This window comes from Mycetohabitans sp. B46, from assembly GCF_037389205.1.
Classification (GTDB): Bacteria; Pseudomonadota; Gammaproteobacteria; order Burkholderiales; family Burkholderiaceae; genus Mycetohabitans.
The window spans coordinates 283214-338539 of sequence record NZ_JADBGL010000002.1 but is presented as its reverse complement, the minus strand read 5'-3'; the positions used below and the strand labels follow the sequence as shown (position 1 = coordinate 338539).

Sequence of the window (55326 nt, the reverse complement as noted above, 5' to 3'; positions counted from 1 at the left end):
AGTTCGACTATTTGATCAAGGCGCGCATCGGCGAGATGTCCGACTATCGGAAGTTACTGGGCGACATCCTGCTCCAATTGCCCGGGGCAGTGCAGTCCAAGAGCTATGTCGTGATGGAGGCAATCAAGGAGACGTTGACGGTTGCGGCGGGTGATTAATACTGTATTTTCATACAGTATCGAGGCGCATGAACCGATGGAATCGCCTGCTGATGACGCGTTGCCCGTGGCGCCGCTGTTGCCACGTAAAGGCTGCGGTGCTGTCACGAACCTGCCGGGTCGAGCGCGTGATGAACCGGATTCGCGAGATGCGTGGCGGCAACGACTATGACGCGTCGTTCGGCACGCGGATAAAGGGCCAGGGGGTGTGGACCGAGCTGCTCAAGCAGCGTTTTGAACGGGCGGCGCGCAAGCTGGGGCTTACCGGGCGCCAGCACGCGATCAAGCTAGCGCGCCGAGGCCGACACGGCCCAACGGCTGGACCGTGGCCTCGAAGTAGGTCTGGAACGCCAGCGCCAGCGCGCCCATCAGCAACATCGCGCCGATGAACAGCGACAGGATCACAACAAATACGACACCCCAGCCGGAATGGTTCCGGCGGTCGCCGTGCGGGTTGAAGCGGGCGTCCCACTTATCGTCTGGCCGCAGGCCATAGACGATTGCGGCAAGGAACGCGGCCAGCAGCGAGATGGCACCGGGCACCGATAGCCACCACCCGGCGACCGACGTTCGCTGCGTCGCGACGAGCCATTGCACGCCGATGACGCCGAGCGCCGTCGCGGCAATATGCAAGTACGCCAGCGCGTCGCGTGGACCATACAGGTAGAACCGGTGTGCGCCGAGTGAACCGAGCACGAACGCGGCAAGGGCAGCGCGGGTCTTAGACTTGAATCGGGTTGGCGTGGCCGGCGGCACGCGACTGTCGGAGCGCAGGCGGGAAGAGGCGGACATGGCGGGCAACGAATACGATGACAGGGCCGATATTGTACGTCGCGCCGTCAGCGTGTACGTCGCGCCGTCAGTACCTCGCGTAGGCGATGCGCTAGAGGGCGTCGGCTAGATGGCGCCGGCAGCGCCGATGCGTGACCCGCGCGACGCGGTAGCCGACCTTGGTGCGGCGGTTTCACGAACCGTGCTCGGCAATGAAGAGGGTGTGATGATATTGCGGCGGGAACATCGGCTCGTCGTGGCGATCAGCGCTTATCGATCGTGTCGGGCGCACAAATGTTGTGCGGTGCGCTGATTGGCACATAGCGTTTGTTGTCCGACTCAGACGCGATGAACTTCCAGCCATGTTGGCGCGCAGACGGCAGTGCCGCGGCGGGGCGGCACGCAAGTCCGCCGGCTACCGGTGCCGTCACCGGCACGGTAAGTATTTGTTGGAGCGCCATTTTCAGGTTATAATCGCGCGTTTCGGCAGATCGAAAACCCGGGTGTTGCTGGTCAATACCCAGGCTATTTAGGTAAGGACACAGCATGGTCATCATCCGCTTGGCTCGTGGCGGCTCGAAGAAGCGCCCGTTCTACAATATCGTTGCAACCGATTCGCGCAATCGCCGCGACGGTCGTTTCATCGAGCGCGTCGGTTTCTACAATCCGGTTGCGACAAAGGGCGAATCGCTGCGTATCGTGCAAGACCGCCTGACGTACTGGCAAGGCGTCGGCGCGCAGCTGTCGCCGACCGTGGCGCGCCTGGTCAAGCAGGCGCAAGCTGCGCAACCGTCTGCGTAACCAGTTGCATGCAGGCCGGCGGCATGCGCCGAGTGCGGTATCGCGGCATCTGCCGGGGTCCTGTGCGCAAGTGGTCAAATGCTGAGGGGTGAGCAGATGGCCACCCGTGTATCGCTACCCCGGCCTGTGTCGTTTGGCCATTTTGTGCGTCGTCCAGTGAAGGCAGGCGGCCGTACGGGCTCGTCCGAGTCCGGCGTCGAGAGCGTGGCGTCGCTGCCGGACGATGCGATCGAGGTCGGTGCGGTCGTCGATGCATACGGCGTCAAGGGCTGGTTGAAGATCACGCCGCATGCCGGCGTCGGATCGAGTGGCGGTGCGCTGCTGCGCGCAAGCTCGTGGTGGCTCGTCAAGGGCGGCGTGTGCCGTGCGGCGCAGGTCGTGTCGAGCAAGGCGCATAGCGCTAACGTGGTCGTGCAACTTGCCGGGTGCGCGGATCGCGATCAGGCCCTTGCGCTGCGCGGCGCCACGGTGCACGTGCGCCGCGCGGATTTTCCGGCGCTTGGGCGTGATGAGTACTACTGGGTCGATTTGATTGGCTTGGCGGTCGTCAATGAGTCCGGTGACGCGCTGGGCCAGGTCGTGGATCTGATGGATAACGGCGCGCACGCCATCTTGCGCGTGGAATACGATGAGGTCGGGCAGGACGGGCGCATCAAGAAGGCGCAGCGGCTGATTCCGTTTGTCGACGCTTACGTGAAAACGGTTGAGCCGTCGGAGCGCCGCATCGTGGTCGACTGGGGAATGGACTATTGAGGGCGCGCGCGATGCAATTCGATGTCGTCACGCTATTCCCGGAAATGTTTCGTGCCCTGACCGACTGGGGGATTACCAGCCGGGCCGCTAAGCAACAGCGTTATACGTTGCGCACGTGGAATCCCCGCGACTTCACGACGGACAACTATCGGACGATCGATGATCGTCCGTACGGCGGCGGTCCAGGCATGGTTATGCTGGCTCGGCCGCTTGCCGACGCGGTCGCCGCCGCCCGAAGGGCGCAAGGTGCGGGTGAGGCTGAGTCACCGTCGCATCGCGCGCGCGTCGTGCTGATGTCGCCGCAAGGCCGGCCGCTGGACCACGCCAAGGTGATCGAGTATGCGGCGCTGCCCGGGTTGATCGTGTTGTGCGGCCGATACGAAGCGATTGACCAGCGGCTAATCGATCGCGAGGTGGACGACGAAGTGAGCCTCGGTGATTTCGTGTTGTCGGGCGGTGAATTGCCTGCGATGGCACTGATGGACGCGGTGATTAGGCAGTTGCCCGGCGTATTGAACGATGCGCAGTCGGCCGTGCAGGACAGCTTCGTCGATGGGCTGCTCGACTGCCCGCATTACACGCGCCCGGAGGAATATGACGGCGTGCGGGTGCCGGACGTGTTGCTCGGTGGGCATCATGCGCAGATCGAGCAGTGGCGGCGTCGCGAGGCGCTGCGCAATACGCTGGTTAAGCGCCCCGATCTGATCGAGCGCGCTCGGCGTAACAAAATGTTGAGCCGTGCTGATGAAGCATGGCTCGCAACCCTCGTAGCATCGGAGCATTGATGGCCGGTGTGCGAGGGCAAGGCGGTGGCCGGAGTCGGCTGCCGGAAGTCAATCCATCCTCTACCGGGACCTCGATCGTGATTGGGGTAAGAAAACGTCGGCAAGATGGTCACAGGAGTCAGTCATGAATCTGATTGCAAAACTCGAGCAGGAAGAAATCGAGCGCGTGCTCGCGGGCAAGACCATCCCGGCCTTTGCGCCGGGTGACACGGTCGTCGTCAACGTGAACGTGGTCGAAGGCAATCGCAAGCGTGTTCAAGCGTACGAAGGCGTGGTGATTGCGAAGCGCAATCGTGGCCTGAACTCGTCGTTCATCGTCCGCAAGATTTCGTCGGGCGAAGGCGTCGAGCGGACGTTTCAAACATACTCGCCACTGATCGCGGGCATTGTCGTGAAGCGCCGTGGCGATGTGCGCCGTGCGAAGCTGTACTACCTGCGCGAGCGTTCGGGCAAGTCTGCTCGGATCAAGGAAAAGCTGTCGTACAAAAAGGAACGCACAGCGTCCGAAAAGTAAGCGCAGCACCGGAAAAAAGCACCCCCGCTGGGGTGCTTTTTTCTTTGATGAGCCTATTGCACCATGAGCCGGCCGATCTTCAATCCTGAGTTGCTGCCTGTCGAGTCGAGCGATACGCGCTTGGCGCCGGTCGCCCCGGACCGGTTGACGCCACGCGGCTTGCGTGAGCGGTTCCAGCAGGAACTCCACTGGACTGCAGAGCCGCATGAAGTGCAATGGACACGCGGCGACCCACGGCAGGCCGCGGTGCTGGTGCCGTTGGTGATGCGTGACGACGTCACGGTGTTGTTGACGCAGCGCGGAGATAGGTTGACCGACCATGCCGGGCAAGTCAGTTTTCCGGGCGGGCGACGCGAGCCCGATGACGCAGACGCGACCGCGACGGCTTTGCGTGAGGCAAGGGAAGAAGTCGGCCTGCCAGGGGATCGCGTCGAGGTGTTGGGGACGTTGCCCGACTACCTGACCGGCACGGGATTTCGCGTCACGCCGGTCGTTGGCTTGGTCCATCCGCCTTTTTCGACGGTGGCCGACGGCTATGAAGTGGCCGAGATTTTCGAGGTGCCGCTCGCCTTTCTAATGAATCCGTCCCATCATCAAGTCCGCGTTTTTCATTCGGAAAATGCAGCGTACCGTTTTTTTGCGATGCCGTACCCACGATTGGACGGCCGCGGTGACTATTTCATCTGGGGCGCCACCGCAGGTATGCTGCGCAACCTGTATCGGTTCCTAGCCGCTTAGCAGACCACGTCCCGTCGCGTGTCGCACGGCTGTATCGTGTCGTGATCAGCGTTGTCCATCTGCTGTCTATCGTGTCTACGTAACAAGTTCCAGATCAATGAGCGCCGAGCCAGGGCACTGTGCTATCTTTACGCCATCTTTGTCGGTACGCTTGTACCAAACCGTATTACGGCGCTGCGCATGACCTTTTTCTCCGTATTGCTGGCTCTGATCATTGAACAGTTGCGGGCGCTGTCGCCGCACAATCCCGTGTCGATGCTGCTTCACTATCACGCGGCCAGTGCGGGGCAAGCGTTCGATGCCGGCAAGCGCAAGCATGGATTGCTTGCGTGGCTTTCTGTTGCTGTTCCATGGACCCTGGCGGTCGCGCTGATCTACTACTTGTTGTATCGGATCAGTTTTGTACTGGCGTTCTGCTGGAATGTGGTGATCGTCTATTTGACGCTCGGCTTCCGGCAATTCAGCCATTATTTCACTGACATTCATCTCGCACTGAACAGCGATGATGTGCCGCGCGCGCGTGAAATTCTCGCGCAGTGGACGGGCCTGGACACAGTCGACATGCCAGTCAGCGAGATCGTACGCCATACGCTGATTCGCGCGGTGATCGCGTCGCACCGGCATGTGTTTGGCGTGTTCTTCTGGTTCGTCGTGCCGCTCGGACCTGCCGGTGCCGTCCTCTATCGGGTATCTGAGCATTTGGCGCGGACCTGGAACGATACGGTATCGGACCGCACGCCAGCATTTGCCGCGTTTGCGCGGCAGGCGTTCTTTTTCATCGACTGGATGCCGGCGCGGCTGACCGCCATGGGCTTCGCGATCGTGGGCAACTTCGAGGACGCGATTTACGCTTGGCGCAATACTGTGCAGCAGTGGCCGGATCCGAACGAGGGCGTGTTGCTGTCCGCCGGCAGCGGCGCACTAGGGGCACGGCTGGCGGGCCCGCTAGCCGAGCCGTCCAGCGTCGATGCGTTGTCCTCGACCGATGGCAGCCCGGTGTCGGTGGGCGAGGATTGCACGCCGCGGGCATTGCAATCGGCAGTGGGCCTCGTTTGGCGCGCCGTCATCCTGTGGATGCTGCTGTTGCTGATGCTGACCGTGGCGGTGTGGGTTGGCTAAGCTAGCAGCATTTGTCTCGCGCAAGCGGCGCAACCACCCACAGCACACTATCGGACCACCTGGCTTGCTTCATGCAGCAGTTGCGCATACAACGCATGGCGCGCCGGCGCGACGCGGCCTTGCGCTACCGCGTCCAGTATTACACAACCCGGCTCGTGCAAATGATGGCAATTGTAGAAGCGGCAACCGCCAAGCAGCGGGCGGAATTCAGGGAAGGCGCGTTCGAGTTGGCCCTCGGTCAAATGATACAGTCCGAACTCCTGGAAGCCCGGCGAGTCGATCAACGCCCCGCCGTTTGGTAACGCATACCAGCGCGTGAACGTGGTGGTATGGCGGCCGCTGTTCAGTGCCGATGAAATGGCGCGCGTCGCGGCGTTCGCGTGGGGTACTAGCAGATTCACCAGCGTCGACTTGCCCATGCCGGACTGGCCGAGCAGCAGCGTAGCGCGATGGGCGAGCAACGGTGCGAGCGTGGCGTGCGTGGCGTCAGCGGCACCGGTCGCGGACACTTCGACGACCCGGTAGCCGAGTGCCGCGTAGGATGCGACACGTTCGCGGGCAAGCGGCAGGGCGGCGCGCAAGTCGGCTTTGTTCAACAGTACCACCGGCTCGAGCTGATGGGCTTCGGCCGCCACTAGCGCGCGGCCGAGCAGATCCTCGCTGAAATGCGGTTCGGTGGCCAGTACGATCAGCAACTGATCGAGGTTGGCGGCAAAGAGCTTCGACTTGAACTGGTCCGAACGAAACAGCAGGTTGCGTCGTGCATCGGTCGCGACGATGACGCCCTGGTCCGCGGATGTCGCCTCGAAGCTGACGCGGTCGCCAACGGCGACTTCGCTCTTTTTGCCGCGTGGAAAGCACTGCAGTAGCGAGCCGCCCCTATCGGGCTGAACCACATAGTGCCGCCCATGTGCGGCGATAACCCGGCCCTTGCCGGGCCCCTCTATCGGGTCGTGATCGTTGCCGTGTTGTGTTGTCGGGCCCGTGTGACGCGGTGCGCCGCACGCTGCGCGGCTGCTCATGGGCGTGTGTGCGCCAGCAGCCGCTCGATGCGCTGCGCCGCGGGCGGGTGGGAATAATAGAACGCGGAGTAGACCGGGTCGGGCGTCAGCGTCGACGCATTGTCCTGATAGAGCTTGACTAGCGCGCTGATCAAATCCTGCGCGCGGGCCTGCGTCGCAGCGAAGGCGTCGGCCTCGAACTCATGCTTGCGCGACGATAGGCTGGTGAGCGGTGTCACAAAAAACAGGAAGACCGGCATCACGAGAAAGAACAGGATCAAGGCAAGCGCGTTGTTCGAGCCGGTCATCGACGGCGTCACGCCCAGGCTCGTGTAGAACCACGGACGTTGGGCGAGCCAGCCGAGCAACGCGAGTAGCACGAATGACAACGCAAACGTGATGATCATACGCTTCAGCACGTGCCGGTGCTTGAAATGACCCAGTTCGTGCGCCAGTACCGCCTCGATCTCGCTGGCATCGAGTCGGCTGAGCAGCGTGTCGAAGAACACGATCCGCTTGGCTGCGCCAAAGCCGGTAAAGTAGGCATTGCCATGCGCAGAGCGCCGGCTGCCGTCCATCACGAACAGCCCTTTGGCGGCGAAGCCGCAGCGGTGCATCAACGATTCGATGCGCTCACGCAGCGACGCGTCAGTCAGCGGCTCGAACTTGTTAAATAGCGGCGCGATCACGCTCGGATACAGGACCAGCACGCCAATGCTGAACGCGACCCAGACGAGCCACGCCCAGATCCACCACATCGCGCCGGCCTGCTGCATCAGCCACAGTACGACGAACAACAGCGGCAGGCCGATTAGCGCGCCGAGCAACGTTCCCTTCACGAGGTCAGCAAAAAAAAGCTTGCGCGACATCCTGTTGAAGCCGAACCGTGCTTCGATGACAAAGTGTCGCGCATAGTCGAACGGCAAATCGACCAGACCCATGATGATGGCGACCGCGGCCACTAGCGCAATTTGACCCGCATATCCGCGACCCAGCCATCCACTAAGCAGGGTATCCAACCATTGCAGGCCGCCCAGCAACGTCAATGCAACCAGCAACGCGCCGCCCACGCCGAGTTCCAGCATGGCGAGCCGCGTCAGCGATACCGTGTAGTCGGCCGCGCGCTGGTGGGCCTGCAGCGAGATCGTGTCGCGGAACCCGTTCGGGACCGCATTGCGATGGTTGGCGACGTGCCGGATCTGTCGGCTCGCGAGCCACAGCCGGGTGGCGATCATGGCGATGAGCGCGACGACAAAGAGGATCGTAAACATCCGTTATCCGTGGGAACGCTGTAATGCGCCTATTCTCGCACGTTCGCCGCGGGTGTCGCCGCTGCGGCGCTTCGGGCAAAATAGCGAGGAATCCATTTTAAGGCGTTTGAATGAGTCTCGACCTGCAGCAATCCGGCGGCCAGCCCGTGTTGGCCAAGAGTGAATTCAACTTGATTTGGCTGGATATGGAGATGACCGGCTTGCTGCCGAACACCGACCGGATCATCGAGGTCGCGGTGGTGGTCACCGATTCGAACCTGGCGGTGGCCGTCGAAGGCCCGGTATTGGCGATCCATCAGTCGGATTCGACGCTGGATGCGATGGACCAATGGAACAAGAACACGCATGGCCGCTCGGGCCTGATTGAACGGGTTCGTGCATCGTCGGTCACCGAAGCGGACGCGGCCGCGCAATTGCTCGCGTTTCTGTCGCAATACGTGCCGGCTGGCAAGTCGCCGATGTGTGGCAACTCGATTTGCCAGGACCGTCGTTTCATGGCGCGCTGGATGCCGGAACTCGAGGCGTTCTTTCACTATCGCAATCTTGACGTGAGCACGCTGAAGGAGCTGTGCCGCCGCTGGCAGCCGGCGATCTACAAGGGCTTCCAGAAGCGCGCATTGCATACCGCGCTGGCCGACATCCATGAGTCGATTGACGAATTGAAGTACTACCGTGAGCATTTCCTGCGCACGCCCGACGCCGCCCCCATGCCGCCGGCGTGTTGACTCGCTGGCTGCCGTCGGCTGTGCTGGCCGAGCCGGCCGGAACCGTGCGTTCCGGGTCAGGTTGCGGCCGGCGGCTTTGGCCGGATCGCGTTCTTGGGCCGGAATGCGACCACCTGCGCCGGGTCGGTTTCGATATACGGGCCGCCGATCAGGTCGATGCAGTACGGCACGGTGGCGAAGATGCCATTGACGATCACGTTCCCCTGCGCGTCGCGCACGCCCTCGAGCGTTTCACGGATCGACTTCGGCTGGCCGGGCAGGTTCACGATCAGCGCCGCATGATCGGCCGTTTCGCGAATCACCGCCACTTGGCGTGACAGAATCGCCGTCGGCACAAAATGCAGGCTGATCTGGCGCATTTGCTCGCCAAACCCGGGCATCGTCCGGGTGCCCACCGCCAGCGTGGCCTCCGGCGTGACGTCGCGCCGGGCGGGGCCGGTGCCCCCCGTGGTGAGCACGAGGTCGCAGCGGGCCTCGTCCACCAGCTCGGTCAGCGTGCGTGAAATGGTGGCGGCATCGTCGGCGATCAGCCGCGTGTGCGCTTGCCACGGACTCGTGAGCGTGTCGCTCAGCCATGCCTGTAGCGCGGGGATGCCTTGGTCCTCGTAGACGCCGGCACTGGCGCGGTCGCTGATCGAAACCAGGCCGACGATCAGTTTGTCGGCACGGTCATGCGGTGTCGTCATCATCTTGCTCGTCGTCGGAAGCAGCGGGGATCCCAGCGTGTTCGGCGCGCGGATCCGCATCACCAGTCACCTCTTTGATCCACTGGAACAGTTCTCTGAAATAGCGCGGCGGCTTGCCTTGGGCTGCCTCGCGCCGCGCATTGCGGATCAGCGTGCGCCCTTGCTGGACGTCGGCGCCCGGATGGACGCGTAGAAACTCGGTTAGCGCCTCGTCGCTCGCGAGCAACTGCGCGCGGGTGCGCTCGATCCAGTGCAATCGCACCGTCTCGGCTTTGTTCGTGCCGTTATATGTGTCCAGCGCGTTGCGCAGCGCCGCCACGTCGGCGTCTGGAAGGCCGCGCATCAGCCGTCCCACATATTGCAATTGCCGCCGCTTGCCCTCATGGTCTGTGATGCGGCGCGCCTCGCGTATCGCGTCGTCCAGGTCCTCGGGTAATGGCATGCGCTTGAGCGCATCCTTGGGCAGGTCAACCATCTCGGCGCCGAGCGCCTGCAGCGCCGTCATTTCCCGTTTGAGTTGCGATTTGCTCGGTCGCGTGTCATCGCGGCCGCCCTGTTGGTCGGCGAGCAGTTGCGGCTGCGTCGCCGCCGTGGTTCGTGTCTTGCGCGTCATACGCGTATTTTAGCGCGTGTCGCGTGCCATCCTCGCGGTTGGGCAAACGACTTGTTATGATCGCGTCATGAAAACCCAGGATCGAACTGACATGGCAGCACACCAGCGCGTGTTTCCACACACCCAGGCGCAACTGAAGGACATCGCGGCGGACATACTGCAGCACGCCAAGGCGCTCGGCGCAACCGATGCCGCAACCGAGATCTCAGAAGGCGACGGCTTGTCGGTGTCAGTACGGCGAGGCGAGGTCGAGACGATCGAGCACAACCGCGACAAGACGATGGGGGTGACCGTATTCATCGGCAACAAGCGCGGCAACGCGAGCACCTCCGATTTCTCGCCGGCGGCGCTGCGTGATACGGTATCGGCCGCGTACAACATCGCGCGCTTTACCGCGGAGGACAACTGCGCCGGGCTTGCCGAAGCGGAGTTGCTCGAGATGCACCCGCTGGATTTGGATTTGTTCCACCCATGGGCGCTACATGCCGACGACGCGGTCGAGATCGCGCGCCGCGCCGAACAGGCGGCCTTCGACACCGACTCGCGGATCCGCAACAGCGAAGGCGCGAGCGTGTCCGCGCAGCATTCGCAGTTCGTGCTAGCCACTTCCCGCGGTTTTGTCGGCGGCTATCCGTATTCGCGGCACGCTATCGCATGCTCGCCGATTGCCGGCAGCGGCCAGCAGATGCAGCGTGACGACTGGTACACGTCATGCCGCTGCGCAGCGCAATTGGCCCCGCCCGAAGCGGTGGGCCGCTATGCTGCCGAGCGTGCGCTGGCGCGTATCGGCGCACGCCGGCTCGAGACCCAAAAATGCCCGGTGCTGTTCGAGGCGCCGCTCGCCGTTGGGCTGCTGGGTGCGTTCGTGCAGGCGACCAGCGGCGGGGCGTTATATCGCAAGACGAGCTTCCTGAACGACTCGCTGGGCAAGCCTGTATTCGCGCCGCACGTGCAGGTGCGCGAGGATCCGCATGTGCCCCGCGCGCTGGGCAGTGCGCCGTTTGACGAGGAGGGGGTACGCACCACGCGGCGCGACGTTGTGCGCGACGGCGTGGTACAGGGGTATTTCCTGTCGACGTATTCGGCCCGCAAGCTGGGCATGAAGACCACCGGCAATGCCGGCGGCTCGCACAATCTGTCATTGACCAGCACGCTCACGCGCGAGGACGACGATTTCCGCGCGATGTTGCGCAAGCTCGGCACGGGCCTGCTGTTGACCGAGTTGATGGGGCAGGGTGTGAACTATGTCACGGGCGACTATTCGCGTGGCGCGTCCGGATTCTGGGTTGAGAATGGCCAGATCCAATATCCGGTCGAGGAGATCACGGTCGCCAGCACGCTGCAACAGATGTTTGCGCAAATCGTCGCGATCGGCGCCGACAAGATCGTGCGTGGGACGAAAGAAACCGGCTCGGTGCTGATCGAGCAGATGACGATTGCCGGCCAGTGAGTCCCGCGGTGGATCAGCGAATCCTTTCGTATTCGACGAACGCGTAGTCGAAGTCGTTTGGTGGGGCCGCGCGATGGGTTTCGCGCGACACTTCCCGCCAGTGCTCCGGTGACGGCGTGGCAAACGTCGCGTCGCCTTCGAATGCATGATCGATCTCGGTGACGATCAATCGCCCGGCGCGTCCGATTCCCTCGCGATACAACTGGGCGCCGCCGATCAGGTAGGCAAGCGGTGCATGCAGCGTTTCGCACAGCGCAAGCGCCGCATCCAGGCTCGTGACGGTGTCGCAGCCCTCGAAACGTCGCGCCGCATCGCGTGTCACGACGATGTTTCGGCGGCCCGGCAGCGCGCGCCCAATCGACTCGTGGGTCTTGCGCCCCATGATCAGCGGCGCACCCATCGTGGTGCGCTTGAAGTGCGCAAGATCCTCGGGCAGCCGCCATGGCAGCGCGTTGTCGCGTCCGATCACGCCGTTGCGTGCGCGCGCGACGATCAGGCAAAGCATCGTCATCAATTCACCGTGAGTTGGACAGGCAGAGGCGCGGGGCTGGCCCCGCCTGCCCGATTGTAGCTGACTGCGACGCAGCATTCGGCGATGCGACTCAGCATTCGGCGAGCAGTGGCGGACATGAACACGGCAATCGGAACACGGCAATCGCGGTTGACGCCGCTGGCCGGTTCGGACTGAGGACCGCTCAAGTCCCGGTGCCGTTAGGCTATACCGCGATCGGTGCGGCAATATGGGGATGCGGGTCGTAGCCGGCGATCTCGAAGTCTTCGAAGCGGTAATCGAACAGGCTGTCCGGCTCTCGCTTGATGATCAGCCGGGGTAGCGGCCGTGGCGTGCGGGTCAGTTGCAGCTGGGCCTGCTCGACGTGGTTCAGGTACAGGTGAGCGTCGCCGATCGAATGGACGATTTCGCCGGGCTGCAAGCCGAGTTGCTGCGCGATCATATGGGTGAGAAACGCCACCGACGCGCAGTTGTATGGAATGCCGAGGAACCAATCGCCGGAACGCTGGGTGAGCATGCAGCTCAACTTGCCCTCAGCGATGTAGAACTGATACAGGATGTGGCACGGTGGCAACGACATGCGGCCCTCCAGCGCGTTTTGCACGGGGGACTTCGACTCGTCGGGCAGAAACGACACGTTCCATGCGTTGATGATGTGCCGGCGGCTGTCCGGCTTGGTGCGCAGCGAGTCGAGCAGCGCTTGCACCTGATCGGTCCGGGTGCCGTCGGGATTGCGCCACGACCGCCACTGCGCGCCGTACACGGGGCCGAGTTCACCATCGGGCGTGGCCCATTCGTCCCAGATCGTCACGCCATTCTCATGCAGGTAGCGGATGTTCGTGTCTCCGCGCAGGAACCATAGCAACTCGTGCAGGATTGAGCGCACGTGCAGTTTCTTGGTGGTGAGCAGTGGGAAGCCGGTGGACAAATCATGCCGGTACGACACGCCGAACAGTGAGCGCGTGCCTGTGCCGGTGCGGTCGCTCTTGAGCGTGCCGCGTTCGAGCAGATCCTTGAGAATAGACAGGTACGGTGCATCCATGGTCTGGAACCGGGTTGTGAACCCGGTCAGGGAAAGTGGCTGGAAACGGCGAATGCACTATTCTACGTGACCGGGGAAAACGCGCCGGCTGAATTCAAATCGTGTGCTTGTCCAGTCATGGCTATCACGGCCGGCTAGCCGCGCGTGCCGACCATGTTCCGCGGTTGAACCCACTCATCGAACTGCTCAGCGGTCAGATAGCCGAGGGTCAGCGCGGCGGTCTTCAGCGTGGTACCTTCGTGGTGTGCCTTCTTGGCGATTTGTGCCGCCTTGTCATAGCCGATGTGCGGGTTAAGCGCGGTGACCAGCATCAGCGACTCGTTGAGCAGCGCGTCGATCCGTGCCCGATTCGGCTCGATGCCGCTCGCGCAGTGATCGTTGAAACTCAGCATGCCGTCCGTTAGCAGCCGGATCGATTGCAGCACATTGTGCGCGATCATCGGCCGAAACACGTTGAGTTCAAAATTGCCGCTCGCGCCGCCGAAATTGACGGCAACGTCGTTGCCAAAGACCTGGCAGCACAGCATCGTCAGCGCCTCTGCCTGGGTCGGATTGACCTTGCCCGGCATGATCGAGCTGCCTGGCTCGTTTTCGGGGATCGTGAGCTCACCCAACCCGCAGCGGGGGCCCGACGCGAGCCAGCGGATGTCGTTGGCGATCTTCATCAGGCTTGCGGCGAGCGTTTTCAGCGCGCCGTGTGCGGCCACCAGCGCGTCGGCCGCGGCCATCACCTCGAACTTGTTCGGCGCGGTGACAAACGGCAGCCCGGTGAGCCGGCCGATGGCCGCCGCAACCTTTTGCGCGAATTGCGGATGGGCGTTCAATCCGGTGCCGACTGCGGTGCCGCCCAGCGCGAGTTCGTACAGGTGGGGCAGCGTCGCGTCCAGATGGCGCATCCCCTGGTCGAGTTGAGCGACGTAGCCTGAAAATTCCTGGCCCAGCGTCAGTGGCGTGGCATCCTGTAGGTGCGTGCGGCCAATCTTCACGATGTCGGCGAAAGCGGCGCACTTGTGCGCGAGCGTGTTGCGCAGCTTAATTAGCGCCGGCTTGAGCCGCGTCGCGAGGCCTTGTGCGGCGGCGATATGCATCGCGGTCGGGAACACGTCGTTGGATGACTGGCCGCGATTCACGTCGTCGTTCGGATGCACCAGGCGCGCCTGGCCGCGTTCACCGCCCAGATGCTCGCTCGCGCGGTTGGCGATCACCTCGTTCAGGTTCATGTTGGTTTGCGTACCCGAGCCCGTTTGCCAGACCGCTAGCGGAAATTGCGCTGCGTGTTCGCCGGCGAGGATCTCGTCTGCCGCGGCAATGATCGCGCGTGCCTTGTCGGCGGGCAGCACGCCAAGCGCTTCGTTGACTTCAGCTGCGGCGCGCTTGACGATCGCCAGCGCGTGAATCAGCTCCGCTGGCTGCTTCTCCGTGGAGATCTTGAAATGTTGCAGCGATCGTTGGGTTTGCGCGCCCCACAGCCGGTTGGCAGGCACGGCGATCGCGCCAAACGTGTCGCGTTCCAATCTGACATTCTCTGTCATTTTATGCTCCAGCAGTGCGGACACGAGGTCCAGGGTGATCGGACAGGGCTGCCGCGGTGGCCGTTCACAGTTGATCACGCAGCGGCAGGACGAAAAACAAACCGGTGAGCACATTGCGTGCGAGGCCGGCGTTCGGGTCGAAGTGATAGGTGACGACCTGCCCATCCTCGACGTCGGTCCAAACGAGCGGTGAAGCCGGCGCGCCGATGGCGCGCAACTGGGCTTGTTCCTCGGGCGTGGCCAGGCGCAGCTGGTAGCTGAATGCTGGAGCGATCGCGCGTTCAAACAGCCGCGCCTGCTGCTCGGCGAGCGCCTTGCTATGGATGAACAACGCCAATTCCGTATTCAAATGAACTGAGCGAGGGTCAAGGTTCATCGAGCCGATGACCAGCGTCTCGCGATCGATCACATAGGCTTTCGTGTGCAGGCTCGAGCGGGAGCGGGAGCCGCTGATGCCAGGCGTTATGCGGCCGTTGCGCGCGGTCGACTTGAATTCGTAGAGCTGTGCGCCGGCGCGCAATAGCGGCTCGCGGTAAGGTGCATAGCCCGCCTGCACGGCGGGGGCGTCGGTCGCCGCCAGCGAATTGGTCAATACCGCCACCCGTACGCCACGGCCGACCAATTGATGCGTCAATGCGACGACGCTATCGCGGGGTACGAAGTACGGCGAAATCGCCAGCACTTCGCTGCGCGCAGCAAGAACCCGTTCTATCAGACGCTTGATCGGCGCACTCTTATAGTGCCCGACCGGCAGCTTCACCTTGCGCGGGGAATCAACAGCGAGTTGTGCAGGCGCCCACGTCAGGCCCAACTGGCCGAGGCGGATCTGCTGCGCGAGCGGCGTCGCGTTCAGCGGCCTCGCGCCGAACGCATCGGCCGTCTGTTGCCAGTGCCGACGCAGTCCCATGCGCACCGTCTCAATATCGTCTGCAGCGAAGCGCTGCCGGTTCAGCGTCTTGAGCGGATAGGCCAGGTCGCTGTTCCAATACTCGTCAAAGCTTGTCGAGATGTCGGCGACGATCGGGCCGGCGGCGAACACGTCCAGATCCCGGAAGTCCAGGTCTGCGCTCGCGTTGAAGTACGCATCACCGAGATTGCGTCCGCCGATGATCGCGATCTGGTTGTCGGCGATCATCGCTTTGTTATGCATCCGGTGTGTCAGCTTGTCTAGGTTCGTCAGCAAGTTCATCATTTTGCCCAACAAGCTAGCATCGGCGGACGAGAACGGATTGAACACACGGATCTCGATGCTCGGATGCAGGTTCAGCGCGGCCATCGTCTTGTCGATGTCCTTGAAATTCAAGTCATCGACCAGCATGCGTACGCGCACGCCATGATCGGCCGCGTAGAGCGCCGCAGCCAGCAGCAGCTTGCCGGTGTTGTCTGCTCCAGCGATGTAATACTGCAGATCCAATGTGCGCGTGGCCGCGTGCGCGAGTGCGACGCGCATCTGCAGCGCATCGGTGCCGTCGGCGAGCAAGCGGAATCCGTCCAGACAGCCATGGGCCGACGAGGCCGCTTGCACGGCGTGCGACAGTGGCGTGACGGTGTCGCCAGACAGCGCACGGGTCACCGGCGCCGCGTGCGCGCCAGCCTGCGGCAGAGGCGTCGTGCAGCCGGCACACAGCATCGATGACATCGCGAGCAGCAGCATGGCCGGCAGCATCCCCCGCCACCGTGCCGCCGTACCGGCCACGGCCACGCGTGTCGCCATGGCCGGCTGGGGCATCCGGGAGACCCAGGTGTGAGCCGAAAGGCCTGTGGTGAGACACCCGCTTGCGCTCACGTTTGCTCCGATCTGGCCGGCGCTCGCCGGCGTATTGAGTTGCAGCCCGCCGGTACCCGAGCGTCGCCGCCCTGGCTGCCGCGCCGCTTCGCTGCTGAGCACCGCTGCGTGGCGCTCGAGCGCGGCGGTCTTGCGTGATCCGCTACGCCGTTATGCCGCAGTGTCACCTCCGAGCGCTCGGCTTTTCCAGTAAAACCGGGTGACCATTAGGCACGCGACCGTGGCCAGCCCCGCGGCCAGGCCCCACCATAATCCCTTCGCGCCCAGGCCGGCATGGAAGGCGAGCCAATAGCCGGTCGGATAGCCGATGCCCCAGTAGCCGATGGCGGCCAGCAGCATGGGCACGCGCGTGTCGCGCAGTCCACGCAGGCAGCCGGCTCCGACGGTTTGCAGTCCGTCCACGATCTGGAACACGGCTGCCACCGCCAGCAGCGACGCGGCCAGCGAGATCGTCGCCGCGTTGGACGGCTCATGCGGGTTCAGATAAAGCACGATGATGCCGTGCGGCACCCACGTCATCACGGCGCCGCACGCCGCCATGAAGCCGCCTCCCAGCGCCAGCGCGACGAACCCGGCGCGGCGTGCCTCGACGGGATGGCGTGCACCCGCCCAGTACCCGACCCGGACATTGGCGGCCTGCGCAATGGCCAGCGGCACCATGAAAGTGGTCGATGCGACGTTCAGCGCAATCTGGTGCGCCGCGAGGGCAGTGGCGCCGAGTGTGCCCACCGCCAGGCTCGTCGCGAGGAACAGCATCGTCTCGACACCGTACGTCACGGCGACTGGCCAGCCGACCGAAAGCAACTCGGACATCACGGACCAGCGCGGGCGGCGCGAGCCGGCGACGAAGTGCCGGAATCGTTCGGGCAGGTGCAACAGCGCGAGCAGCACGAGTGCGCTCAGCCAGATCGTGATCGTCGTGGCCGCCGCGGAGCCGAGAAACCCCATGCGCGGCAAGCCCCACGCGCCCTGGATTAACCCGTAGTTCAGAAAGCCGTTTAACACGACGCCCCCCACCGATACCCACAACAGCCGTCGCGCTGCGCCGATCGCCGGCAGGAACGCGCGCATCATGCCGATGCCGACCAGGCTGCCCAGTGCCGCCCAGCGCAACACGCGCGCGTATTGGCCGACCTGTTCGGCCAACGCCGACGGCTGGCCTGCTGCTACCAGCAGCGGTGTCGCGAAGCTCAGCAGCACGAACGCCGGCACCGCCAGCATCAGCGATAGCGCAAGGCCCGTCCAGTAGATCGACGGCACGCGATGCTCTGCTTGGGCGCCGCGCGCTTGGGCGACCGTCACACTGACCGACTGGAGCACGCCTTGCAGCAGGGCCATGGCGGTGAAAAACAGCATGGCGCCGAGTCCGCCGGCCGCCAACGCGTCGGGACCCAGTGAGCCAAGCAGGATCGTGTCGGTGACGCCCATCGCCATTTGTGACAGTTGCGCGATGGCAAGCGGCGCTGCCAGGCGCGCCGTCTCGGTCGCATGATGGGCGAGCGTAGTCTTGCCGTGATGGCGTGCCGGCGTGCGCTGGGCAGTACCAAGATGAGTCATTAAAAGCGAATCGGAAGGTAATGGTTTAGGAAGGTAATGGTTTATCTTAACAGCGCAGTCTACTGAGGAAAAAGCCCCGGTTGGGTGTGTCCGCAATACGAAACGACGGAATCGATCGTTGGTTGTAAGTAAACGCTGGTAAACGAAACGACAGGTAACAATCGAAACCGTGGCGAACCTCCCGCTGCAGCGCGGGTCAGTTCAAAGGCCCGATGCATGCACGCTGTGCCAGGTTGTCACGCACGGGCAGGTCGGCAGGCGCGCGGGAGTCGTTGCCCATGCGCCTTGCGCCGTTCATTGATCGACTTCGTAGGGAGGCATCTAATGACTGTAATTCGTCAAATCCGTTGTATCACGCTGGGCGCTGCGCTGGCGGCCGCCACTGTTGCCGCCTTCGCGCAAACGCCGGTTCAAGGTGGCGGCGAGACCGCTGGTGCAGCCGTTGGCGTGGGCGCGCACAGCGCGGATTCCGCCGCGGGCAGCGGTGGCACAGGCACCGGCCAGCGTATTGTCGCACCGGGCCCAGTCGATCCGCTCGTGCAGAAGCGCGATGCGGAAGCGGCGGCCAACGCGGAGTACAGCGCCAACAAAAAGGCGCTCAAGCAGGAGTACCGCAGCCAGTTAAAGGCGGCCAAGCAACAGCGCAAGGCGGCCAAGCGGGACGCGGCCCAGACGCTCAATGAGCAATCGGGCAGCGCGGCGGCCGACAAGGGCGCGCAAAACTGATCGGTGTTGCGGGCGGTGTCGCCGTCCCCGGCGCGCCGACCCGCCGCCTGCTGCGCCGACCTATTTGGAGTGGTTTGGCATTGGCCCGGCGCGCTCAATGCGGCGCGCCGCTGGTACGAGCACGGGTCACCTGAGTGGGATGGACTGACCCTGCACCGGTACAGCCGTCACGCTGTTCTTCGCACTGCCTGATACGACGCGATCGCTGTAGGTCAGATAGACCAGCGCATTGCGCTGGCGGTCGACCACGCGCACGACATGCAATGTCTTGAAGATCAGCGATATCCGTTCCGAGAAGATGTTGGCTTGCAGCGGCAGCGGCGCCTTGAATTGCAGGGCGGCAACCTGCCGGCAGGCGATCGACGCTTCGGTCGGATCCTCGGCAACGCCCAGCGAGCCCTTGATCCCGCCGGTACGCGCGCGAGATACGTAACAGGTGACACCGTTGACGGCCGGATCGTCATAGGCTTCGACCACGACCCGGTCCGATCCGATCATTCGGAAATTCGTATTGACGCTGCCGATCTCTTCTGCGCTGGCCGTCGTGCACCAGCATAGCAGTGCGGCGGCGCCCAGCGCGGCCCCCGTTGTCGTTCGCTTGATGCTTGACAAAGCCATCGCAAGGTCCGCCCGCCCGGCGTTTGGCGCGCGGACCCGTGCGGCGGCGACGGCGGTGGCTGGATCGGGCGCCGTGCGCGCTGTCCCTAGGGCGTCAGGCGGTCGGGCGGGGGAGAAAGCAAGGCAGGGTATCGAAAGGCAGGACGGCGTCATGGTCACCCGAAACAAGTTGGCGGTCCCGGGCGGCGCACGGGAATACATTTTTCAATTTACCACCAATGTCGCAACGATCGACACCGATGACGCGAGTCACCCTGCATAACGTGACACCGGTTTCAGCGTTTTGGGCCAACGGAGCAGCGACACCGTTCTTCCGTTACGCTATGGCTTCAGTTCGCTGCGCATGCGGGCCGCAACAAATATGCGGCATCATGCCATGCGTGCGGCGCTGATCGAAACCGCCATTTTTCTTGCTTGCCACCATGCGTGTGTTTAACCGATTGTCGCTTTGTTCCGTCAACGTCCCCCTCTCGTATCGGCGCGTGCCGCGTCAGCCTTTTCCTGGTGGCGCACTGCGCCGCGGGCACTCGAGTGCCGCCTTGCTTGCCTGCGCGGGCGTCGCGACCCTCGCGCTGAGCGTGCCGGCCGTAGCGTGGGCACAAAACAAGCCCGGCGTGCCAGGCGGTATCCTGAGCGGCCAATTTCGCTTCAACGAGCACCCGCAGATGCAGTTTGCCGCTTCTGCGCCGAACCCGAAGTTCCAACATGGTTTGCCGGATGAGCGGCGGCGGCGGGCTGACCGCGGCGATCCGTCCGGCGAGGCGTGCAATCTGAAGTGCGGCAAATGAGCCGATCGGTGCGCTGCAGCACCGGTAAGCTGGCGGGTTGTGAGTAAGTTTGGGATAACTGGCCTGCTCGCGGTGCATAACCCCGTGGAAAACCGTTGGATATCGTGTGGACAACCCGGGAGGCGGCGTGAGCCGTACGGGGCGGCGTGTGGGCAGCCACTTAGCGGCGCGCCGCGTGTAAAATTATCCAAACATCGGCAGCTGGCTCGCAGAGTTCGGCAGGGTTAGGTAACCGGTGCTGCCGGTGACACGTCATCGGCAGCGTCGTGGGCGTTAACCTGCTTGATTCAATTGGAGCACATAGTCGCAAGTGTCCGCAGCCAACCGGTTACGGTTACGTTCGATGAACGCCCTGATCTCGATTTTGGCGTCTTTCCATTGCTGATTGGGCATGCCTGATAAGGGATCCCAGTATTCCAACTCCGTAAATATGTCGTGCACGTCTTGTACATCGTAGTGATCAAGTGCACGTAGTGTGCTGTGCCACACTTGCTTGGCTAACGCTTCGTCCAGCCTCCTTGTACTTAAAATTAGCTCAAGCGCCATCAATACACGCTGCTCGGGCGGCATGCGTTGTATAACTTCATGGCTTTTATCCAATAGGCTAAGTGCGTGCTGCCACACTTGCTTGACTAGCGCTTCATCTAGTCCCCCTGTACTTTCAATCAGCCCGAGCACCGCCAATGCACGTTGTTCGGGCAGCACACGCTCGATGATGGGTTCGAGTCGCGATAGCTCATGGGCCTGTTGAGCTGGCGGTAATACCACCGTTGCACTCAGCAGGTAGCGTAACGCCTGGCCTAATTGGTGATCGGGTAGTGACAGCGTTAAGTGTCGTAGATTGGCATAGTGTACAGGCATGTGTGCCTGCGGTAGCAGCCATATTTTGTCGGCCAACGCACCGATCGGCGCGCCACGGTGCGACGCCGGCAGATAGTGTACCCACTGAATCAATGTTTCGTATAACTCAGCGATTGTCGTCGTAGCTGTAGTATAGGATTGAATGTTGAATTCGATTAGCAGTGCGGCTAGCTCCACGATCAACTCAGCTTGTTCGGCTGAATTTAACCCAGAAAGCCGGCTTACAAAAGCTCGATATTCGGTTTCGAACTGCAAGGGGTCAATGGGAAGTTTTTTCCGCGTCGATGCCAGGATGGCCCAGGTGCTGCCCTGTTCGGTGCGTCGTCGTTCGGCGTCGGCATAGGCAAACTCATACAAAGCGGACCGCTGTTCTGGAAAATTGACTATGGACCAGATCATCTTTTTTTGTATTAGCAAGCCTTCCTTTGGCACATGGCCTGCGGCCTCGAAAAGCTGCTGGAATGCCGCCGTCTGTTGCTCTTTGGGCAACTTATTTATTTGCTTAGATAAAGCATCGATCGGCGCGCCGCGGTGCGACGCTGGCAGACGTTGTACCCATTGGGTTAGCGTTTCGTACCATCCAGCGATTGTCGTAGCGGTAGGGTAGTGGGCGGGAAGAGGATCCCAAGATACTGTAGGGGGAGGGCCAGGCAGTCGTGTGGCTAGTTCCGCAATCAGTTCAGCTTGTTCGGCTGGATTTAACACGGGAAGCCGGCGCACAAAAGCCCGATATTCGGTTTCAAACTGCAAGGAGTCAACTGGCGGCAACCATCCTAGCAACGATGCAAGGGCAGCCCAGGTGCTACCTTGTTCAGGACGTCGTCGTTCGGCGTCAGCATAGGCAAATGCATATAAATCGGAGCGCTGGCCCGAAAAAAAAGGATAGATTTGATCATCCTTTTTTGTATGTGCAAGCCTTGCTCTGGCACACGGCCTGCGGCCTCAAAGACTTGTTGGAATGCCGCTTTCTTTTGCTGTCGCGCTTCGGGCAACATAATTAAACAGTTTGCCAGCTTTCGCAGTGGCTCGGCACGTAGCATCGGGTCGGGGATACGCTCGATTTCAGCGAGTAGCCGTTGTGCCTGCAGGAAACCTTCCTGCGTCTCGAAGCGGGTAGCATCAGCGCGTTGGCAGCAAAGCCGGCTCAGTCGTCTTGCCTGCAGTGCATGGTAGGTTCGCTTGTCCACAGTCGACAGATTGCCGATGTCATCGAACGGCATGTGGCCGGCCACCTGCTGAAGGATCTCGGGCGGCAAATCATGGTACGTCGTCGGACGTTGCCGCGCACTGGTGTTCGCCCGCGCCGCTAAGCGCGGGGAGGGCGGTGGGGCAGTGGCTGCAGAGCGATCGGCTTGCTGACTTTGCATGGCGTAAAGTGCAACTTGAGCGCTGTTGGCAGTGAAGGTGGGATCAAAGTCCATGATCCAGTGTGAAAGACTTGTTGATTTTAGTGAGGCTGGGTGGTCCCTTCTAGCTGCTTAATCTCGGCCACCTTCAGCTTCATCGCGCCGTGGCCGGGCAGCGCCTGCTGCGGGTGCGCCGTCAATTCGCGTCCCCCTTTGTGCAAAACGTTTTTATGCAGTTCTAGGTCGCAGTCGCTTGTGTGACTGACACGCCACGCTGCTTGACCCGTGTCATTGCCTTGCATTTGAGCCCTTATTGAACTGCTTTCATGGTTCATTGTTCGCCGTATCTCGGTGTCCGTAAATCGTCAAGATTCCAATCTGCCGCCGCCTCCGCATCGGTCCATGATCCGACGTCATCGGCAGTGTTGATGGGAAGGTTCACGCTGCTTTCATGCTGTCCAAGATATTGGAGCAGATGATTGAAGCCACTATACCGATTACGATTACGTTCGACGAAGGCCCTAATCTCGGTTTTGGCCTCTTTCCATTGCTGGTCGGAAAATAGTGAGATTGAAGCCCAGTATGCCAATTCGTCAAATATGGTGGACACGTGTGCTGCATCGCAGTTATCAAGTGCACGTAGCGCACGCTGCCACACTTGTTTGGATAGCGCTTTGTCCACTTCGTCCAACCTAATCGTACTCAATATCAGCTTATACACTACCGATGCACGCTGCTCGGACGGCATGCGTTGGATGGCTTCATTGCTGCTGTCAAGTAGGCTTAAGGCACGCTGTCCCACTTGCTTGACTAGTCCTTCTTCGTCTAGCCCTAATGTACTTTTAATCAATCCAATCGCCACCAATGCACGCTGTTCAGGCAGCACACGTTCGATGATGGGTTCGAGTCGCCACAACTCGTGTGCTTGCTGGGCTGATGGCAAGTTTGCCACCGTGCTTGACAGATAGCGTAACGCCTCGCCTAATTGGTGATCCGGCAGTGACAGCGTCCAGTGCCGTAGATTGGCATAGTATAGAGATTTTTGCTCTTCTGACAGCAGCCATATAGATTCGGCTAACGCACCGATCGGCGCGCCGCGGTGCGAGGCCGGTAGGCGTTGCACCCATTGGGTCAGCGTTTCGTACAATTCAGCGATTGTCGTCGCTGTGGGATAGTGGTTCGGAACAAACGCGATGAGCAGTGCGGCCAGTTCCACGATCAGTTCAGCTTGTTCGGCTGGGCTTAACGCCGGGAGCCGGCTCACAAAAGTTCGGTATTCGGTTACAAACTGCAAAGGGTCAATGGGGAACTCTTTTCGCACCGATGCAAGGGCGGCCCAGATGCTGCCGTGTTCGGGGCGCCGTCGTTCGGCGTCGGCATAGGCAAACTCATACAACTCGTGTTGCTGCTGTGGCGAAAAACAGATTGTAGATACGATCATGTCTTTTTGTCATTGCAGGCCTTGCCTTGGCACACGGCCTGCAGCCTTGAAGACTTGCTGGAACGCGGCTGTCTGTTGCTCTTCAGGCAAACGCCTTAACTGCTGCGATAGTGCCCGAAGTGGCTCGGCACGCAGCATCAGTTCGGCACGGATGTGCTCAATCTCAGTGAGTAACCGTTGTACCGATGTGAAATCTGGCACAGGGCCCTCGCTGGCGTTTCTAGTGCAAAACCAGCTCAGTCGCCACTCTTGCAGCGCATGGTAGGTTCGCTTGTCTACGGCCGACAGGTTGGGGATGTCGAATAATGACATGTGGGCGGCCACCCGTTGAAGAATTTCAGGCGGCAAATCATGGTACGTCGTTGGGCGTTGTCGCGCGCTGGTGCTGGCCTGTGCCGCTAAGTGTGGGGGCGGCGGTGAGGCAGCGGCCGCAAAACGGCCGGCTGGCTGGCCTTGCATTGCATAAAGGGCAGCTTGAGCGCTGTTGAGCGTGGAGGCGGAATCAAAGTCCATTTAAAAATTTAAAAGACTTTTTAATCTCAATTAGGCTGGGTGGCTGGCAAGTAGATAGCATCCTGCACTGTAGCTGCTTGGTGTTCTGTGGCCTGTCTTCCGCAAACAACGATTAGTCGGAATGAAGTAAGGTTCATTTTCAGAGAAAAAGACGAACACGAAAAAGCGTTTCACGATAGGGTAAATCAACGGATTGTGAAAGAAGCCGAGTTCAGCCTGCTGGTAAAAGAGCTGTGCAGGAAGCACGGGTTTAGTAACGCGTCGTTCTGCACGTGGCGCGAATTTGTTGGCGTGCCGGTATCGGAAGCGCGCCGGCTGAAGGAATACGCGGCTGAAGAAGCTACTGGCCGAAGCGATGCACGAGATATCGTCGTGGACCACGGCATTCCGGGCTTTTATGTTCCTCGCGTGCTGGCCGGTAGCACGGTTTCGCGACTATCCAAAAGCGCTGCGAGCAGACCGCGATTAGAATTTACAAGCCGGGCGCTCGACTAATGGACGTATGCGCATGGGTTTTTGTCGCTTGAGGACGCCAGGCGCAAATCGAGAAGCGGGTTCGATAGGCTTCCCGCGCCAAAACAGCCACAGGCCCATCATTTTTCACGATATGAAAAATTGATTCAAGGAAGTCAGACGGCGTAATGGCAGTTGAGCAAAATTACGTCTGCCCGACAGCCGAACGTACCTGCCGCTTGATGGGCGCGGGTTAGGCGGGATGCCGCGCCAAGACCGACCCGATGTCGGTTTTTCTTACCTGCGCCAAAGCGAGACGAATTGCCAATCACACACTTTAATTTTTCGGCCCCGCCGCGTTGACCGGAAATGCCGACAGGTGCTGACATGGAGACCAGAAAGCAAAAAGCCCAACCTTGAGGGCTGGGCTAAATGCTTGATTTTTTTGGCTCCCCGACCTGGGCTCGAACCAGGGACCTACGGATTAACAGTCCGGCGCTCTACCGACTGAGCTATCGGGGAACAGCAGAGAAGTGAAATTCTATCGGCGTCTTATCACCTTGTCAACAGGTGGTGCGTCGAAGCGTGGTGTCATTGATCACCGACGAACCCGGCGCGCCCGTCCCGCTCATCGCTCGAGCAGCTTCAGCTTGTCTTTCACGTCTTTCCATTCCTCCGCGCCCGGCAGAGCAGGCTTGGTCCTTGTGATGCTGGGCCAGTCCTTTGCCAGTTCCGCGTTCAGTTGGATGAATGGTTGCTGGTCGCCGGGGACGTCTTCTTCCGCATAGATCGCATTGACCGGGCATTCCGCCACGCAGACCGCGCAATCGATGCACTCATCCGGGTCGATCGCGAGGAAGTTCGGACCTTCGCGAAAGCAGTCCACCGGGCATACGTCGACACAGTCGGTATAGCGGCACTTGATGCAGCTTTCGGTCACAACGTGAGTCATTGAAGCTCCTGCACTCTGTGTATAGCGATGTGGACGCACAATGAAGCCACGGTCGCCACCATTTGCAAAATAACTATTGTAGCGCACCGCGGCGCTGCTTCGCTGCTCTTTGTCCGATTGAAAATGAGAGTGCGGCCGGCGGTTTGCACCGGAGCAGTAGGGCGAAAGGGCTTCAGCTATTAGATAGAGTATTTAATAGTAGGCCAGCGTGGCATGAAAAAAGGGGCTGCGTTTTCACGCAGCCCCTTTGGCTTCCCGACCTGGATTCGAACCAGGGACCTTCGGATTAACAGTCCGGCGCTCTATCGATTGAGCTATCGGGAAAGCCCATGAATCAAAGCGTACTCGCGTCTTATCGCCTTGTCAACAGGTAGCGCCGAAGTGTGTCGTGAGCCCATGAATTGTCCGGATTTATGGCACGTAATGTGTCCGGTTTTGGGGTGTCGTATGGAGCCACCTGTAAGCTGGGCACGTTGGTGATAGGAAACCCGGAAGATGAGATTCGAAGAGATCTACAACGACTGGCAAGACAAGCGGCTTACGCAGGCCGAGGCGGCGCGGCTATTGGGCGCACGTTTGGGCGGCAGATGGGGCGCTATGAGGCCGGCGGCCTGCAAGGGCTGATCGACAAGCGGCTGGATCAGCCCTCGCACAAGCGAGCGCCGGTGGATGAAGTGGCCAAGCTCGTGCAGCTGTACCGGCGCGACTACGCTGGCTGGAACGTGCGGCACTTTCACAGTTGGTACCAACGTGAGCATGGTGGCATGCGCAGCTACACATGGGTGAAGAACCAACTGCAGCAAGCGGGCCAGGTCAAACGCGCCAAGGCCGGTGGTACCGCGGCAGCCACTATTGCTATACGCCTAAAGCCGGTGAGAAGGTCGATCTGACTACGCCTACGCGGTTCGGCCGGGCGTTGGCGCAGTTGGGCATTGAGCATATCGCTGCCTATTCTCTAGAGGCTCGCGGGCGCTCGGAGCGGGCCTTTGGCACACACCAAGAACGCTTACCGCGCGAACTGGCTAAGGCCGGCATCACCGATATGCAGCAGGCCAACGCTTACCTGGAGCAACGCTACATGCCGCGCCACAACGCTGAGTTCGCCGTGCCGGCCGCTGAGCCTGGCAGTGCCTTCGTGCCCTACATCGGCAACGGCTTGGCCGACATGCTGAGCGAGCATCACGAGCGCGTGGTTGGCAACGACAACTGCGTGACATTCGAGCGGCTCAAATTGCAGATTCCAGCGGATCGCACACGGGCTCACTACGTCAAGCGGCGCGTGCGGGTGCATCGCTACGTGGACGGCGCTTTGGCTGTGTTTTACGGTCCCCGCCGGTTGGCCCGTTATGAGGTGAACGGTGCACTCGTCAGCGCATCGGCTCAATGGGCCGCCTGAGGCTTCGCCAGACGGCCGCACGGCGGGCAAATCGACTTCGGGCTACGCCCTGCGCCGCTTCGCTGCTCTTTGTCCGATTGAAAATGAGAGTGCGGCCGGTGGTTTGCATCGGGGCGGCAAGGCGAAAGGGTTTCAGCTATTAGATAGAGTGTCTAATAGCAGGCCAGCGTGGCATGAAAAAAGGGGCTGCGTTTTCACGCAGCCCCTTTGGCTTCCCGACCTGGATTTGAACCAGGACCTTCGGATTAACAGTCCGGCGCTCTATCGATTGAGCTATCGGGAAAGCCCATGAATCAAAGCGTACTCGCGTCTTATCGCCTTGTCAACAGGTAGCGCCGAAATGTGACATCTCATCGATCAATGAGGAATGGCGCTTCAATCGAGTAGCTTCAGCTTGTCTTTTCTTCGGCCACGGTCACCACCATTTGCAAAAGAATTATTGGAGCGCACCGCGGCGCCGCTTCACTGCTCTTTGTCTGATTGAAAATTGATAGGGCGGCCGGCGGTTTGCACCGGGGCGGCAGGGCGAAAGGGCTTCAGCTATTAGATAAAGTATTTAATAGTAGGCCAGCATGGCATGAAAAAAGGGGCTGCGTTTTCACGCAGCCCCTTTGACTTCCCGACCTGGATTTGAACCAGGGTCTTCAGATTAACAGTCCGGCGCTCTATCGATTGAGCTATCGGGAAAGCCCATAGATCAAAGCGTACTCGCGTCTTATTGCCTTGTCAACAGGTGGCGCCGAAGTGTGACATCTCATCGATCAATGAGGAATGACGCTTCAATCGAGTAGCTTCAGCTTGTCTTTTCTTCGGCCACGGTCACCACCATTTGCAAAAGAATTATTGGAGCGCACCGCGGCGCTGCTTCACTGCTCTTTGTCCGATTGAAAATGAGAGTGCGGCCAGCGGTTTGCACCGGGGCGGCAGGGCGAAAAGGCTTCAGCTATTAGATAAAGTGTCTAATAGTAGGCCAGCATGGCATGAAAAAAGGGGCTGCGTCTTCACGCAGCCCCTTTGGCTTCCCGACCTGGATTTGAACCAGGACCTTCGGATTAACAGTCCGGCGCTCTATCGATTGAACTATCGGGACAGCCCATGGATCAAAGCGTACCCGCGTCTTATTGCCTTGTCAACAGGTGGCGCCGAAGTGTGACATCTCATCGACCAATGAGGAATGACGCTTCAATCGAGTAGCTTCAGCTTGCCTTTTAAGTCTTTCCATTTCTCCGCGTCCGGCAAAGCAGGCACGCTCCTCGTAATTTTGGGCCACTTCTCCGCCACTTCTTCGTTCAGTTGGAGGAAGTGTTTCTGGTCGCTGGGGACGTCGTGTTCCTCATAAATCGCATTGCCCGGGCATTCCGCTACGCAAACCGCGCAATCGATGCATGCATATGGGTTGGTCACCACGAAGTTCAAACCTTCGTGAAAGCAGTCGACCGGACATACCTGCAGACATGGGCCATCGTGGCACTTGATGCAGCTTTCAGTCACAACGTGAGTTATGGAATCCCCTGCACTCTGTGTATAGCGATGTGGGTGTGCAATGAAGCCACAAACGCTACCATTTTTTATAATGGCGAGTGTAGCGCACCGCTTCGCTGCTGTTTGTCCGATGCTGGTATAACTTTGGTGATATTTATATACGACACGCGCTTTACTGCGTACGCGCCTTGGCATCGCTTGCGCTAACATCAACGTCAGGTGCCGCGCCAAACGGCCGCGGCGCGTCCGGGCTTTCGGCCTGTGCTTGGCTGTGTGACCATGATCATCACTTCGTTACTCGATACCGATCTTTATAAATTTACGATGATGCAGGTCGTGCTGCATCATTTTCCTGCCGCCAGCGTCGAGTATCGGTTCCGTTGCCGCACGCGCGGCATCGATCTGGTGCCATACGTGGACGAGATTCGGGAGCAGATCGGCCGCCTGTGCCAGTTGCGCTTCACCGACAACGAACTCGACTACTTGCGCCAGTTGCGCTTTATCAAGAGCGACTTCGTCGACTTCCTCGCGCTGTTCCAGCTCAACGAGAAGTACATTCGCGTCTGGCCGTCGCCGAAGGCCAACGGTGAGATTGAGATCGTCGTGCGCGGGCCGTGGCTGCATACGATCCTGTTCGAGATTCCCGTGCTGGCGATCGTCAATGAGGTCTATTTCCGTAATACGCAGCGCTCGCCGGCATACCACGAGGGACGCGAGCGGCTGACTGACAAGATGGCGATGCTCGGCGCGAGGCCTGACTACGCCGATTGCAAGATTGCCGACTACGGTACGCGGCGACGCTTTTCGAAGCAGTGGCACGAGGAGGTCATCCTGACGCTAATGGCGGGGCTCGGTGAGCAGTTTGCCGGCACCAGCAATGTCTACTACGCGATGAAGCATGGGTTGACGCCACTGGGCACGATGGCGCACGAGTACCTGCAGGCGTGTCAGGCGCTGGGGCCGCGGCTGCGCGATTCGCAGATTTTTGGTTTTGAGAGGTGGGCCAAGGAATACCGCGGTGATCTCGGCATTGCGTTGTCCGATGTCTACGGCATGAAGGCGTTCCTGCGCGACTTCGATATGTACTTCTGCAAGCTGTTCGACGGTGCACGGCACGATTCGGGGGATCCGTTCGAATGGGGCGAGCAGCTATTGAAGCACTACGCGTTGAATCGCTGCGACCCCCGCACCAAGATCCTGGTCTTTTCCGATGCCCTCGACATCCCGAAAGTGCTGCAACTGTACGAGCGTTTTCGCGGCCGCTGCAAACTAGCATTTGGCGTGGGGACCAACCTGACCAACGACCTGGGCTATCCGCCGCTGCAGATCGTGATGAAGATGGTCCGCTGCAATGGCCAGCCCGTTGCGAAATTGTCCGATTCGCCAGGCAAAAATATGTGCGACGATCCCGCGTACATCGCGTATTTGCGGCAGGTGTTTGAGATCGACACGCCGTTGGAGGAGGCCCACTGAACTCGGTGAGGCCGGCACGCGCCGGCGGCATGCACGTGGCGCTTCGTGATCACGTAGCACCACGTGATGGCCTCGCACTGCGTCGCGCGGGCGGCGTCCCGCAGGCTAGATGCCGTCACGGCCATCGGGGATCTCCAATGGCCATTCGGCCAATGGCTGCGCCGTGCTCGCCGGTATAGTCCGCCGGTATAATCTGCTCGAAGGCGTTGCCGACGCGCTAACAGAGGATCGCTACATGGACACTTCGGCGACTCGCCGCAACATCATCGCTCGCATTCGCGCGGCGCAGCGCCGGCCGGCGCAGCCTGCGGCGGCCGAGCGCGCCGAATTGCCACGCGTGGTCAACTTCATCTCAAGTCCGCCGCGTACCGGCGACATCGAACGAACCATTGTGCTGGGTGCGCATGGTCCTTATGGCGTTCATGCAGTCATTGTGCGTGGCGCGTGATTCCTGTTTTTCCGATACGACACATGACGAGGTTTTTTGCCGTTCTGCCGGCGGGTATCGTACTCGCCTGTATCCCGCTTGCCGCGTGCGCGGCCGACGTCGATGGCTCGCAACTCGGCCTGCATTGGGCACTGCCGTTTGCTGGCATGCTACTGTCGATCGCGCTGCTACCGCTGCTGGCTCCCCCATTCTGGCACCGCCATTTCGGTAAAATCACGGCGGCTTGGGCGTTGGCATTCCTGGGGCCGTTCGCCGCGTCGTTCGGCGCCGGCGCAGCGCTCGCGTCGCTTGCCCATGCCGTGATTGCTGAGTATGTGCCGTTCATCGTGTTGCTGGCCGCGTTGTATACGGTGGCCGGTGGCATCTGCGTGCGCGGCAATCTACAGGGGTCGCCCGCGCTCAATACCAGCCTGATCGCGCTTGGCACGTTGCTCGCGAGCATCATGGGAACGACGGGCGCGGCGATGCTATTAATTCGGCCGTTGCTGCGGGCCAATGACAATCGCCGGCGTGTTGCGCATGTGGTGGTGTTCTTTATTTTCTTGGTCGCGAATGCGGGCGGCGCGTTGTCGCCGCTCGGCGATCCGCCACTGTTTCTCGGCTTCCTGAATGGTGTCGATTTTTTCTGGACGACCGTGCATTTGGCGTTGCCGGCCTTGTTCGTCACCGCCACGGTGCTGTCGGTGTTCTATGTGCTGGATAGCTATTATTTCAGGCGCGATGGCCAAACTGGGCCGGCACGGGTGGACCTGACATCGGACTCGCGCGGCGTGGCGATTGACGGCAAAGTGAACTTCGGACTGCTGGCGTGCATCATCGTGCTGGTGCTAATGAGCGGCGTCTGGAAACCTCACGTGCAGTTCGATGTTTTCGGTGTGCCAGTCCAGTTGCAAAACATGCTCCGTGACGCCGGGCTGCTGGTCGTGCTGTTTGTGTCGCTGCGCGTGACGCCATCTTCAGCGCGCGATGGTAATGGCTTTAGCTGGGCGCCGATCGATGAGGTCGCCAAGCTCTTTGCGGGCATCTTCGTGACGATTGCACCGGTGATCGCGATGCTGCATGCCGGTCAGCGGGGCGCGTTCGCCGACGCGGTGCAGTGGACGCTGCAAGACGGCCAAGCCGCCGTGCCCCTGTACTTTTGGGTGACGGGGTTATTGTCATCGTTTCTGGACAATGCGCCGACCTATCTGGTGTTCTTCAACATCGCGGGCGGCGACGCGCAGACGTTGATGACGTCTGGTGCGTCAACACTCGCGGCGATTTCCGCCGGCGCGGTATTCATGGGAGCGAATACGTACATTGGCAACGCGCCGAACTTCATGGTCAAGGCCATTGCCGAGTCGCGCGGTGTGCGCATGCCGAGCTTTTTCGGCTTCATGGGATGGTCGGCCTGCGTACTGCTGCCGGTATTCGCGATGACGACATGGCTCTTTTTCCGGCATTGAGCGCCGGGCGCAAATTTGAACTGGAGCGGTGATGAAGCAAAAGGTTTGGGTGGCGCAGATGATCTTCCCGGACGTACTCGAAACGCTTGAGCCGTATTTCGATGCCAACGTGAATCGTGATGACCCTTTGCTCGCGTGCGACGTGCTCGACGGCGAGCCGAACGGGCATCCGGGCTTGTTGCCAGTGCCCAACGTGGTGCTGACGCCCGACATCGCAAGCGCGACCGAGACGACGCGGCGGGCGGTGGCGGCACGGGCGGCCGATAATTTGATCGCAGCGCTTGACTGCGGCCCGCAAGCCGGTCGCTCGCCGACACTGATCAACTCTGACGTGCTGGGGGCAATGCGCGCATGCTGACGATCATCCTAGCAGTCGCAGTGGCCGTATTGTCCGCCGCGCTGCTCGTTGTCTCGGCCACGATGCGGCAACGCGATGCCGGCAACGCGACCGAGGCATCACTGCAAGCGCTCGCGCAGCGGATGGGCGAACTGGGTGACACGCACGTGCGCTCCCAGGAAAGGCTAGCGCGCGAGTTGCGCGCGGAGCTGATCGACAGCGCCCGTGTGTCGCGCGCCGATGCCGGTGCCGGCGTCACGCAGCTCCAACAGGCGCTCGCGGCGCAACTCGCAAGTATTGCTACGGTGCAAAATAACCAGATTGACGGCTTCGCGCAGCAACTGGCCAAACTGACGCACAGCAATGCGCAGCAGCTCGATGCGTTCCGTTTGTCCGGCCAGCAGCAGGCGCAACATGCGCGCGAGGAACAGGCTGCTGCATTGAAGCGATTCGGCGATACGCTGAACCAGCAATTGGTCGCGCTGTCGGAGAGCAACGAGCGGCGTCTTGCCGAAGTGCGGGCGACGCTCGAGCAAAAGCTCAAGGATATCGAGGCGAACAATGCGGCCAAGCTCGATGAGATGCGGCGCATTGTCGATGAAAAGCTTCATGCCACGCTGGAGCAGCGCTTGGGCGAGTCGTTCAAGCTGGTGTCAGACCGGCTCGAGCAGGTCCATCGCGGCTTGGGCGAGATGCAGACGCTCGCCGCGGGTGTCGGTGACCTGAAGAAGGTGTTGACCAATGTCAAGACGCGCGGTACCTGGGGCGAGGTTCAGCTCGAGGCGCTGCTCGAACAGATGCTTACGCCCGATCAATATGCGAAGAACGTGGCGACGGTGCCGCGTAGCAGCGAGCGCGTCGAATTCGCAATCCGGCTACCGGGCCGGGGCGAAAGCGAGCACCGCAATGCGCAGCCGGTATGGCTGCCGATCGATGCGAAATTCCCGCGTGAGGACTACGAGCGGTTGATCGACGCACAGGATCGGGCTGACCCTCTTGGCGCCGAGGAGGCGGCCCGCGCGCTGGAAACGCGCGTCAGACTGGAGGCCAAGGCGATTGCAGACAAGTATGTGTCGCCGCCGCATACGACGGACTTTGCCTTGCTGTTCCTGCCGACCGAGGGGCTCTATGCGGAAGTCCTGCGCCGGCCTGGGTTGACCGATGCATTGCAGCGCGACTATCGGGTCACAATTGCCGGACCCACCACGCTAACCGCATTGCTGAACAGTTTGCAGATGGGTTTCCGTACGTTAGCGATCGAAAAGCGCTCGAGCGAAGTATGGCAAGTACTCGGCGCGGTGAAGACGGAGTTCGGCAAGTTCGGCGACGTCCTGGCGAAAACGAAGAACCAGCTGGCGACCGTTGCCCGGTCTATCGAATTGGCCGAGACCCGGACACGGCAAATGCACAAGAAGCTGCGCGACGTCGAGGCGCTATCTGGCGAGCAGGCCACCGAACTGCTGGGCGACGACGGGCAAGCGCAAGCGACGCCAGACGACCGCAGCGAATAAGCTGATGCGGCTGTGGCAGCGACCGTAGATCAGTGCGTGCACCGCGGACACGCCGGCCGGTTCGCATGGCGGGTCGTCGTCTCGTTCGACAGCGTGGCCAATGTTGATGTTATGCCTCCTCCGGTGCATCGGAGAGCATGATCTCGATGCCGCCGAAGCGCGATGCCACCCAGTTGTAGGCGTGACAGGCGATCCATAGCAGGATGAAGCCAAGCACGGCGTTGAGTATCAACGCGCTGAACACCGTCGACAGCTCAACAGAGCCATAGCGCACGAATGCCACTAGCACGCCGAGCAAGACGATTGGCACGCTGAAGGTCAGGTACACGAAGATCAGCGCCTTGGCGGTTTGCCCCGGGGCAATGTACGAGAGTTGTTTTTTCATATCGAAGCGTCGGCGGTCATTCGCGATAAAGGGTCGCGCGGGGCACGCGCGGAAGTTGTATGAAAACGTCGAGTATGCGTGAGATTAGTCCGTCCAAAGGTTAAATCAGTCCATCAAACGGCATGATGTCGACCGTGTCGCCCACGGCCACTGGCCCTCGTTGATGTTCCAGAATAACGAAACAATTGGCGTCGCTCATCGAGCGTAGGATACCGGAGCCCTGCGCGCCGGTCAGCGCGACTTCCCAGTGCCCGTCGTCGCGCCGGCGCGCGATGCCTCGCTGATATTCGGTCCGTCCGGGGCGTTTGCTGATCGAATCTAGCGTGCTCGCCGCGATCAACGGCACGGGCCGGGGCAGCGCACCGGTCATCGAAATCAGTGCGTCGCGCACGATCTGATAGAAAACGACCATCGTGGCAACCGGGTTGCCTGGCAAGCCGAAATAGAGTGCATCGTGGCCTTCGCCCACGCGCCCGCCTGACCAGATGCGGCCGAACGCGAACGGGCGTCCTGGCCGCATCGCGACATTCCAGAATGCGACGTCGCCCAGCCGCCCCATCAGCTCACGCGTGTAGTCTGCGTCGCCGACCGACACGCCGCCGGAACTGAGTACAACGTCTGCTGACGCCGCTGCGTTGCGCAGCGCTGCTTCCAGCGCGTGCCGATCGTCGGGCACCACGCCGAGATCGATCCCCTCCACGTTTAGGCGGCGCAGCATCCCGTACAGCGTATAGCGATTGCTGTCGTATATGCATCCGGGCGCAAGCGGTTGCCCCAGCGAACGCAATTCGTCGCCGGTCGAAAAGAAGGCGGCACGCAGGCGCCGCCGGACTGGTACTTCGCCAAGCCCGACAGAGGCGAGCAGGCCTAGATCGGACGCGCGCAGCACACGTCCGGCCAATAGGGCGGCATGTCCGCTGCGCAGGTCTTCGCCGGCGCGTCGGCGGTTGGCGCCGCGGGCCAGCGCGGTGGCCGAAAATTGGATCGATCCGTCAACGCCGATTGCAACCTGCTCCTGCGGGACCACGGTATCGCAGCCGGCCGGCAATATCGCGCCGGTCATCACGCGGATGCAATCGCCGCTGCGTACCCGCGCATCGTACGCGCGTCCGGCCAGCGCCGTACCCGCCACGCGCAACCGGATCGTGCCGCCGCGCTCGAGCGCGGCGCCGTCGAACGCATAGCCGTCCATGGCGGAATTGTCGTGTGCGGGTACGTCCAGCGGCGAGACCACGTCGTCAGCCAGCACGCGATCCAAGGCGTCGCGCAGCGCGAGCCGTTCGATGGTGGCCACCGGCGTTGCCCACTGGTTGACGATGGCCCGAGCGGCATTCACCGGCAGGGCGTTCGGATCATAGTCGGCGATACAGCTTGCGATTGTTTGCAGCGAGGTCATGGCACGGGACGAAGAAAACGGGGCGGGGGTAATCGGGTAAAGGAGGATGCCGGGCACGCTCATCGCTCGGTGTCCGGCCGCTCGAGTTTGTATAATTCTTGCAGCGAGTTGACATTGTAAAACGCGCGCTCGTCGGCGAATGGCACGCGTACTGCCATGTGGCGTGCGTACCACGCGCGCACCCGGCGTTCGCCCTGGAGCAACTGCGTCGCCAGATCGTCTGCCAGCCCGGCGCGCAGCAGCGCGAATACAAAATGAGCGCGCCCGGCTGCCGGCGTGTCGGCCGACGACGCAGGCCTGGCAGGCGTGTCCGGCGCAGTGGCATCGGGCGATGCGGTGCAGGCATAAGCAATCGGTGCGTGCGTGACTTCCAGCGCTTGGGCAAGGCGCTGCGCCAGATTCAACGGCACGAACGGAGAATCGCAGGGCGCGACCAGTAGCGCGCCGTACCTCGGCGCCTGGCGCTCGAGTACATACAGCCCTTCGAGCATGCCGGCCAGCGGGCCGGGGAAATCGGGTGTGGTGTCTGTCAGCACCTGATCGGCAAACCGGGCATACTGGTCAACGTGGCGATTGGCGCTGATCATCAGGTGCGACACCTGTGGCCGCAAGCGCTGTGCGACATGCTCGACGAGCGGACGCCCATGCAACAGTTGCAGTCCCTTGTCCCGTCCATCCATCCGCGTGCCGCGGCCGCCAGCGAGAATCAGCCCGATGGTGCTGGCGCGCGACATCACGTGCGGACCATGGTGTGCATCGGTCTAGCCGCCGATATAGGACATTTCGACGCGCGGGCCGCCAGCGGCTTGCCCGCGCAACTGCGAATAGCGGTCCTCGCGGGCTTGCCACAGCCGCGCGATTGCATCGGCGATCTGCTCATCGGTGGCGCCGCCGCGCAACAGCGCGCGTAGATCGTGACCCGTGCCGGCGAACAGGCATAAATACGCTTTGCCTTCAGTGGACAGCCGTATGCGCGTACAACTGGCGCAGAAGGCGCGCGTGACGCTGGAGATCACGCCGATCTCCCCGGCGCCATCGGCGTATTGCCAGCGTTGCGCGGTCTCGCCTGAATAATGCGCGTCCAGCGGCACAAGCGGCCAATGCGCGTTGATTCGGTCGATGACGTCGGCGGATGGCAGCACGTCGGTCATGTTCCATCCATTGGAGCGGCCCACGTCCATGTATTCAATGAAGCGCAATACGGTGCCGGATCCTCGAAAATGTCGGGCCATCGGCACGATTTCGCTGTCGTTGGTGCCGCGCTTAACGACCATATTGATCTTCAACGGGCTAAGGCCCGCCGCGTGCGCGGCCTCGATTCCCTCCAGCACGCTCGAGACCGGAAAATCGGCATCGTTCATGCGTTTAAACAACGTATCGTCCAGTGCGTCGAGGCTGACTGTCACGCGCGTGAGTCCAGCGTCTTTCAGCGCACGCGCCTTGCGGACGAGTAGTGCGCCGTTCGTCGTCAGCGTCAGATCGAGTGCCCGCGCGTCGGGCGTGCGCAACGCGGCAAGGCGTTCGATCAGACGTTCGAGATGCTTGCGCAACAACGGTTCGCCGCCGGTTAGACGGATCTTCTCGACCCCCTGCGCAACAAACAGCCGCGCCACGCGCTCAATTTCTTCAAAGCTCAGCAGCGCGCTGTGTGGCAGAAACGGGTAGTCGCGGCCAAAAACGGTTCGCGGCATGCAGTACACGCAGCGAAAATTGCAGCGGTCGGTGACCGAGATACGCAGGTCACGTAGGGGACGAGCGAGCCGGTCGACGACATACCCGCGCGGCGCTCCAGGGGCGCTCGAGAACGCCGGGACGGCGCTTAATTCGTTCAGCGGGATGACACGTCGATTCATGGTTGCCGCGCAAGCCAGTTCAGCCAAGGAGAGGTTAGTTCAGTCAACGATTTTATCTGAATGCGCCGAGTACGGCGTTGCTGTGGTGCAATGTTCTATATCGCGGAATAAAAAGCCCTCGCCGAGGCGAGGGCCAGCGATGATGCGCCGCCAAGCGGCGCACGACGGGTGCGGTGTGCCCGTCCGGTTACACCCCGTGTTGGGTCTCGACCTGCTGCATCGGTTCCGCAGAGGGCGGCGGCAACGGTTTGCGTTCACGGCCGATGCGCAACGGCTCCTGGGCAGCTTGCGCGGCCTGCTGCGCTGCGCGCAGCTTGTCGGCATCGGTGTTGACCCATACCAGGCCGGCGGACTCCAGAATCGGTGCCAGCGTGTCGATCGACAGCGTGCCTGCCGACGAAGCTGTTGGAACGGGCGTGGCGACCGGGGACGGCTCGTCGGCACTGCGCGGTTGGGACAGCGCTTCGTGCGCGCCCGCTGGGGTACTGCCGACGGCGGCTTGCCTATCGCCCGCTGCGGCGCGGCCGGTTACCGTGTTGTCCGATTGCGCGGCCGGAACCTGAGCCGACGCAGCCGGCGTGTGGGGGCGCGCCGGCATCGCCGATGTCGGCTCGTCTGTGCTCCGCGAGCTTATCGGCGTCGGCTCATCATCTCGTACCGGCACCGGCACCGGCACCGGCACCGGCACCGACACCGGCTCGTCGCGTCGTATCGGCGCTGATTCGAGCGGCGTCGGCTCCACCGTCGCGGCGGTGGTCACCACCGTTGACGCCACCGACGGCTGAGCAAGGGGCGCTTGCTGCCGTGTCACCTCGTTGGTGACGCTGCGGTCCGCACCTAAGTCATGTGCCGGCTCGACGACTCGCGGCTGTGGCTGCGCCGCGACCGCAGTCGGTTGCACGGGCTTGGCTACCGATACCTGCTCCATTTCTTGATGTCCGCTAGCCTCGTTGGTTTCCCGCGGCGCGGGGGACCGGGCCGCGGCGTGTTCGACCGCCGCTTCTGATCCTGGTGCTGGCGTGTGCTCGCGGGCCGTCACTGCATCACCTGTTGTCGCGGTGGGGGCACCAGCTGCGGCGCTCGGTGCAGTGGCACCCGTTTCGCCTTCTCCTTCGGCCACATCTGCGGCATGAGTCAGGTTGACGCTGTCTTCGTCGCGTTCACGGCGACCGCCGCGGCGTCCGCGCCGGCGGCGGCGGCGCTCCTCGCCGTCACGCCCGGCATCGGTTTCCTGTGCAGCGCCGGTACCCGGCACCGACTCCTGACCCTGCTCGAACGCCTGCTCGTCACGTAATGACTCGACCGGCGGCTGCTCAAGCTGCTTGCGCTCGCCACGGTCGGCCCGGTCGCCACGGTCGTGGCGTTCACCGCGTTCGGTTCGGTCGTGGCGTTCACCGCGCTCACCCCGATCCGCCCGTTCACCTCGTTCAGCGCGCTCGCTCCGCGCCGCCTCGTTGCGGTCACGGCGTTCGCCACGCTCGGTACGCTCGAAACGCGGCGGCCGTTCGGTGCGTGCCGGTTGTTCTACGTCCACGCGGGCATCGACCTGCCGCTCCTGGCGAGGGGCTCGCGTATCGCGGGCGCTCCGCTCGTCGCGCGCAGCGCGTTCGTCCCGTGTATCGCGTTCCTCGCGACGCGGCCCACGGCCCGATGGAGCAGCAACGTCGCGTGACGCCGCGTCACGGTTACCGGATTGCGAACCGCGCCGATGGGGCCGGTTGCGCTCCGCGCCTTGACGAGCCTCGCCGGCACGTTCCCCTGTCGGCCGTGCTGGCGTGGCTTTGGCGGGGGCCTGCGCTGGCGGGGCAGGAGGCTCGCCACTGAAGATGCGCTTGAGCCATCCAATGAATCCGCCACTTGCCGCGGCCGCCGGTGCGACCGGTGCGCTCGGCCGGGCTTGCGGCACCGGGCGTGGCGTGGCGCTGGGCGCTGGCATGTCCGGCGTAATGCCCTTGACGGCGGCTTCCTGCTTCGGCTTCGCGTCGCCGTCGCGCTTGCTGTAGCCGGTTTCCGATTCCAACTCGCGCGCCGCTTCCTCGGTCATACGCCACGACGCGCGCGGCTCGTCGAGTCGTACGTCGTCATGACGCAGCCGCTCGAGCTTGTAGTGCGGCGTCTCGAGGTGCTTATTGGGAATGAGCACCACGTTGACCTTGAAACGCGATTCGATCTTATTGATTTCCTGGCGTTTTTCGTTTAGCAGGAAGGCAGTTACCTCAACCGGCACCTGGCAATGGATTGCCGCGGTGTTCTCCTTCATCGCTTCTTCTTGAATGATCCGCAGCACTTGCAGCGCGGACGATTCGGTATCGCGGATGTGGCCAGTGCCGTTGCAGCGCGGGCAGGTCACATGGCTGCCCTCGGACAGCGCCGGACGTAGCCGCTGGCGCGACAGCTCCATCAGGCCGAAGCGGGAGATCTTGCCCATCTGGACCCGGGCCCGGTCGTGCTTGAGCGCGTCCTTAAGCCGTTGCTCGACTTCACGCTGGCTCTTGGCCGACTCCATATCGATGAAGTCGATCACGATCAGTCCGCCCAAGTCGCGCAGCCGCAACTGGCGCGCCACTTCATCGGCTGCCTCCAGGTTCGTGCGCAGCGCGGTTTCCTCGATGTCGGCGCCCTTCGTCGCGCGGGCCGAATTCACGTCGATGGCGACCAGCGCTTCCGTGTGGTCGATCACGACGGCGCCGCCGGATGGCAGCGGCACGGTACGGGAGTAGGCGGTCTCAATCTGGTGCTCGATCTGGAACCGGGAGAACAACGGCACGTCGTCGTGGTAGCGCTTGACCTTGCCGAGATTGTCCGGCATCACCACTTCCATGAACGCGCGAGCCTGATCGTGGATATCCGGTGTATCGATTAGGATTTCACCGATGTCGGGCTGAAAGTAATCCCGGATCGCGCGGATCACCAAGCTCGATTCAAGATAGATCAGCAGTGGCCCGCGCGTGCCGTTCGCCGCTGCCTCGATCGCACGCCACAATTGCAACAGGTAGTTCAAGTCCCACTGCAGCTCTTCGGCGGAACGACCGATGCCCGCAGTGCGCGCGATCATGCTCATGCCGTCCGGCAATTCGAGTTGCGCCATCGTTTCGCGCAATTCCTGCCGGTCGTCGCCCTCGATGCGTCGCGACACGCCGCCGCCGCGCGGATTGTTGGGCATCAGCACCAGGTAGCGGCCGGCCAGCGAGATAAACGTGGTCAGTGCAGCGCCCTTGTTGCCGCGCTCCTCTTTTTCGACCTGAACGATCAGTTCCTGACCTTCGTGCAGCGCGTCCTGGATGCGCGCGGAGCGCATTTCGACGCCATCCTTGAAATATTGTCGAGCGACCTCCTTGAAGGGCAGAAAACCATGGCGGTCCTCGCCGTAGTTGACGAAGCACGCTTCGAGCGAGGGCTCGATCCGCGTGACGACTCCTTTGTAGATATTGCCTTTACGCTGTTCGCGTCCGGCGGTTTCGATATCGATGTCGATCAGCTTCTGCCCATCGACGATCGCCACGCGCAACTCTTCCTGCTGCGTCGCGTTGAACAACATGCGTTTCATTGAACGGCTCCAGTGCGGCTGCGCGTCCCGCCACGGTCCAGAGCGGAACCGGAACGGGCAGCGGCGCGCCGCCTCTTTTTGTCAAAAAAAGCACGCTGGAGCGGGAAACTCTGGCTGGGGAGAATTGCCTTGACCGGAACGCGCGCCAACCAAGGCGCGGCGTGCCGCGGGCACCTGCGAATAGTTCCAAACCACGGCAAAACACGGCGGTGCAGCCGCGCATCGCGCAATGAAGCGCGTGACGCGCGGCCTCAAACGGTACGATGCACTGCTGTCGGCGGGCCACCGTTGCACAATACGCGCGCTAACCCAAACCTGCGCGGGTGCGTGGACCATTGGCGCCGCGGCCCGGGTGTCTCGCTCGTTTGCGCGCGCTGTCTCGATCCGACTGCTGCGCGCGGGTTATTCGCAATCCGTCCAGCTCGTGCGTGCCACGTCGGTCGACGTGCCGTGCGGCGGGCTGGACGCAAAAAATTCTTTATGACCAAAATTTCCGTTACCGACTTGCCGTCGACGATGCCGAATCCGCCTGTGGGCGATATCCCTACACCGTGCCACGACGTGCGTGCAACTTGCTGCTCTCGCCTTCCAGGCGAGCAGCCGGCCTGGGGTGCAAGGTAAAATAACGCACTGGGCGCTTGCACCGAAACAGCCCGTCGTGTGCCGGGCGGGTCGCCACCGGCGCATGGGCTGTTTGGCAAATTATATTCAGAATGAATGAGTTAGGCAAAATATCACAAAATGGTGCAGCCGCCGACCGTGTTTCGTGGCTGAACGTGGACGACGCGTCGGCTGGTCAGCGCATCGACAATTTTCTTCTGCGCGTGTGCAAAGGGGTACCAAAAAGCCATATTTATCGGATTTTGCGAAGCGGCGAAGTGCGAGTCAATAAGGGCCGGGTCGACGCCTCGTATCGGCTTGAGCATGGCGATGTCGTGCGCGTGCCGCCGATACGGGTGGCGCAGCCGGCGCGCGCCCTGGTGAGCACGCCGGCTGCGACGTTCCCGGTGTTGTATGAGGACGATTGCCTAATCGCACTGGATAAGCCAGCCGGCATTGCGGTGCACGGTGGCAGCGGGGTGAGCTTTGGCGTGATTGAGCAAATGCGCGCCGCGCGCCCCGATGCCCGCATGCTGGAACTGGTCCACCGGCTCGACCGGGAAACATCCGGTGTGCTGTTGCTGGCCAAGAAGCGTGCTGCGCTCGTCAATCTGCACAAGCAGATTCGCGAGGGCCGGCTGGATAAGCGCTACCTGGCGTGCGCGCGGGGCGTGTGGCCTGCGCACTGGGGCGTGCGCCGCGCGGTGAAGGCGCCGCTGCACAAGTACTTGACCGCTGACGGTGAGCGGCGGGTTCGCGTGCAGCCCGATGGACTGGGATCGCATACGGTCTTCAACCTGCGCCAGCGCCTGGGTGACTATTTCTTACTGGAGGCGGAACTGAAGACTGGCCGGACCCATCAGATCCGGGTCCATCTCGCGCATCTGGGCTTGCCGATCGTCGGTGACGACAAGTACGGGGATTTCTCGTTGAACAAGGAGCTGGCTCGTCCCGGCGCCCGGCCGGGGCTGCGCCGGATGTTCCTGCATGCGTGGCGGCTGAGCGTTACGCACCCGGCCAGCGGCGCGGCGCTGGCGTTCGAGGCGCCGCTGCCAGCCGAATGCGATAATTTCTTGCAACAATTGACGGATAGGTTGAGCGCGGATGGCACGCAAACAGTTTGACTTGATCGTGTTCGACTGGGACGGTACGTTGATGGACTCGACCGCGCACATCACGCACAGCATCCAGCGGGCGTGCCGCGACCTCGGCTTGCCCGTGCCCGACGCGTTGTCGGCGAGCTATGTCATCGGGCTGGGGCTGCGCGACGCGCTGCAGATCGCCGCGCCCACGCTCGATCCGATCGACTATCCGCGCCTTGCGCAGCGCTACCGGTTCCATTACTTGAGCGGTGATCCGCATATCGAATTGTTCGACGGCGTGCGCGAGATGTTGGACGAATTACGCGGTGCAGGCTATCTGCTCGCGGTGGCGACCGGCAAATCGCGGGTCGGGCTGAACCGCGCGCTGGACTCGTTCCGGTTGATGACGATATTTGATGCGACCCGCTGCGCGGACGAGACGTTTTCGAAGCCCCACCCGGCAATGCTGCATGAGTTGACGCGGGAATTGGGGCAAGATGCCGTGCGGACCTTGATGGTCGGCGACACGACGCACGACCTGCAGATGGCAGCCAACGCCGGGGCCGCCGCCGTGGCGGTGTCCTATGGCGCCCATCCAGCCGAGCAGCTGATTAAGCTGGCGCCGCGCTTTTGCGCCGCCGACGTCACGTCGCTGGCCGATTGGCTGCGCGAGCACGGATGACCGGCGCACGCACGTGCCGATGGAGTTGGACTGGTCCGAGGGCGAGTTCTTCGAAAGCTCGCGCCTATACTTGATGTGCGTGACGCACGGCGCCATCTATGCGTCCGACACTGGGCGCTGCGTCGGCGGCCCATACCGTGGCGGCCGGCTGCGCCTGCCCCGGGTTCAGGCGTGCGACACGGCCGATGGGCCAGCCGTCTTTTGGCTGCTTGACAATGAAATTCGACCTTTTTTCCCTTGAAGCAAGGCCTGACTGCGCATGACCAACTATTCGACTGACGACAACCCGCGAACCCCCACGCCTGCCCAGCAGGGACGAGCCGACGGCGCTGGCCGCACCCCCGACGATTGGCAGCGCGATGCGCTCGAGCGCGTCGCGCTGGCGGCCATCCACGAGCAGCGGGCGGCGCGCCGCTGGCGGATTGTCTTTCGCGGCGCGTTCCTCGCCGTATGGATCGCGCTCATTTGGAGCGTGTTTAGCCTGCTGGGCGAACGTTCGGTTTCGGCCGGACGCCATACGGCACTGGTTTCGCTGAACGGTGAGATCGCGGCGAACTCGAATGCGAGCGCGGAGAACATCGATACCGCGTTGCAGCATGCCTTTGACGACTCGGATACCGTCGGGGTGATCCTGCGGATTAACAGCCCGGGTGGCAGCCCGGTGCAGGCCGGCATCATCAACGCCGAGATCCGCCGCTTGCGCGACAAGTATCCGTCCAAGCCGCTGTATGTGGTGGTCGAGGACATTTGCGCGTCGGGCGGCTACTACGTGGCGGCGGCCGCCGATAAGATTTACGTCGACAAGGCCAGCATTGTCGGCTCGATCGGCGTGCGGATGGACGGGTTCGGCGTCACCGGGCTGATGGACAAGCTCGGTATCGAGCGCCGGATGCACACGTCCGGCGAAAACAAGGGATTCTACGATCCTTTTTCGCCCGAGAGCGACAAAATGAAGCAGCATGCGCAGCGCATGCTGGATGATATCCATGCGCAGTTCATCGCTGCAGTGCGGCAAGGTCGGGGCAAGCGCCTGAAGGAAACGCCGGACGTGTTTTCCGGGCTATTTTGGACCGGTGACAAGAGCGTCGAACTTGGGCTGGCCGATGGATTCGGCAGTACCGACTATGTCGCACGTGAGGTCATCAAGGCACCGGATATCGTCGACTATACGGTCAAGGAGAGCATCACCGATCGTGTTGCCCGCAAGTTCGGCGCGGCGGTCGGCGGCGCGGCGCTTCGTGTGCTGGCGCTCGGCGCTGCGCCAAGCCTACGCTGAGTCTGGCTGTCAACTTGGGACGTTGGGCCGCGGACCGGGCACAGTCCTGTCACGCGTTGACTCGGATTCGGGATGACGCGTGGGGCCCGGTCGGCCCCCGCGCGCTGGGCTGCTGTCAGCTCGCCAGCATCAGGAAAATGGCCGGTCGTTTGTGCAATTCGATCGACTCCTGGCGCCATGCCGACACCGGCCGGGTAAGGATTTGTTCATCCGGTAGCGTTAAATCGACGGCTACACACACGAGCGTGTCCGGCGCGCACGCGTCTGCCAGCGCATCGAGCAGCGCACGGTTGCGATAAGGGGTTTCGATAAAGATCTGCGTCTGCCGGGCCCGGCGCGACTGCTGCTCCAGCTCGCGCAGCTTCTTCATGCGTTGCGCGGCATCCACCGGTAGGTAGCCGTGAAAGGCAAAGCTCTGGCCGTTTAAGCCGGAGCCCATCAGCGCCAGCAGGATCGCGCTGGGTCCGACCAGTGGCACGACTCGGACGCCGCGCTCGTGCGCTCGGCGCACCAGCAGTGCACCGGGATCGGCCACAGCTGGACACCCGGCTTCTGATAGCAGCCCGCCGTCGCGGCCTGCGATGATCGGCGCGAGCAGCACATCGATTGCGCTCGCCGGCGTGTTGACGTTCAATTCGCGAATCTCGATGTCCTGGATCGGGAGCGTGCCACCCGTTTTTTTCAGGAACGCCCGCGTGCTTTTCGCGTTTTCGCCGACATAATAGGTTAGCCGCGCCGCGAGCGCGCGCACCGGTTCGGGCAGCACGCCCGCCAGCGCAGCGGCGTCGCCCAGCGCATTGGGCACCAGGTACAGCACGCCGGTCATTGCGCCCGCTCCGGTGCGTCGGCGGTGCCGAACAGCGTCACGCCGGCCTGGCGCAGCATGTCGGTCAGCGCGATCAGCGGCAAGCCGATCAAGGCCGTGGGGTCGTCGCTGTTGACCGCCTCCAGCAAGGCGATCCCGAGCCCTTCCGACTTGGCGCTGCCGGCGACGTCGTAGGGCCGCTCCAACTGCAAGTAAGCGTTCAGTTCCGTATCGGGCAAGTTGCGAAAGCGTACCCGTGTGACGACGTCCGCGCAGCGTGCGGTGTCGTGGCGCGGGTCATAGAGGCACAGCGCGGTGTGAAACTCGACGTCGCGCCCGCGCATCGCGCGTAGCTGCTCGAGCGCGCGCGCATGGTCTCCGGGCTTGCCGATCTGCCGGCCGGCGAGCGTGGCGACCTGATCCGAGCCGATGACCAGCGCATCGCCGCTGCGCGCGGCCACGGCGCGGGCCTTAGCCTCGGCCAGTCGCAGGGCGGTGCCGGCCGGCGCTTCATGCGGCAATGGCGTTTCATCGATGGCTGGCACGTCGACGTCGAACGTCACGCGCAACCGCTCGAGTAGTGCGCGCCGATACGGGGAGCTGGAAGCGAGAATCAGCCGGCGCGCGGCGATTGGAGCGGGTATGGGCTGCATAGGCGGAAGCGGTCCAGAATGCGCGATTTGACCATGGCCGGCACGTGGCGCGCGGCGCGTTGCGCGAACGCGCGCGGTGCTGGCTTAAGTGTTTGACGCGTAAAGACAAAAGCGATATGATACCGGGCTTTTCATCGGTGCGGTTCATAAACGTCGCGGCGCGGCGGCCGGCAATGCGGGCTGCGTCTGTTGGCGGGATGGCACAGGAGGAGGTCCAGATGGCGGAGTCAACGGACAAGTGGGGCGCGTCGACGAGCCGTGCGGCGGCGCTCAACCTGCATGCGCTGGATCTATTCGAGTTTGCGCGGACCGGTCGGCACGCGGCGGGGCAGTTTGACGTCGGCGAGTTGGCCCGGCTGGCCGCCGAGGTGCCCGCCGACGCGATGACGCTTGACGATTATGATCCGGCGTTGCGCTGGCAGGCGCAGGGTGGAGCGGTGCGTGAACTGCGGCCTGATGGCACCGCGCTCGACGAGCCGTATCTGCGGGTGGCCGTGCATGGCGCGATCTGGCTGCAGTGTCAACGCTGCATGGAGCCGTTTCGCGTGCCACTGGACATCGATGCCGAATACCGGATCGTCGAGAGCGACGATGAGGCGGATGAACGTGCGCTCGACGACACGTCGTTTGATGTGATCGTAGGCTCGCGCCAATTCGATTTCGTCGAGTTGATCGAGGAAGAATTGTTGTTGTCGCTGCCGCTGGTGCCGAAGCATGAGGTCTGCACCCAGATACACGAGAGTCTGGTGACCGGCGCGGCGGGCGAGCATGCGCGCGATCCCGGTGATGAGGCTGGCGAAGCGCTGGCTGGTGACGAAGCGCAACGCGAGCATCCGTTCGCCGCGCTCGAGGCGCTTAAGGGCGGCGGGCCGAAGTCCGGGCCGACGCATTGAGTGGGCGGACGCGGTCCAAAGGCCAGGCCGGTCGTGCCGGCCTGTCATCGGCTGTCTGGCGGATGGCGGGCGGGGTGTGGACCTATGTTAAAATTGACGAAATTTTTCTGGAGTTACCATGGCAGTTCAGCAAAACAAGAAGTCGCCGTCGAAGCGCGGCATGCACCGCTCGCACGATTTCCTGGGCACCGCGCCGCTGGCCGTCGAGCCGAGCACCGGCGAAGTCCATCTGCGTCACCATATCAGCCCGAACGGCTACTATCGCGGCAAGAAGGTCGTCAAGACCAAGAACGATTAAGTGCTGGGCGGCAATGGTCGCCTGCCTCACCTTTTGTTCGCGATTGAATTGCCATCGGTTCGTCAAAAAAGCGGCATTGACCTGCCGCTTTTTTGTGCCTGAAATTCGCCGCATCCCATGACTGTAAAGATCACAATCGACTGCATGGGAGGCGACCACGGTCCAACCGTGACGGTTCCCGCCGCGGTCAGTTTCGTACGTGCGCATCCGGATGCGCAACTCGTGCTGGTGGGCTTGGACGACGCGATCCGCGCGCAGCTCAAGCGATGCAAGGCGCTCGACATGCCCACGCTGTCGATCGTCAAGGCGAGCGAGGTCGTCGCGATGGACGACTCCGTCGAGGTTGCGTTGCGCAAGAAGAAGGACTCGTCGATGCGCGTCGCGTTGAACCTGGTGAAGGAGGGCCATGCGCAAGCCTGCATCTCGGCCGGCAATACCGGCGCATTGATGGCGGTGTCGCGCTACGTGCTCAAGACGCTGGCCGGCATCGAGCGGCCGGCGATCGCGTTTGCACTGCCGAACCAGCGTGGCTACACGACAATGCTCGACCTGGGCGCGAATGTCGACTGTGAGCCGCAGCACTTGTTGCAATTCGCCGAGATGGGGCACGCGCTGGTGTCCGCGATTGAGGGCAAGGATCGCCCATCGATCGGGTTGCTAAACATCGGCGAAGAGGTGATCAAGGGCAACGATATCATCAAGCGCGCCGGCGAGCTGATGCGCGCGAGCACCCTTAATTTCCGCGGCAATGTCGAGGGCAACGACATTTACAAGGGCACGGTCGACGTGATTGTTTGCGATGGTTTTGTCGGCAACGTCGCGTTGAAAACATCAGAAGGACTCGCGCGGATGCTGGCTGACATGATTCGCGAAGAGTTCAATCGGTCGTGGGCCACAAAGCTGATGGCGCTGCTTGCGCTACCGGTGCTGTCGCGTTTCAAGAAACGAGTCGATTCGCGCCAGTACAATGGCGCCGCGCTGCTGGGCCTGCGCAATCTGGTAATCAAGAGCCACGGTTCGGCAGATGCGTATGCGTTTGAGTGGGCTATCAAACGCGGATATGATGCCGTCAAAAATGGCGTTCTTGAGCGCCTGACGCGGGCGTTGGAGGAAAATGCTGACCCGCTCGCTCCCGCGGCCGACGCCGGTTCTGGCAAACCTCACGTGCCCGGCGCACAAGCGCTTTCCAACAAGACCACCGGCGGCCTCGCGGGATCCGCGCCTCAGCCGCTGGCTGCGCTATCCTCGAAGGCATGATGGGTCATTCCACTATTTACTCGCGCGTGCTCGGTACTGGCAGCTATTTGCCGCCGACGCGCGTCACCAACCAGGCGCTGGCCGAGCGGCTTGCACAGCAGGGAATTGAGACGAGCGATGAGTGGATCGTGGCGCGCACGGGTATCCATGCGCGCTATTTCGCGTCGTCCGAGCAAGCTACCAGCGACCTTGCGTTGGTGGCCGCGCAGCGCGCGATCGCAGCGGCTGGCGTCGATTTGCAGGCGATTGAGTTGATCATTGTCGCCACGTCGACCCCGGACTTTGTGTTCCCGAGCACGGCTTGCTTGCTGCAGGACAAGCTCGGCATCCGCAACGGTGGCGCGGCATTCGACGTGCAGGCGGTATGTTCCGGGTTCGCCTACGCGCTGGCGGTGGCCGACGGGTTGATCCGCAGCGGTGCGCATCGCAACGCCCTGGTGATCGGTGCTGAAACGTTTTCGCGGCTGCTCGATTTTAAGGACCGGACCACCTGCGTGCTGTTCGGCGACGGCGCCGGTGCCGTCGTGCTCGGCGCCTCGGACCAACCAGGGCTGCTGGCGAGCGCGCTGCACGCGGACGGCAGCCACGCGCACATCCTCTGCACGCCAGGCAACGTCAACGGCGGTGTGATCCAAGGGAGTGCGTTTTTGCACATGGATGGGCCCGCGGTATTCAAACTCGCGGTGAACGTGCTCGAGAAGGTGGCGCTCGAAGCGCTGGCCAAGGCCGGCATGTCGGCGGATCAGGTCGATTGGCTGATTCCGCATCAGGCCAATATCCGGATTATGCAGGGCACGTGCCGCAAGCTCGGGTTGCCATCGGAGCGCATGATCGTGACGGTCGGCGAGCATGGCAACACGTCGGCCGCATCGATTCCGCTCGCGCTGGACGTGGCGGTGCGGGACGGCCGCATCAAGCCCGGCGATCGGGTACTGATCGAAGGCGTGGGTGGTGGTTTTACCTGGGGTGCGGCAATCATCCGCATGTAGACGCGTATACAGCCTGCGCAGGTGTGTGTTGCACCGTCCGAGCGCATGCCGTTTCCCTGTTTTTTTCTATTCGAGGACGATATGAAGTTCGCGTTCGTTTTCCCTGGACAAGGCTCGCAATCGATCGGCATGCTCGATGCATTCAGCGATCATCTTGTTGTGAAGGCGACGCTCGAGGAAGCGTCCGATGCGCTGAGCCAGGATATCGGCCGCTTGATCGCACAGGGGCCGGCCGACGAACTGAACCTGACCACCCATACGCAGCCCGTGATGCTCACCGCCGCCTACGCGATTTACCGTGTGTGGCAGCAAGCCGGCGGCGCGGCACCGGCGGTCGTTGCCGGCCACAGCCTCGGCGAATATACGGCACTGGTCGCCGCGGGCGCAATCACGTTTCGCGACGCGTTGCCGCTGGTGCGCTTTCGCGCACAGGCGATGCAGCAAGCGGTGCCGGTCGGGGCCGGAGGGATGGCTGCGGTCCTGGGGCTGGATGATGACGCAGTGCGCGCCGCGTGCTCGGAAGCGGGGGCGGTCGGCATCGTCGAGGCGGTCAATTTCAATGCGCCGGCGCAAGTTGTGATCGCTGGCCACAAGGCGGCCGTGGACAAGGCATGCGAGATCGCCAAAGCTAAGGGCGCGAAGCGCGCGGTGTTGCTGCCCGTGTCAGCGCCGTTTCATTCATCGCTACTCAAGCCGGCGTCCGAGCGCCTGCGCGAATATCTGGCCGATGTCGATGTGCGCGCGCCGCAAATCCCGGTGGTTAGCAATATCGACGTGGCGATGGTATCGGATCCGGCCGGCATCAAGGATGCGCTGGTGCGCCAGGCCGCCGGACCGGTACGCTGGGTCGAATGCGTGCGCGCGATCGCCGCGCAGCAGATCACGCATGTGATCGAGTGCGGCCCTGGCAAGGTGTTGGCTGGGCTGACGCGGCGCATTGATGCCAACCTGGTGGGCGGCGCGATCGTCGATCCGGCATCGCTCGACGATACGCTGAAACTGTTGCAAGGTTAAATGCCGGGCTGTCAACGGGATTTATCATTTGATTTGGAGCCAAGACGAGATGGAAAAATCGCTCGACAAACAGATTGCGCTAGTCACCGGCGCGTCGCGCGGCATCGGCCGTGCGATTGCGCTCGTGCTCGGGCGCGCCGGCGCGACGGTGATCGGCACCGCCACGTCCGACAAGGGGGCGACGGCGATCAGTGACGCGTTGCGCGCCGAGGGCATGGCCGGTCGCGGCGTGGTGCTGGACGTCAACGACGGCCGCGCGGCCGATGCGCTGGTCGATTCGGTGGTCAAGGAGTTCGGGACATTGACCATCCTAGTGAACAACGCCGGCATCACGCAGGACCAGCTTGCGATGCGGATGAAGGACGACGAGTGGGATGCGGTAATCGACACCAACTTGAAGGCCGTGTTCCGCCTGTCGCGTGCCGTGCTGCGGCCGATGATGAAGGCTCGCGGCGGGCGCATCATCAGTATCACGTCCGTCGTCGGCTCAACCGGCAATCCGGGGCAGGTCAACTACGCAGCGGCCAAGGCGGGGGTGGCTGGTATGACGCGGGCGCTGGCGCGCGAGATCGGCAGTCGCAACATTACCGTCAACTGCGTGGCGCCGGGGTTCATCGACACGGATATGACCCGCGTGTTGCCCGAGGCGCAGCGCGCTGCGCTCGACGCGCAGATTCCATTAGGCCGGCTGGGTGCGCCGGAAGACGTCGCCCACGCGGTGGCATTCCTCGCTTCGGCGCAGGCGGGATATATCACGGGCACGACGCTGCACGTCAACGGTGGCATGTACATGTCCTGACGGGTGCTGGCTGCACTTGCTGCGGTGCTTGCAAGGGTTGTGGCGAAACTGGTCGCGCGTCATTTTTTGCGGGACAAACCTGATAAAATGCGCGCACTTGCATTTTTGAACTCATTTTCCCTGGAGGGGTGCATGGACAACATCGAACAGCGCGTCAAGAAGATCGTTGCGGAACAGCTCGGCGTGGCTGACGCGGAAATCAAGAACGAGGCATCGTTCGTCAACGATCTGGGTGCGGATTCGCTGGATACGGTCGAGCTTGTGATGGCGCTGGAAGACGAATTCGGCATGGAGATTCCGGATGAGGAAGCCGAGAAGATCACGACGGTCCAGCAGGCAATCGACTACGCCCGGGCTAACGTCAAGGCTTGAGCGTCTGAGTTTTCTGTCGCAGGTCGCGGCCACAGGGCTCACGGGTTTCCGTGCGGCCGCTGTGGCTTTTTGATTTTCTGTTATTTATGAAAAAGGGAATATCGTGAGCCGTCGTCGTGTGGTAGTTACCGGCCTTGGGCTGATTTCGCCCGTTGGCAATAACGTTGCCGACGGTTGGGCGAACCTGGTTGCTGGCAAATCGGGGATCGCGAATATCACGAAGTTTGACGCATCGAATTTTTCAACGCGTTTCGCCGGTGAAGTCAAGGGCTTCAATATCGAGGACTACATGACGGTTAAAGAGGCCCGTCATATGGATACGTTCATCCACTACGGCTTTGCGGCCGGCGTGCAAGCCATGACGGACGCGGGCATCGACACGGCAAGCGAGGATTTGGAGCGTATCGGTGTGGTCGTCGGCTCGGGCATTGGCGGCTTGCCGATGATCGAAGTCACGCAAACCGAGTTGCTGAACCGAGGGCCACGGCGAATTTCTCCTTTCTTCGTGCCAGCCTCGATTATTAACATGATCTCCGGTCACCTGTCGATGCGCTACGGCCTCAAGGGGCCGAATCTGGCGATCGTGACCGCCTGCACGACCGGCCTGCACTGCATCGGCGAGGCGGCGCGGTTGATCGAGTACGGGGACGCCGACGTGATGCTGGCCGGCGGCGCGGAAGCGACCGTGTCGCCGCTGGGCATTGGCGGCTTTGCCGCCGCGCGCGCGCTGTCGCAGCGCAACGATGATCCGGCCACGGCCAGCCGTCCGTGGGACAAGGACCGTGATGGCTTCGCGCTGGGCGAGGGCGCTGGCGTCATGGTGCTCGAGGAATACGAGCGCGCGAAGGCGCGCGGCGCGAAGATCTATGCCGAAGTCGCCGGCTATGGCATGAGCGCTGACGCGTACCACATCACGGCGCCGCTCGAGGATGGCGACGGCGCGCGCCGCTGCATGCTGGCGGCGTTGAAGAACGCGCGCGTGAACTTGGATGAAGTCCACTACCTGAATGCGCACGGTACGTCGACGCCGTTGGGCGACCTGGCGGAGACCATCGGCATCAAACGCACGTTTGGCGACCACGTGAAGCACATGGTCGTGAACTCGACGAAGTCGATGACCGGCCACCTGCTCGGCGGCGCAGGCGGCCTGGAGTCGGTGTTCACCGTGTTGGCGCTGCATCACCAAGTATCGCCGCCGACGATCAACATTTTCAATCAGGATCCGCAGTGCGACCTGGATTACTGCGCGAATACCGCGCGGGAGATGAAGATCGATGTCGCGTTGAAGAACTCGTTCGGCTTCGGCGGCACGAACGGTACGCTGGTGTTCAAGCGCGTCTGATGACGGATCGCGCCATCTGCGCGGGGCTCCAGCCCGCGCCGTCGCCGCACCTCGGCATCGCATCGGTGGCGCGCGACGACGCGATGGCTTTGCGGTGCTCGCCGATGCTTGCGGCGCTGGGCATGGCTGGCGCGTGTGCGTGCGCGCTGGCGGTGATGCTGGTGCTGGCGCCGCGCATCGGTTTCATCGCCGCCGCAGCGGTAGCGCTCGCGGTGGCGCTCGGATTGGTTGTTTGTTCGCAGTGGCAAGAACGTATGAGGCCGATTGCGATCAAAGTCGAGCCGGATGGTGTGCTCACGTGGCACCGCCAGGGCGCGCCGGTGCGATATCACCGGATTGTGGGGCACGCGCGTCCTGCTGCCGGCTTGCTGGTGCTGCGCCTGGCGCCTGATGAAGAACGGGCAACGCGGCGCCGTGCAAGGCCGGGCTCGGTGCTAATCGCGGCGGACGCAATCGAGCCGGCCCATTTCCGCGAGTTGGCAATTGCGTTGGCGCGTCAGCGCCGGCGGCCCGGATGAATTGTTGCGCCGCAGCGCACCCGCGCGGCCCCTTGTAACCGTTGTAACGCTTGCCTGCCCTCGGGGCGCTACAATAGGCGTCCTTTCGCGTCGCAATCTATACAGACAACGGATTTTTCAGGTGAGCGAAAAAGAAATCGACCAGGCCCTGGTCGAGCGTGTCCAGAAAGGCGACAAAGCCGCGTTCGAACTCCTGGTCGCCAAATACCACCGCAAGATTATCAGGCTGATTTCGCGCCTCGTGCGCGACCCCGCGGAAGTCGAGGACGTCGCGCAGGACGCGTTCATCAAGGCATATCGTGCGTTGCCGCAATTTCGCGGCGAGTCCGCGTTCTATACATGGTTGTACCGGATAGCCGTTAACACCGCAAAGAATTACCTTGCGACGCAGGGCCGGCGTGCGCCGACGTCCACGGAAGCGGACGCAGAGGAGGCTGAAACTTTCTCCGATGCCGACCAACTAAGGGATATCAACACGCCTGAATCAGTGTTGATGAGCAAGCAGATCGCACAGACGGTCAACGCCGCGATGGCGCTATTGCCCGAGGAGCTGCGCACGGCGATCACGCTGCGCGAGATCGAAGGACTGAGCTACGAGGAAATCGCCGAGATGATGAGTTGCCCAATCGGCACCGTCCGGTCGCGGATTTTTCGGGCTCGCGAGGCCATTGCGACAAGGTTGCGCCCGTTGCTGGATACCCCCGAAGGAAAACGGTGGTAGCGGTGGTAAGGGTCGAGCGGGGGCTACGGGGTTGTCAGTTAGATGGGGAGCATCATGGGGTCGGTTCCATTGCAAATGAACGAGTCGGCGAGCCACATTTCGGTTGCCGAGCGTATTTCCGCCGCGCTGGATGGTGAATTGCCGGAAGGCGCCGGGCACGCGGCGCACGCGCGCGAGTTGCCCAGGCTTGCCGAGTTCCTGTCGACGCTGGATGCCGACGGGCGGGCCCTGTGGACCGACTATCACCTGATCGGTGATGTGCTGCGCTCCGACGACTTGGCCGACGATGCCGCGATGAGTGCGGCGTTCGTTGCCCGGTTTTCCGCGCGACTGGCCGATGAGCCGCACGTGCTGGCGCCGTCGGCGTTGCGGACCAACGTGCGGCGCGCGCTGGCGTTACGGCGCTGCATGTTGCCCGTATTCGCGGTGGCTGCTGCCGCTGCGACGCTGAGTTGGGTGGTCGTGCCGCAACTGCAGGGCCTTGGCAGTGCAGGCACGCCGGCACAAGTCGCTTCGGTCAGCGGCTCGGGTGTGGAGGCAATGCAGCGCGTCGCATTGTCGTCCACGCCGGTCGATGGTGGCGTGCAGCAGGGCGTCCAGGAGGTAAACATTGTTCGCGATGTGGCGTTGGATCAATATCTCGCCGCGCACCAGCAATTCGCGCAGCAGCCGATGATCCAATCCGCCACGCCTTTGATCCGTGCCGCCGCGGTTTCCGAGGGCAACTAATCTGATGCAGCTTCAGCGGTCAACCACAATCGATGCACGGGGGCGGCTGCGGGGAACGAGGTTCGTCGCAGCCGTATTCATTTCGATGGTCTGCGCGGCCGTCTACGCTCAGCCGCGCACTGACGACCCGCTCGTCGCCAGGCGCGAGGCGGCCAATTGGCTGAACCGGATCCACCAGGCCGCGCAGCAGCAGAGCTACGAAGGGACTTTCGTCTACCAGCGCGGGTCGGCGGTGCAGTCATCCAGCATCGTGCATTTCGCGGATCATGGTGACGGCGAATATGAAAGGCTTGAAAGCCTGGACGGCAAGCCGCGCCGGATGCTACGGCACAACGACGAGGTCTACACGTTCGTGCCCGAGCGCAAGCTGTGCGTGTTCGAGCATCGGCAGAGCAAGGATTCGTTTCCCGCGCTATTGTCCGCAAGCAGCGACCGCGTATTGAGTGTCTACGATCCGCAACTGCTAGGGACCGACCGTGTCGCCGGACTGGACGCGACGGTGATCGAATTGC

General features: G+C 62.3%; 56 protein-coding genes, 4 tRNA genes and 4 pseudogenes (2 of these 64 only partly in view). 35 read left to right on the top strand and 29 right to left on the bottom strand.

Annotated features, from left to right (window positions below; all coding sequences use genetic code 11):
- Nucleotides 1-158 carry the 3' end of a winged helix-turn-helix transcriptional regulator gene (locus IHE30_RS03640; RefSeq protein ID WP_337688855.1) on the top strand. The gene continues 331 nt to the left of window position 1, outside the view, so only the last 158 of its 489 coding nucleotides appear in the window; its start codon lies off the left edge, out of view; the stop codon is at nucleotides 156-158.
- Between the two features lie 282 nt (nucleotides 159-440).
- Here the strand turns inward: IHE30_RS03640 and IHE30_RS03630 are convergent, their stop codons facing one another.
- Together IHE30_RS03630 and IHE30_RS15070 are read right to left on the bottom strand one after the other, a co-directional pair.
- A complete protein-coding gene (locus IHE30_RS03630; protein ID WP_337688853.1) occupies nucleotides 441-950 on the bottom strand; it encodes a TM2 domain-containing protein in 510 nt (169 codons plus the stop codon).
- Nucleotides 951-1192: 242 nt separating this feature from the next.
- Nucleotides 1193-1486 (bottom strand): hypothetical protein, encoded by a 294-nt coding sequence (locus tag IHE30_RS15070; RefSeq protein WP_443193589.1) that lies wholly within the window; start codon nucleotides 1484-1486, stop codon nucleotides 1193-1195.
- Here IHE30_RS15070 and rpsP point away from each other — a divergent pair.
- The 6 genes from rpsP (at nucleotide 1476) to IHE30_RS03595 (ending at nucleotide 5639) form a co-directional block, all read left to right on the top strand.
- Nucleotides 1476-1730 carry a 30S ribosomal protein S16 gene (rpsP, locus tag IHE30_RS03620; RefSeq protein WP_013434489.1) on the top strand — a complete coding sequence of 85 codons (255 nt, stop codon included), beginning with the start codon at nucleotides 1476-1478 and terminating at the stop codon, nucleotides 1728-1730. The genes IHE30_RS15070 and rpsP overlap by 11 nt on opposite strands.
- A gap of 96 nt (nucleotides 1731-1826) precedes the next feature.
- Nucleotides 1827-2483 (top strand): ribosome maturation factor RimM, encoded by a 657-nt coding sequence (gene rimM, locus IHE30_RS03615; RefSeq protein ID WP_337688849.1) that lies wholly within the window; start codon nucleotides 1827-1829, stop codon nucleotides 2481-2483.
- 11 nt (nucleotides 2484-2494) lie between these two features.
- Nucleotides 2495-3268 carry a tRNA (guanosine(37)-N1)-methyltransferase TrmD gene (gene trmD, locus IHE30_RS03610; RefSeq protein WP_337688847.1) on the top strand — a complete coding sequence of 258 codons (774 nt, stop codon included), beginning with the start codon at nucleotides 2495-2497 and terminating at the stop codon, nucleotides 3266-3268.
- A 124-nt stretch (nucleotides 3269-3392) separates the two neighbouring features.
- Nucleotides 3393-3782 (top strand): 50S ribosomal protein L19, encoded by a 390-nt coding sequence (gene rplS, locus IHE30_RS03605; protein ID WP_337688845.1) that lies wholly within the window; start codon nucleotides 3393-3395, stop codon nucleotides 3780-3782.
- A gap of 63 nt (nucleotides 3783-3845) precedes the next feature.
- Nucleotides 3846-4520: a CoA pyrophosphatase gene (locus tag IHE30_RS03600; RefSeq protein ID WP_337688844.1), complete on the top strand. Its 675-nt coding sequence runs from the start codon at nucleotides 3846-3848 to the stop codon at nucleotides 4518-4520.
- Nucleotides 4521-4700: 180 nt separating this feature from the next.
- Entirely contained in the window at nucleotides 4701-5639 is a 939-nt protein-coding gene (locus IHE30_RS03595) for a CobD/CbiB family protein (RefSeq protein ID WP_337688842.1), read from the top strand.
- A 47-nt stretch (nucleotides 5640-5686) separates the two neighbouring features.
- On the opposite strand, the gene rsgA is transcribed toward IHE30_RS03595, so the two are convergent.
- Both rsgA and IHE30_RS03585 read right to left on the bottom strand, forming a co-directional pair.
- Nucleotides 5687-6661 carry a ribosome small subunit-dependent GTPase A gene (gene rsgA, locus IHE30_RS03590; RefSeq protein ID WP_337688840.1) on the bottom strand — a complete coding sequence of 325 codons (975 nt, stop codon included), beginning with the start codon at nucleotides 6659-6661 and terminating at the stop codon, nucleotides 5687-5689.
- Nucleotides 6658-7911 (bottom strand): M48 family metallopeptidase, encoded by a 1254-nt coding sequence (locus IHE30_RS03585; RefSeq protein ID WP_337688839.1) that lies wholly within the window; start codon nucleotides 7909-7911, stop codon nucleotides 6658-6660. The genes rsgA and IHE30_RS03585 overlap by 4 nt, the downstream gene beginning before the upstream one ends.
- 110 nt (nucleotides 7912-8021) lie before the next feature.
- Here IHE30_RS03585 and orn point away from each other — a divergent pair, with 110 nt between their 5' ends.
- The gene (orn, locus tag IHE30_RS03580) at nucleotides 8022-8636 is read left to right on the top strand and encodes an oligoribonuclease (protein ID WP_337688838.1); all 615 of its coding nucleotides are present in this window, start codon (nucleotides 8022-8024) and stop codon (nucleotides 8634-8636) included.
- A 56-nt stretch (nucleotides 8637-8692) separates the two neighbouring features.
- On the opposite strand, the gene mog is transcribed toward orn, so the two are convergent.
- Nucleotides 8693-9325, bottom strand: coding sequence for a molybdopterin adenylyltransferase (mog, locus tag IHE30_RS03575; RefSeq protein ID WP_443193597.1), 633 nt, complete (start codon nucleotides 9323-9325; stop codon nucleotides 8693-8695).
- Nucleotides 9306-9935: a ribosome biogenesis factor YjgA gene (yjgA, locus tag IHE30_RS03570; RefSeq protein WP_337688837.1), complete on the bottom strand. Its 630-nt coding sequence runs from the start codon at nucleotides 9933-9935 to the stop codon at nucleotides 9306-9308. The genes mog and yjgA overlap by 20 nt, the downstream gene beginning before the upstream one ends.
- A 67-nt stretch (nucleotides 9936-10002) precedes the next feature.
- On the opposite strand from yjgA, the gene pmbA reads away from it, so the two are divergent.
- Nucleotides 10003-11385 (top strand): metalloprotease PmbA, encoded by a 1383-nt coding sequence (pmbA, locus tag IHE30_RS03565; RefSeq protein ID WP_443193588.1) that lies wholly within the window; start codon nucleotides 10003-10005, stop codon nucleotides 11383-11385.
- A 13-nt stretch (nucleotides 11386-11398) separates the two neighbouring features.
- Here pmbA and IHE30_RS03560 read toward each other — a convergent pair whose 3' ends face one another.
- The 5 genes from IHE30_RS03560 to IHE30_RS03540 form a co-directional block, all read right to left on the bottom strand.
- Nucleotides 11399-11896, bottom strand: coding sequence for a dihydrofolate reductase (locus IHE30_RS03560; RefSeq protein WP_337688834.1), 498 nt, complete (start codon nucleotides 11894-11896; stop codon nucleotides 11399-11401).
- Nucleotides 11897-12101: 205 nt separating this feature from the next.
- Nucleotides 12102-12938 (bottom strand): thymidylate synthase, encoded by an 837-nt coding sequence (locus IHE30_RS03555; protein ID WP_337688833.1) that lies wholly within the window; start codon nucleotides 12936-12938, stop codon nucleotides 12102-12104.
- 134 nt (nucleotides 12939-13072) lie between these two features.
- Nucleotides 13073-14470, bottom strand: coding sequence for a class II fumarate hydratase (gene fumC / locus IHE30_RS03550; RefSeq protein WP_337688832.1), 1398 nt, complete (start codon nucleotides 14468-14470; stop codon nucleotides 13073-13075).
- Between the two features lie 64 nt (nucleotides 14471-14534).
- Nucleotides 14535-16184, bottom strand: coding sequence for a phospholipase D family protein (locus IHE30_RS03545; protein WP_443193587.1), 1650 nt, complete (start codon nucleotides 16182-16184; stop codon nucleotides 14535-14537).
- A gap of 222 nt (nucleotides 16185-16406) precedes the next feature.
- Entirely contained in the window at nucleotides 16407-17813 is a 1407-nt protein-coding gene (locus tag IHE30_RS03540) for an MATE family efflux transporter (RefSeq protein ID WP_337688831.1), read from the bottom strand.
- A 324-nt stretch (nucleotides 17814-18137) separates the two neighbouring features.
- Here IHE30_RS03540 and IHE30_RS03535 point away from each other — a divergent pair, with 324 nt between their 5' ends.
- Nucleotides 18138-18539, top strand: a complete 402-nt coding sequence (locus tag IHE30_RS03535) for a hypothetical protein (protein ID WP_337688830.1) — start codon at nucleotides 18138-18140, stop codon at nucleotides 18537-18539.
- A gap of 126 nt (nucleotides 18540-18665) precedes the next feature.
- Here IHE30_RS03535 and IHE30_RS03530 read toward each other — a convergent pair whose 3' ends face one another.
- Nucleotides 18666-19142 carry a CreA family protein gene (locus tag IHE30_RS03530; RefSeq protein ID WP_443193596.1) on the bottom strand — a complete coding sequence of 159 codons (477 nt, stop codon included), beginning with the start codon at nucleotides 19140-19142 and terminating at the stop codon, nucleotides 18666-18668.
- A gap of 527 nt (nucleotides 19143-19669) precedes the next feature.
- Between IHE30_RS03530 and IHE30_RS03525 the strand changes: the two genes are divergently transcribed.
- Nucleotides 19670-19945 (top strand): hypothetical protein, encoded by a 276-nt coding sequence (locus IHE30_RS03525; RefSeq protein WP_443193595.1) that lies wholly within the window; start codon nucleotides 19670-19672, stop codon nucleotides 19943-19945.
- 273 nt (nucleotides 19946-20218) lie between these two features.
- Here the strand turns inward: IHE30_RS03525 and IHE30_RS03520 are convergent, their stop codons facing one another.
- The 4 genes from IHE30_RS03520 to IHE30_RS03505 form a co-directional block, all read right to left on the bottom strand.
- Complete coding sequence (locus IHE30_RS03520) at nucleotides 20219-21556, bottom strand: hypothetical protein (protein WP_337688827.1); 1338 nt, start codon at nucleotides 21554-21556, stop codon at nucleotides 20219-20221.
- A 23-nt stretch (nucleotides 21557-21579) separates the two neighbouring features.
- Nucleotides 21580-22227 (bottom strand): F-box protein, encoded by a 648-nt coding sequence (locus IHE30_RS03515; RefSeq protein ID WP_337688825.1) that lies wholly within the window; start codon nucleotides 22225-22227, stop codon nucleotides 21580-21582.
- 256 nt (nucleotides 22228-22483) lie between these two features.
- Entirely contained in the window at nucleotides 22484-23593 is a 1110-nt protein-coding gene (locus IHE30_RS03510) for a hypothetical protein (RefSeq protein WP_337688823.1), read from the bottom strand.
- A 9-nt stretch (nucleotides 23594-23602) separates the two neighbouring features.
- Nucleotides 23603-24106: an F-box protein gene (locus IHE30_RS03505; RefSeq protein ID WP_337688821.1), complete on the bottom strand. Its 504-nt coding sequence runs from the start codon at nucleotides 24104-24106 to the stop codon at nucleotides 23603-23605.
- A gap of 135 nt (nucleotides 24107-24241) precedes the next feature.
- On the opposite strand from IHE30_RS03505, the pseudogene IHE30_RS03500 reads away from it, so the two are divergent.
- A pseudogene (locus IHE30_RS03500) lies at nucleotides 24242-24479 on the top strand (transposase); the annotation flags it as partial.
- A gap of 526 nt (nucleotides 24480-25005) precedes the next feature.
- Here the strand turns inward: IHE30_RS03500 and IHE30_RS03495 are convergent.
- The 3 genes from IHE30_RS03495 to IHE30_RS03485 form a co-directional block, all read right to left on the bottom strand.
- A tRNA-Asn gene (locus IHE30_RS03495) sits at nucleotides 25006-25081 on the bottom strand.
- Nucleotides 25082-25187: 106 nt separating this feature from the next.
- Nucleotides 25188-25511, bottom strand: a complete 324-nt coding sequence (fdxA, locus tag IHE30_RS03490; protein ID WP_337688819.1) for a ferredoxin FdxA — start codon at nucleotides 25509-25511, stop codon at nucleotides 25188-25190.
- 248 nt (nucleotides 25512-25759) lie between these two features.
- A tRNA-Asn gene (locus IHE30_RS03485) sits at nucleotides 25760-25835 on the bottom strand.
- Between the two features lie 263 nt (nucleotides 25836-26098).
- Here IHE30_RS03485 and IHE30_RS03480 point away from each other — a divergent pair.
- Both IHE30_RS03480 and IHE30_RS03475 read left to right on the top strand, forming a co-directional pair.
- A complete protein-coding gene (locus tag IHE30_RS03480; protein WP_337688817.1) occupies nucleotides 26099-26401 on the top strand; it encodes a hypothetical protein in 303 nt (100 codons plus the stop codon).
- A gap of 35 nt (nucleotides 26402-26436) precedes the next feature.
- The gene (locus IHE30_RS03475) at nucleotides 26437-26907 is read left to right on the top strand and encodes a hypothetical protein (RefSeq protein ID WP_337688815.1); all 471 of its coding nucleotides are present in this window, start codon (nucleotides 26437-26439) and stop codon (nucleotides 26905-26907) included.
- A gap of 208 nt (nucleotides 26908-27115) precedes the next feature.
- Here the strand turns inward: IHE30_RS03475 and IHE30_RS03470 are convergent.
- The 3 genes from IHE30_RS03470 to IHE30_RS03460 form a co-directional block, all read right to left on the bottom strand.
- Nucleotides 27116-27190 (bottom strand) — tRNA-Asn (locus tag IHE30_RS03470).
- Between the two features lie 332 nt (nucleotides 27191-27522).
- Nucleotides 27523-27594 (bottom strand) — tRNA-Asn (locus IHE30_RS03465).
- Nucleotides 27595-28089: 495 nt separating this feature from the next.
- Nucleotides 28090-28410, bottom strand: a complete 321-nt coding sequence (locus IHE30_RS03460; protein ID WP_337689004.1) for a ferredoxin family protein — start codon at nucleotides 28408-28410, stop codon at nucleotides 28090-28092.
- Between the two features lie 258 nt (nucleotides 28411-28668).
- Here IHE30_RS03460 and pncB point away from each other — a divergent pair, with 258 nt between their 5' ends.
- From pncB to IHE30_RS03435, 5 genes and pseudogenes are all read left to right on the top strand, one after another.
- Complete coding sequence (gene pncB / locus IHE30_RS03455) at nucleotides 28669-29862, top strand: nicotinate phosphoribosyltransferase (protein ID WP_337688814.1); 1194 nt, start codon at nucleotides 28669-28671, stop codon at nucleotides 29860-29862.
- A gap of 313 nt (nucleotides 29863-30175) precedes the next feature.
- Nucleotides 30176-30310 (top strand): annotated as a pseudogene (locus tag IHE30_RS15065) (LUD domain-containing protein); the annotation flags it as partial.
- 23 nt (nucleotides 30311-30333) lie between these two features.
- The gene (locus IHE30_RS03445) at nucleotides 30334-31755 is read left to right on the top strand and encodes a sodium:proton antiporter (protein WP_337688808.1); all 1422 of its coding nucleotides are present in this window, start codon (nucleotides 30334-30336) and stop codon (nucleotides 31753-31755) included.
- A gap of 139 nt (nucleotides 31756-31894) precedes the next feature.
- Nucleotides 31895-32113: pseudogene (locus tag IHE30_RS03440) on the top strand (D-glycerate dehydrogenase); the annotation flags it as partial.
- Nucleotides 32107-33603 carry a DNA recombination protein RmuC gene (locus IHE30_RS03435; protein WP_337688806.1) on the top strand — a complete coding sequence of 499 codons (1497 nt, stop codon included), beginning with the start codon at nucleotides 32107-32109 and terminating at the stop codon, nucleotides 33601-33603. The pseudogene IHE30_RS03440 and the gene IHE30_RS03435, both read left to right, overlap by 7 nt.
- 109 nt (nucleotides 33604-33712) lie before the next feature.
- Here IHE30_RS03435 and IHE30_RS03430 read toward each other — a convergent pair whose 3' ends face one another.
- The 5 genes from IHE30_RS03430 to IHE30_RS03410 all read right to left on the bottom strand — a co-directional run bounded on the left by IHE30_RS03430 (nucleotide 33713) and on the right by IHE30_RS03410 (nucleotide 40784).
- Nucleotides 33713-33988, bottom strand: a complete 276-nt coding sequence (locus IHE30_RS03430) for a hypothetical protein (RefSeq protein ID WP_337688804.1) — start codon at nucleotides 33986-33988, stop codon at nucleotides 33713-33715.
- Between the two features lie 100 nt (nucleotides 33989-34088).
- Nucleotides 34089-35384, bottom strand: coding sequence for a molybdopterin molybdotransferase MoeA (moeA, locus tag IHE30_RS03425; RefSeq protein WP_337688802.1), 1296 nt, complete (start codon nucleotides 35382-35384; stop codon nucleotides 34089-34091).
- A 59-nt stretch (nucleotides 35385-35443) separates the two neighbouring features.
- Nucleotides 35444-36118 (bottom strand): molybdenum cofactor guanylyltransferase MobA, encoded by a 675-nt coding sequence (gene mobA / locus IHE30_RS03420; protein WP_337688801.1) that lies wholly within the window; start codon nucleotides 36116-36118, stop codon nucleotides 35444-35446.
- 27 nt (nucleotides 36119-36145) lie between these two features.
- Nucleotides 36146-37237 (bottom strand): GTP 3',8-cyclase MoaA, encoded by a 1092-nt coding sequence (gene moaA, locus IHE30_RS03415; RefSeq protein WP_337688799.1) that lies wholly within the window; start codon nucleotides 37235-37237, stop codon nucleotides 36146-36148.
- A gap of 187 nt (nucleotides 37238-37424) precedes the next feature.
- Nucleotides 37425-40784 (bottom strand): Rne/Rng family ribonuclease, encoded by a 3360-nt coding sequence (locus IHE30_RS03410; RefSeq protein WP_337688797.1) that lies wholly within the window; start codon nucleotides 40782-40784, stop codon nucleotides 37425-37427.
- 713 nt (nucleotides 40785-41497) lie between these two features.
- On the opposite strand from IHE30_RS03410, the gene IHE30_RS03405 reads away from it, so the two are divergent.
- The 4 genes and pseudogenes from IHE30_RS03405 (at nucleotide 41498) to IHE30_RS03390 (ending at nucleotide 44424) form a co-directional block, all read left to right on the top strand.
- A complete protein-coding gene (locus tag IHE30_RS03405) occupies nucleotides 41498-42508 on the top strand; it encodes an RluA family pseudouridine synthase (protein WP_337688796.1) in 1011 nt (336 codons plus the stop codon).
- The gene (locus tag IHE30_RS03400) at nucleotides 42489-43148 is read left to right on the top strand and encodes an HAD-IIIA family hydrolase (RefSeq protein WP_337688795.1); all 660 of its coding nucleotides are present in this window, start codon (nucleotides 42489-42491) and stop codon (nucleotides 43146-43148) included. The genes IHE30_RS03405 and IHE30_RS03400 overlap by 20 nt, the downstream gene beginning before the upstream one ends.
- Nucleotides 43147-43389: pseudogene (locus IHE30_RS03395) on the top strand (Rieske (2Fe-2S) protein); the annotation flags it as partial. The gene IHE30_RS03400 and the pseudogene IHE30_RS03395, both read left to right, overlap by 2 nt.
- Before the next feature lie 18 nt (nucleotides 43390-43407).
- Entirely contained in the window at nucleotides 43408-44424 is a 1017-nt protein-coding gene (locus IHE30_RS03390) for a S49 family peptidase (protein ID WP_337688794.1), read from the top strand.
- 115 nt (nucleotides 44425-44539) lie between these two features.
- Here the strand turns inward: IHE30_RS03390 and IHE30_RS03385 are convergent, their stop codons facing one another.
- Nucleotides 44540-45250, bottom strand: a complete 711-nt coding sequence (locus IHE30_RS03385) for an SAM-dependent methyltransferase (RefSeq protein WP_337688793.1) — start codon at nucleotides 45248-45250, stop codon at nucleotides 44540-44542.
- Nucleotides 45247-45882, bottom strand: a complete 636-nt coding sequence (locus IHE30_RS03380; RefSeq protein WP_337688792.1) for a Maf-like protein — start codon at nucleotides 45880-45882, stop codon at nucleotides 45247-45249. Before IHE30_RS03380 ends, IHE30_RS03385 begins: the two co-directional genes overlap by 4 nt.
- 218 nt (nucleotides 45883-46100) lie before the next feature.
- Here IHE30_RS03380 and IHE30_RS03375 point away from each other — a divergent pair, with 218 nt between their 5' ends.
- From IHE30_RS03375 to IHE30_RS03320, 12 genes are all read left to right on the top strand, one after another.
- Entirely contained in the window at nucleotides 46101-46775 is a 675-nt protein-coding gene (locus tag IHE30_RS03375) for a YceD family protein (RefSeq protein WP_337688791.1), read from the top strand.
- Nucleotides 46776-46893: 118 nt separating this feature from the next.
- The gene (gene rpmF / locus IHE30_RS03370; RefSeq protein WP_337688790.1) at nucleotides 46894-47073 is read left to right on the top strand and encodes a 50S ribosomal protein L32; all 180 of its coding nucleotides are present in this window, start codon (nucleotides 46894-46896) and stop codon (nucleotides 47071-47073) included.
- Between the two features lie 117 nt (nucleotides 47074-47190).
- Nucleotides 47191-48330 carry a phosphate acyltransferase PlsX gene (gene plsX / locus IHE30_RS03365; RefSeq protein ID WP_443193586.1) on the top strand — a complete coding sequence of 380 codons (1140 nt, stop codon included), beginning with the start codon at nucleotides 47191-47193 and terminating at the stop codon, nucleotides 48328-48330.
- A complete protein-coding gene (locus IHE30_RS03360) occupies nucleotides 48330-49319 on the top strand; it encodes a beta-ketoacyl-ACP synthase III (RefSeq protein WP_337688789.1) in 990 nt (329 codons plus the stop codon). Before plsX ends, IHE30_RS03360 begins: the two co-directional genes overlap by 1 nt.
- A gap of 81 nt (nucleotides 49320-49400) precedes the next feature.
- A complete protein-coding gene (gene fabD / locus IHE30_RS03355; RefSeq protein ID WP_337688788.1) occupies nucleotides 49401-50333 on the top strand; it encodes an ACP S-malonyltransferase in 933 nt (310 codons plus the stop codon).
- A 49-nt stretch (nucleotides 50334-50382) separates the two neighbouring features.
- Nucleotides 50383-51132, top strand: coding sequence for a 3-oxoacyl-ACP reductase FabG (fabG, locus tag IHE30_RS03350; RefSeq protein ID WP_337688787.1), 750 nt, complete (start codon nucleotides 50383-50385; stop codon nucleotides 51130-51132).
- Nucleotides 51133-51264: 132 nt separating this feature from the next.
- Nucleotides 51265-51504: an acyl carrier protein gene (gene acpP, locus IHE30_RS03345; protein WP_041754094.1), complete on the top strand. Its 240-nt coding sequence runs from the start codon at nucleotides 51265-51267 to the stop codon at nucleotides 51502-51504.
- 103 nt (nucleotides 51505-51607) lie between these two features.
- On the top strand, nucleotides 51608-52846 hold the full coding sequence (gene fabF, locus IHE30_RS03340; protein WP_337688786.1) for a beta-ketoacyl-ACP synthase II: 1239 nt from the start codon (nucleotides 51608-51610) through the stop codon (nucleotides 52844-52846).
- On the top strand, nucleotides 52846-53364 hold the full coding sequence (locus IHE30_RS03335) for a protein YgfX (RefSeq protein WP_337688785.1): 519 nt from the start codon (nucleotides 52846-52848) through the stop codon (nucleotides 53362-53364). The genes fabF and IHE30_RS03335 overlap by 1 nt, the downstream gene beginning before the upstream one ends.
- 121 nt (nucleotides 53365-53485) lie before the next feature.
- The gene (gene rpoE, locus IHE30_RS03330) at nucleotides 53486-54085 is read left to right on the top strand and encodes an RNA polymerase sigma factor RpoE (RefSeq protein ID WP_337688784.1); all 600 of its coding nucleotides are present in this window, start codon (nucleotides 53486-53488) and stop codon (nucleotides 54083-54085) included.
- Nucleotides 54086-54139: 54 nt separating this feature from the next.
- Complete coding sequence (locus IHE30_RS03325) at nucleotides 54140-54814, top strand: sigma-E factor negative regulatory protein (protein ID WP_337688783.1); 675 nt, start codon at nucleotides 54140-54142, stop codon at nucleotides 54812-54814.
- Nucleotides 54815-54818: 4 nt separating this feature from the next.
- Nucleotides 54819-55326: the beginning of a MucB/RseB C-terminal domain-containing protein gene (locus IHE30_RS03320; protein ID WP_443193585.1), read on the top strand. It continues 539 nt past the right edge of the window; only the first 508 of its 1047 coding nucleotides appear in the window; the start codon lies at nucleotides 54819-54821; the stop codon falls past the right edge of the window.

Coding starts and splice junctions, on each gene's coding strand:
- IHE30_RS03630 (WP_337688853.1), bottom strand. CDS start 950: ATGTCCGCCTCTTCCCGCCTGCGCTCCGACAGTCGCGTGCCGCCGGCC.
- rpsP (WP_013434489.1), top strand. CDS start 1,476: ATGGTCATCATCCGCTTGGCTCGTGGCGGCTCGAAGAAGCGCCCGTTC.
- IHE30_RS15070 (WP_443193589.1), bottom strand. CDS start 1,486: ATGATGACCATGCTGTGTCCTTACCTAAATAGCCTGGGTATTGACCAG.
- rimM (WP_337688849.1), top strand. CDS start 1,827: ATGGCCACCCGTGTATCGCTACCCCGGCCTGTGTCGTTTGGCCATTTT.
- trmD (WP_337688847.1), top strand. CDS start 2,495: ATGCAATTCGATGTCGTCACGCTATTCCCGGAAATGTTTCGTGCCCTG.
- rplS (WP_337688845.1), top strand. CDS start 3,393: ATGAATCTGATTGCAAAACTCGAGCAGGAAGAAATCGAGCGCGTGCTC.
- IHE30_RS03600 (WP_337688844.1), top strand. CDS start 3,846: ATGAGCCGGCCGATCTTCAATCCTGAGTTGCTGCCTGTCGAGTCGAGC.
- IHE30_RS03595 (WP_337688842.1), top strand. CDS start 4,701: ATGACCTTTTTCTCCGTATTGCTGGCTCTGATCATTGAACAGTTGCGG.
- rsgA (WP_337688840.1), bottom strand. CDS start 6,661: ATGAGCAGCCGCGCAGCGTGCGGCGCACCGCGTCACACGGGCCCGACA.
- IHE30_RS03585 (WP_337688839.1), bottom strand. CDS start 7,911: ATGTTTACGATCCTCTTTGTCGTCGCGCTCATCGCCATGATCGCCACC.
- orn (WP_337688838.1), top strand. CDS start 8,022: ATGAGTCTCGACCTGCAGCAATCCGGCGGCCAGCCCGTGTTGGCCAAG.
- mog (WP_443193597.1), bottom strand. CDS start 9,325: ATGATGACGACACCGCATGACCGTGCCGACAAACTGATCGTCGGCCTG.
- yjgA (WP_337688837.1), bottom strand. CDS start 9,935: ATGACGCGCAAGACACGAACCACGGCGGCGACGCAGCCGCAACTGCTC.
- pmbA (WP_443193588.1), top strand. CDS start 10,003: ATGAAAACCCAGGATCGAACTGACATGGCAGCACACCAGCGCGTGTTT.
- IHE30_RS03560 (WP_337688834.1), bottom strand. CDS start 11,896: ATGACGATGCTTTGCCTGATCGTCGCGCGCGCACGCAACGGCGTGATC.
- IHE30_RS03555 (WP_337688833.1), bottom strand. CDS start 12,938: ATGGATGCACCGTACCTGTCTATTCTCAAGGATCTGCTCGAACGCGGC.
- fumC (WP_337688832.1), bottom strand. CDS start 14,470: ATGACAGAGAATGTCAGATTGGAACGCGACACGTTTGGCGCGATCGCC.
- IHE30_RS03545 (WP_443193587.1), bottom strand. CDS start 16,184: ATGGCGACACGCGTGGCCGTGGCCGGTACGGCGGCACGGTGGCGGGGG.
- IHE30_RS03540 (WP_337688831.1), bottom strand. CDS start 17,813: ATGACTCATCTTGGTACTGCCCAGCGCACGCCGGCACGCCATCACGGC.
- IHE30_RS03535 (WP_337688830.1), top strand. CDS start 18,138: ATGACTGTAATTCGTCAAATCCGTTGTATCACGCTGGGCGCTGCGCTG.
- IHE30_RS03515 (WP_337688825.1), bottom strand. CDS start 22,227: ATGGACTTTGATCCCACCTTCACTGCCAACAGCGCTCAAGTTGCACTT.
- IHE30_RS03510 (WP_337688823.1), bottom strand. CDS start 23,593: ATGATCGTATCTACAATCTGTTTTTCGCCACAGCAGCAACACGAGTTG.
- IHE30_RS03505 (WP_337688821.1), bottom strand. CDS start 24,106: ATGGACTTTGATTCCGCCTCCACGCTCAACAGCGCTCAAGCTGCCCTT.
- fdxA (WP_337688819.1), bottom strand. CDS start 25,511: ATGACTCACGTTGTGACCGAAAGCTGCATCAAGTGCCGCTATACCGAC.
- IHE30_RS03480 (WP_337688817.1), top strand. CDS start 26,099: ATGGGGCGCTATGAGGCCGGCGGCCTGCAAGGGCTGATCGACAAGCGG.
- pncB (WP_337688814.1), top strand. CDS start 28,669: ATGATCATCACTTCGTTACTCGATACCGATCTTTATAAATTTACGATG.
- IHE30_RS03445 (WP_337688808.1), top strand. CDS start 30,334: ATGACGAGGTTTTTTGCCGTTCTGCCGGCGGGTATCGTACTCGCCTGT.
- IHE30_RS03435 (WP_337688806.1), top strand. CDS start 32,107: ATGCTGACGATCATCCTAGCAGTCGCAGTGGCCGTATTGTCCGCCGCG.
- IHE30_RS03430 (WP_337688804.1), bottom strand. CDS start 33,988: ATGAAAAAACAACTCTCGTACATTGCCCCGGGGCAAACCGCCAAGGCG.
- moeA (WP_337688802.1), bottom strand. CDS start 35,384: ATGACCTCGCTGCAAACAATCGCAAGCTGTATCGCCGACTATGATCCG.
- mobA (WP_337688801.1), bottom strand. CDS start 36,118: ATGTCGCGCGCCAGCACCATCGGGCTGATTCTCGCTGGCGGCCGCGGC.
- moaA (WP_337688799.1), bottom strand. CDS start 37,237: ATGAATCGACGTGTCATCCCGCTGAACGAATTAAGCGCCGTCCCGGCG.
- IHE30_RS03410 (WP_337688797.1), bottom strand. CDS start 40,784: ATGAAACGCATGTTGTTCAACGCGACGCAGCAGGAAGAGTTGCGCGTG.
- IHE30_RS03405 (WP_337688796.1), top strand. CDS start 41,498: ATGAATGAGTTAGGCAAAATATCACAAAATGGTGCAGCCGCCGACCGT.
- IHE30_RS03400 (WP_337688795.1), top strand. CDS start 42,489: ATGGCACGCAAACAGTTTGACTTGATCGTGTTCGACTGGGACGGTACG.
- IHE30_RS03390 (WP_337688794.1), top strand. CDS start 43,408: ATGACCAACTATTCGACTGACGACAACCCGCGAACCCCCACGCCTGCC.
- IHE30_RS03385 (WP_337688793.1), bottom strand. CDS start 45,250: ATGACCGGCGTGCTGTACCTGGTGCCCAATGCGCTGGGCGACGCCGCT.
- IHE30_RS03380 (WP_337688792.1), bottom strand. CDS start 45,882: ATGCAGCCCATACCCGCTCCAATCGCCGCGCGCCGGCTGATTCTCGCT.
- IHE30_RS03375 (WP_337688791.1), top strand. CDS start 46,101: ATGGCGGAGTCAACGGACAAGTGGGGCGCGTCGACGAGCCGTGCGGCG.
- rpmF (WP_337688790.1), top strand. CDS start 46,894: ATGGCAGTTCAGCAAAACAAGAAGTCGCCGTCGAAGCGCGGCATGCAC.
- plsX (WP_443193586.1), top strand. CDS start 47,191: ATGACTGTAAAGATCACAATCGACTGCATGGGAGGCGACCACGGTCCA.
- IHE30_RS03360 (WP_337688789.1), top strand. CDS start 48,330: ATGGGTCATTCCACTATTTACTCGCGCGTGCTCGGTACTGGCAGCTAT.
- fabD (WP_337688788.1), top strand. CDS start 49,401: ATGAAGTTCGCGTTCGTTTTCCCTGGACAAGGCTCGCAATCGATCGGC.
- fabG (WP_337688787.1), top strand. CDS start 50,383: ATGGAAAAATCGCTCGACAAACAGATTGCGCTAGTCACCGGCGCGTCG.
- acpP (WP_041754094.1), top strand. CDS start 51,265: ATGGACAACATCGAACAGCGCGTCAAGAAGATCGTTGCGGAACAGCTC.
- IHE30_RS03335 (WP_337688785.1), top strand. CDS start 52,846: ATGACGGATCGCGCCATCTGCGCGGGGCTCCAGCCCGCGCCGTCGCCG.
- IHE30_RS03325 (WP_337688783.1), top strand. CDS start 54,140: ATGGGGTCGGTTCCATTGCAAATGAACGAGTCGGCGAGCCACATTTCG.